Origin of the sequence: Thalassotalea sp. LPB0316, from assembly GCF_014898095.1 — a bacterium.
Taxonomy (GTDB): Bacteria; Pseudomonadota; Gammaproteobacteria; order Enterobacterales; family Alteromonadaceae; genus Thalassotalea_G.
Window position 1 is genome coordinate 2,883,569 of sequence record NZ_CP062946.1, and the last position, 57,671, is coordinate 2,941,239.

The window sequence follows — 57,671 nt, forward strand, 5'->3', positions numbered from 1 at the left end:
ACTTTTCGTATACCCAAGCCCAAAGTGAAACCATTCCACCCGCTTACGATATTATCAGTGATGGTTGTTAACCTAGCCCAGAGCTTAGAAACAAATACAGCCGCCACTGACATCAACGTTTAACACCAAGACTGCATCGGCGTGAACCCCCTAAGGTCTCACGCCACTTAACACCCTACCAAATATCTAGGGTACTAAACGATAGATCCCTTTACCATCAATACCCAAGTAAATTAAACCATCTGGGCCGACGCTCATGCTACGCACGCGAATAAGTTCGTCCTTCACCACTTCTTCTTTCACGACTGTGTTACCGTTTAGCGTTAACATCACTAGGTAGCCAAACTTCATCGAGCCAACCAGCAAGTTGCCTTGCCATTGTGGATATTTATCACTGGTGACAAACATCATGCCTGATGGCGCAATTGACGGTTCCCAATACCAAGCAGGTTGCTCCATGCCCTCTTTTTCGGTCAGTTCGGTAAAACTAGTACCTGAGTAATTAACGCCGTAGCTGATCACTGGCCAACCGTAATTTTTGCCTTTGCTGATAATGTTAACTTCATCACCACCTTTTGGCCCGTGCTCGTGAGTCCATATTTCACCGGTTTTAGGGTGTTTTGCCATACCTTGTGGATTGCGATGACCATATGAATAAATCGCTTTTTTAGCGCCTTGCACATCGATAAACGGATTATCCTCTGGGATTCTACCGTCATCAAAAATGCGGTAGATTTTACCCGCATCTCGAGTGATATCTTGTGGGTTAATATCTCGCTGACCGCGATCACCAATAGAGAAATACAAATAACCATTATCGTCAAATGCTAAACGGCTACCAAAATGCACACCTCGATCACCATAGGCCTGAGCAACGTAAATATCTTGTTGTTCAACTAAGCTTAAGCCATTGAGTTTTGCCCGCATAATGGCAGTACTAAAATTGCCATTGCCATCAGCTTTTGAATAAGAAAGGTATAACCAACCGTTGTCGGCGTAATTCGGGTGTAAAATAATATCGAGTAAACCACCTTGCTGTTTTACAGCAATTTCAGGTAATCCAGTAATCGGTTGTTCGACTAACTTGCCATCTTGAATGAGACGAAGTTCCCCACCGCGCATAGTGACCAGCAAATCACCATTAGGTAACCAAGCCATGCCCCAAGGAATACCATCATTTTCGACAAAAATTTCAGATTTAATCTCTTGGTTTTTAGGGCTAACGACAATATCTGCGCCATTTAGCGTGTCTGAGCACGAAGCAAGTGACATTAAACTCAATAAGCTTATCGCAAGCGCTTTATTTATATTTTTCATATTATTTCACAGTTAATTAACTCAATAATATCATAGCTAAGTCAGCGAATATTTGACAAAGCCTTTTAGCTCAAAAAATTGAGCCTTTAACGCAAGGTCAGTTTTCCGCTTCATTGATTAACACAACCGCTCATAGATAGTGCTATAAAGATTTTAGTATTTCATAGACTTAACTAGATTCTTTTGCTTTACTGAGACTATTACTCGTCATCAATTAGCGTGGATACGTCATGATTTTCGGTAAAAGCAACAACAAAGAACTCAACGCGCTTCAGCAAGAATTAGCAGCGTTAAAAGAAGAAAATAGCGCATTAAAAAACCAGCTTGATCTGGCTAATCAAACGACAAATGAGCTCTCGACAGATATAGCCAACTCATCAACTCGTTATCGCCATCAAGATGACTTAAACAAACTATGGCTACAATCATCAGAATTAATCAATCAAATCAGAGAAAGCTTGGCGGTTTCATCGTCAGAATTAATTACTCATCGCGATGGTTTTCAGTCATCAAATCAACTCTTTGATCAAATCATGGATATGCTCGCTTCTACGATAGCCTCAACTTCAGTGATTTCAAGTGACACCAAAATGGCCTCGGAATCTGTCGGTAAGCTCAGTGAAGTTACGCAAGGTATTAATAACTTTGTTAACATCATCAAAGGGATTTCTGACCAAACAAATTTATTAGCACTTAACGCGGCGATTGAAGCTGCCCGCGCTGGTGAGCAAGGTCGAGGGTTTGCTGTAGTTGCAGATGAAGTACGAACACTAGCCCAGCGCTCGGCGGAGGCGTCAAATGAAATTTCAGCGCTGATCGATCAAGTTAACAGCCAAATGAACGATGTTATTCAAAGTATTAGTGGCGTTGGTGATAAAAGTGAAGAGATCACCTCGAGTACGGCATCAATTGAAAATACCGCTGAACGCATTGTTGGTTTGTCGAAAAACATGTATTCGGTGATCACAAATTCAGCCGCAGATGCTTTTATTCAAACGGTAAAAATGGATCATGTAGCATGGAAATCAGACGTCTATCAAGTGATGTTGGGGATGTCTGATAAATCGGCCGATGATTTAGCCGATCACACCATGTGCCGATTAGGCAAGTGGTATTACGAAGGTGAAGGCAAAAGCCAATATGCGAATTTTGACGCTTATAAAAAGCTTGAAGCACCGCATGCACAAGTACACAAAAACGGGGTAGCGGCACTAAAAGCCTACGCTCAAGGTAACTACGATGACGCGCTAGATAAATTGAGAACAATGGAAACTGCTAGCTTTAAAGTCGTTGAGCTATTATCCCAATTATCAAATCAAATAGCAGCAACAGTGCCTAAAACGGTTGATCAAGATGAGATATTTTAACTAACAGCTTCTACATACCGCTATGCGATAGCCAGATAGGAAAAAAGAAACCCATCATAGTTGATGGGTTTCTCGTTTCTAGCCGTTAATGGCTAACTGTTTAATTGAGCTAGTATTAGCCTAAAAGGTAAATCGTCCACCTAGAGCATAACGACTACCGTATTGTCGAGCAAACAAAAACTGCTCTTGATAACGGCCATAACCTTGCTCAGTTTCATTATTGACATTAACCCCTTCTAAGAAAATCGTAATATTTTCGGTGATGTCATAGTTAACGCTAATATCCCACTGACCAAACGCTTTGGCGTATTGTGGCGGCGTATCTATGGTAGTGCCTTGTGCTTGGCCTAAACCAATAAGGTATGAATCTCGCCACGAATAGCTCGCCTTAACCGATAAGCCGTCTAAATCATAAAACAGTTGAAAGTTCGCGGAATCACTTAAGCCCGGTAATACCGGTTGTTCAGCGTAAATTGCGGGATCGTATTCAACATCGCCGTCAACAAAGGTGGCGTTAAGGGCAACACCAAAACCTGATTGACCGAATAAGTGCTGAATGGCAAATTCAGCACCTTCAACTGAGCGTTCATCGACATTTTCTGGTGAGTTTATACTCCATACCAATAATGGGTCGGTTGCCGGATCGGCCTCAATCGCGCCATCGGCATTACCATGGCCATTGACTAGCATTTGTTGAAAAATCGCCGAGTCCGTTGCCACTTCACCACGTTGCTCTATTTGGTTTACCGCTTGATTCCAACGATCACCTAAATAGATGTCATGCACACCATCTAACGTTTGATTAAACGGTGAGTTGGCAATCCAGTCGTCAACATCTTTCTTAAATAAGCCAAGCGCGACATAACTGCCCTGGTCGTAGTAATACTCCAATGACAAGTCTAGGTTTGTCGAAACAAAAGGTTTTAGCGCGGTATTACCACGAGCGCCAGTACGTGCACCAATTTTAGGGCTACCGGTATATGAAATACCGCCGAGCAGATTACCTAAGCCTGCGCGTGTCATTGATTTACCCCATGATAAACGCGCGACTATGTCTTCGGTTAAATCAAACTTGAAGTCAATCATCGGCAACCAAACGTCGTAATCAGAAGAGTTTGAGCTCGCTACAGGTTGGTCTTGATAAACAGTGATCCACTCACCTGCCGACACCCAGTTAACCATCATCGGGATATTGTCTTCAGACGGGCTAGTTACTTCGGTGGTTTCATAACGCACCCCAGCATTCACCGAAACATAAACATCACCAAGTTCAAACGCCCAATCGGTTTGTAAATACAAGCTATCGGTGTCTTCATCGACTCGGCTCATGGTATCTTGGGCAAAGTAAGGATCCGTGTTGTAGTAATTGTCACCGAGTATTTCTTCAGTTAACACCGCAAGTTGACGAGAAACCGCTTCATCATAGTCAAAGGTGTAAAAGTAGTTCGGTGATAACGCTGCGCCACCTCCTGAAAACTCATCAAGGAAGCTACCTGTATCGTGTAACATGAACATATCATCGGGGAAGATTGCAGTGAAACTAGGGTTAAAGCCTGGTCCACCGCGCAAGCCACTCCAGCCATTCCTACCCGTTAATGATTGCTGTGTGCGCGCTGCGCCAAATTTCACAGTCGTCAAATATTGATAGTCCGTTTGCCAAGTAAAGTGCAGTTGTAGTTGCTCAATCTCAGATTTACCTGGCGAATGAATAAACTGGCTGAAGTTCGAATCTATCTCACTTGCCATCAACTGATTGGTGCCGTTATCCCAGTTAATTTGATAACGCGGAATGTCACCACTGCTAAAGTCATAGACTTTTGATATCAATTTATCTGAGCCTAATATGACTTGCCCTTGACTACCACTGCCTTTGTCAGCGCCATTGTCTGTCTCGCTGCGCGAGTCGTGATAATCAACAACGAGATTAACACTATCGGTTATTTGCCAGTCGACATTGAAACCTATCGATGTTGACTCGACCTCAGTTGTCCCTTTACTCGCAGTAAAAGAGCCATCATCACCAGCGATTTCAGCATATACCGCAGTACCATTTTGATCGAGTTCATAACCGAGAATGTTTGAGCCAAAGTTGTTCCATATCCCCCAACCAAACGACTCAACACCGGTTGTTGCTTGACTCGCCGTATAATCTGCGGTGAAAACAAGCGTATCACTTGGCGCATATTGCAACGTTAACTGGCCATTATTGCGCTCGCGGCGAATATCTTCGTAGCCAAAGTTCATATCTTTAGGAAAGAAATGAGCGCCAATGCGTTCGCCATTTTCATCGAGTGATCGAGGGTCAATAGCTCGGCCATCAGCCAATGTTGGCAAGCGTCCGATACCTTGCTCTTGTGCGACAATATCGCCAGCATCATTTGGCCCATAGCGTACTTCACCGTATTGCCAACCTTGGATATTGGCTTGTTGTTTTTGAAAATCTCGGCGTTGATGAGAAAAGCTCAGCGCAACACCAAAAGTATCATCTAGCATCGTAGAGCTAAAAACACCGGCAATTTCAGGGGTGATATCATCGTATTTTTCGTTCGATTTATCATAAATCCCCTTGGCCATAAACGAGCCCTTATTGCCAGGGTTTGCCAGTGGTTTAGTCGACACAATATTGACCGTGGCACCTAAGCCGCCAGTGGGTGTTTCTGCTCGAGCTGACTTTTGGATCTCAAGCGCACTAACCCCTTCTGAAGACAGGTTTTCAAAAGCAAATGAGCGAGTAAAACCTGTGCCAGGCATTTGTCGACCATTTAGTGTCACCAAATTAAACTCAGGCCCAAAACCGCGCACGGTTATTTCGCTACCCTCTCCGTTTTGACGGCTAATCGAGACACCGGTAATACGACCTAGTGATTCCGCTAAATTAGTATCGGGAAACTTACCCATTTCCTCGGCCGAAATAGCATCCATAATGCCATCAGCATCGCGTTTTAAATCCATTGAGCGGATCATACTTCCACGAATACCGCGCACTTCGATAACTTCGACATCTTGCTCTGCAACAGCTTGCTGACTTTCTTGTGCAACGGCGTATGACGGTTGCAACGCGCTAGTGCTTAACGCCAAAAAGACCGACAGTGATATTTTATTTCTTTTCAAGTTCATCTTATTCACAATGACCTTCTTATTTTTTATCAAGCGCTGCGCTGATAAAACGCAGCGTTTTGTTATACCTAGTAAAATCTAACCTTTTGCTCGTAACCTAAGCGGTTATTCGAACCTGACATTGTCAATGCGATATACTGCGCCAGCTCCTTGCCCCCAAGCCGGAAATACCATGACAATATCGATATTCGTTTGGTCAAAATTCACGCCTGCTGCAACTAAATCAGCTACATTAAAGGTATAAGTCTGCCAAGTCCCTTCACTTGGTACGACGCCTTCTTGGCTGGTCGATAAATTCACTTCAACAAAGCTTCCTGCATTACCCGACTCCATTTTCAGCAGCCAAGGTGCGTCTGTTTGACTCGGTAGTTGAGTGACTTTCATTTCAAAACTAAAGGTTGTTGCCGCGCTAGCATCAAGCGCACCACCATTGTCTCTGCCATTAAGTCCTAATACCGTATCGCCATTAACCGTAAACTCAATGACCTCACCGTAGTTGGCACCGTCGTTAACCACACTCGGCGTTGAACCGGCGCAGCAATCCCAACTTGCCCAATTCGCAAGCACTGAATCAGCAAATAGCGTTGCAGGAGCAAGGGTAACTACTGGCCCAGACGGTTGTTCATCTCCACCTTCAGCTGCTACGGTTAAACTGACATTGTCTAACTGCACATGACCAGCTTGTGCGCCCATATCAAAGAACACGCGATTGTTTTCACCACCAAAACCTGTGGTAGTGAAATTCAAGGTATAAGTGACCCATTCTGTGCTCAATGCCACCGTTTCAGTAACATTGGTCCATGGGTCTTGATCTAAACCTAAGCCAACAATGATTGAACGGGCATCGTCTGAGCGAGCATCAAAGGTCAATACGTAGTCGGTATCGGCCACTAGCGTTAAGTTTTGCTTTAAGCTGACATCCCACGCATTACCCGCAACAGCAACATCTGCGGTAAATACACCATCGGCAATGCTTTCAACCATGCCATCAGTACCGCCCCAACCTGCTGCACTATCAAACGCCGAGTTAGCCAGTAATTCAGGACTTTGCTCTTCGCCTGCATCACCGCCAACATAATCAGACGCTAATACCAATGACACGTTATCTAATTGCACATGACCAGCTTGTGCGCCCATATCAAAGAACACGCGATTGTTTTCACCACCAAAACCTGTGGTGGTGAAATTCAAGGTATAAGTGACCCATTCTGTGCTCAATGCCACCGTTTCAGTAACATTGGTCCATGGATCTTGATCTAAACCTAAGCCAACAATGATTGAACGGGCATCGTCTGAGCGAGCATCAAAGGTCAATACGTAGTCGGTATCGGCCACTAGCGTTAAGTTTTGCTTTAAGCTGACGTCCCACGCATTACCCGCAACAGCAACATCTGCGGTAAACACACCATCGGCAATGCTTTCAACCATGCCATCGGTGCCACCCCAACCTGCTGCACTATCAAACGCCGAGTTAGCCAGTAATTCAGGACTTTGCTCTTCGCCTGCATCACCGCCAACATAATCAGACGCTAATACCAATGACACGTTATCTAATTGCACATGACCAGCTTGTGCGCCCATATCAAAGAACACGCGATTGTTTTCACCACCAAAACCTGTCGTGGTGAAATTCAAGGTATAAGTGACCCATTCTGTGCTCAATGCTACCGTTTCAGTAACATTGGTCCATGGATCTTGATCTAAACCTAAGCCAACAATGATTGAACGGGCATCGTCTGAGCGAGCATCAAAGGTCAATACGTAGTCGGTATCGGCCACTAGCGTTAAGTTTTGCTTTAAGCTGACGTCCCACGCATTACCCGCAACAGCAACATCTGCGGTAAATACACCATCGGCAATGCTTTCAACCATGCCATCAGTACCACCCCAACCTGCTGCACTATCAAACGCCGAGTTAGCCAGTAATTCAGGGCTTTGCTCTTCGCCTGCATCACCGCCAGCACTATCGCCAGCATCATCAGACGCTAATACCAAAGACACGTTATCTAACTGCACATGGCCAGCTTGTGCGCCCATATCAAAGAACACGCGATTGTTTTCACCACCAAAACCTGTGGTGGTGAAATTCAAGGTATAAGTGACCCATTCTGTGCTCAATGCCACCGTTTCAGTAACATTGGTCCATGGATCTTGATCTAAACCTAAGCCAACAATGATTGAACGGGCATCGTCTGAGCGAGCATCAAAGGTCAATACGTAGTCGGTATCGGCCACTAGCGTTAAGTTTTGCTTTAAGCTGACATCCCACGCATTACCCGCAACAGCAACATCTGCGGTAAACACACCATTGGCAATGCTTTCAACCATGCCATCGGTACCGCCCCAACCTGCTGCGCTGTCGAATGCCGAGTTAGCCAGTAATTCAGAGCTTTGCTCTTCGCCTGCATCACCGCCAGCATTATCGCCAACAGAGTCAGAAGCTAATACCAAAGACACGTTATCTAACTGCACATGGCCAGCTTGTGCGCCCATATCAAAGAACACGCGATTGTTTTCACCACCAAAACCTGTGGTAGTGAAATTCAACGTATAAGTGACCCATTCTGTGCTCAATGCTACCGTTTCGGTAACATTGGTCCATGGGTCTTGATCTAAACCTAAGCCAACAATGATTGAACGGGAATCGTCTGAGCGAGCATCAAAGGTCAATACGTAGTCGGTATCGGCCACTAGCGTTAAGTTTTGCTTTAAGCTGACGTCCCACGCATTACCCGCAACAGCAACATCTGCGGTAAATACACCATCGGCAATGCTTTCAACCATGCCATCAGTACCACCCCAACCTGCTGCACTATCAAACGCCGAGTTAGTAAGTAACTCACCATCTGAACCTGAGTCATCACCATTGCCATTACCAGCATCTCCGCCAGTTGATACGAGTACAACACTGACATTATCAAGTTGGACATGACCTGCCTCTGCGCCCATATCAAAGAATACTCGACTGTTAGCGCTGCCGAATCCTGTTGTCGTCAACGTAAAACTGTAGTTGGTCCACTGAGTAGTCAACGCAACCGTTTCTGAAACATTGGTCCAGGGCGCTTCGTCTAAACCCAAACCTGCAATAATTGAACGGGCATCGTCTGAACGCGCATCAAAACTTAAGGTATAAGTAGCATCTGCTTGCAATAGAAGGTTTTGCTTTAAGCTAACATCCCAAGGGTTACCAGCAATAGCAACATCAGCGGTGAACACGCCATTAGCGATACTTTCCACCATACCGTCAGTGCCGCCCCAACCTGCGTTATTAGCAAAATCAGCGTTTTGAATAAGCTCAACACCAACTTCTTGACTAGCGTCATCACCGCCAGAGCCATCATCGCCCGATCCGCCATCGCTGCCAGAGCCGTCATCGTCGCCTGCTCCGCCATCATCGCCACTGCCATCACCTGTATATGGGTTTTCATCGCCTTCAGGAATACCAATAAAGACGTTATCGACGCGATAAACCGCGCCAAGACCTTTACCCCATTCAGGGAAAATCATCAGAAGATCGACCTCTGTTAGGTTTAATCCTGCACCTGCTAGCTCAACTAAAGGAAAAGAATAGGTCTGCCACTCACCTAATGTTGGCGTGGTACCTTGCAAGCTATCCGTTAGGTTTAATTCTGCAAAACTATTACCCGTAGCATTTGAGCTCTCAACCTTAAGCAGCCAATTGGTGTTTTCATCCATTGGCATGGTTTCTACTTTTAGATCAAAGCGCAACACCCCATTATTGGTGATTGGTGCAAGATTGAGTACCTCACCAGAGCTTCTGCCCCAAAAGCCAACCACTGTACCACCGTCAAAGCCTTCACCAATGGTGAATTCAACCACCATATCGTGCTCTTGATCATCCATCACCTCAACTTGCGCTAGCCCAGCACAACAGTCCCACAACGTCCAACCACTGCGCACTGCGTCGTCGTATAGCGTAAAGAGTTCCTGGTAAACCGTGTTATCAGGACCTTTTTCAGCGCCACCGTCTTCCTCTTCAAAAGCGGTAGAGTGAATGATCATATTATCAACGCGAAATCGGGCACCATCACCTTGCCCCCATTGTGGAAAAATCAACGCAATATCAATCGCTGAAATATCTAAACCTTCTTGTAGTAGCGAGTTCATTGATACCGTGTAATGTGTCCACTCGTTTTGAACCGGCGCCTGCGGTAAACGATAATCAACCGCAGTACCACCTAAATTTGTGCCGCCGTTTGACTCGAGCTTTAAATACCAAGGTGCGTTAGGGTTTTCTGGAAAATCAATGAGTTTAAGATCGAATTCAATAGCACCGGTAAGTGCTAACGAGCTAGCATCAAACGGATAGCCTGAGCCGCCTTGATCTTGGCGGACGGTAAAACCGACCACAGAATTACCATTGATATAAAACTCGGCTGCATTGCCGAATTCAGGATCTTCGTCTGCCACAACAACGGGCACAATACTACTTACGCCTTTCGCGACTTGGTCATCCCACATTGGCCAGTTTGGATTTTCTTGATCTTCAAAAAGTAACAATTCAGCGCCTTCAAAAGCAGCGCCGATAGTCACATTATCTAGTTGATACACAGCGCCAGCGCCTTTACCAACGGTGGGAAAAATCTTAATCGAAAGAATATTTTCGCTATTTAATCCCAGCGCTCGTAAGCTGCCAAGTTCGAAAGAATAATGCTGCCACTGGCCAACGGTAGGTAAAACGCCTTCTAAGCTATCGACTAATGCTAGCTCTATCTGACCAACTTCCACGTCACTAGTATCACTGCTCTTTTGTTTACCCGACTTAGCACTACTACCAGCAGCTTCATCCTGTGGTATCATTTCGTATTCCACTTTAAACACCCAGTCGGCACTCGTATCAGCAGGCATAGCTAAGACATTGATATCAAATTCGATTAACGCTTCATCGGGTAGCAACGAGCCATCATAAGCGGGGCCAGAAAAACCCAACTCACCAGACTCATTGGTCACGGTAAATTGAACCACCTCACCATAAGTTTCATCACCAGAATCGACAGTTTGTGCTTCATCTTGGCCAACGATATCCCATGCAGATTGGTCTTTAGTAAAGATATCAACGCCAACGGGCACAGGAATAATCGGTGGGATAGGCACTGGTGCGGCACCTTTAATATAGGTGTCGTTGTAGTAATCTGAACTAATGGTTGCGCAGCCCTTACCCGTTATCGGATCCTTAGTGCATTGATAGACGCGAACATAATCTACTTGATAGGCGTTACCATCAACATAAGCGGAGTGGTCAACACCTTGTGCGATTGAGCCGTTGTCATCACCAATGAAATAATTAGCGGCCTGATGTGTTCTACCCGCCCAGTTACCGCCGACAGCGTTATTTAAGATAATAAAGAAGTCTTGATTGAACGGTGCTTTTTCATAAACAATTTCTGTTTCGTCATCGTCGTTGATAATTTGCGTATACCAACCCGTTTCCGATAAACCAGCCGCTGCGCCATCAGATGCACGGTAAGTTACTTGCGAGTCAGTTTGATAAGCATAGAGAACATCGTCGATGTACCAACGTATTTCACCCTCTTCCCACTCTATCGCATAAACGTGAAAATCATCGGCAGGTGATGCGTTAGGCAACGGATATTCACCACCGGTGTAGTCGTGGTTGCTACCCTGCATTGGTCCGTAGTGTAGTGTGCCATGGGCGTGTCTATCGATATCACCATCTTGACGAACCTCACCAATATTAACCCACTCAACTAAATCAATTTCGCCTGATAGTGGCCAAGTTCCGTATTCAGAATTCGTTGGCATTAACCAAGCTGCCGCCCATGAGCCCTGACCTCGAGGTGCTTTAGCTTTTACCTCAATTCGACCATAGGTAAAATCGACTTTGTTCTGAGTGGTGATGCGAGAAGACGTGTATGGCTTGGTTAGGTTAGCACCGTCAGGTGTTGGCCGAGCGACTATATTAAGAATGCCGTCTTGAATGAATAAATTATCGGGTGAGTCTGTATAGCACTGCTCTTCGGCGTTACCGCCACCGTCACAGTTAATTTCGAAATTCCAGTTATCTAGATTCAAGGTACCAGAATCAAACTCATCACTCCATACTAACTCCCAATCAGACGTTGGCGTTTTCGTATCTATTTCGACAATCGTTGTTGTTGTTGCGGCATCACCGCCACCCCCACACCCCGAGACGACTGCCGTAGCTAGCATTATCGCTGACAGCCGCCAAAGCGTGTTTGCTCGCTCTTTACTCATAGAACTCTCCCAATTTTTACCTTACTCAGCTAAACCACACTAGCACTGCATACGTATGCATTTAGTAGAAAAAAGGCGCTGTTTTTTTGTTATTACCGTAATATCTCTGGGTTAATTTGTATCATGTACAACAGGTTATCGACGAGCGAAAACGACAAGGCGGATTATAAAAAAGCTAAAACGGACTAAAATATCACCATCGATATCAGTGATACGCTTTGCACCAATATTTCGCTCAATCGCTGAACGTACTCATCAACACTTGCAATGCTAAGTTAATGATAAGAAACTAAAACTCGCCAAAACGGTAAAATAACAAGGTGAAGCGGACCACGCAGCGTAGGCACGCTAGGTTTTTTCGCTACAATCAATGACTGGGTAGGTAAGTACGTGAGAAATAGCAGAGCAATGCAAAAAGTCGAACACAATGTGGCAATGCTACTGCGAGAAACATTAGGGCAAGCGCCAGAGAAAATGTTCTGGTACTGTCAATTTGGTTTTTGGGTGTTTATTTGCCTTGTCTCCTTCGCATTAAATCTGTGGTTTCAACAGTATGATCCTTCTTATTATCTGCACAATATTTTGCAGTCGGTGATCGGCCTATTGCTATCAATCTTGCTACAAAAATCCTTTATTCACATCTGGTATCGCAGTAATCGATTTCGTATTAGCGTTGGTTTTGTCCTGATTATTATTATTTCACTCGTCTGGACGCTAGCCCGGATGATACTGTTTAATGTACTGACCCACGAAGAAGATATTTGGTGGAATTTTGGTGGCTGGTATTTTAGTGGCATATTTATTTACCTGTGCTGGACGGCGATGTTTCACGGTCTGATGTACTATCAACTATTACAACGAGAGCATCAAATTTTGATCGACTCGCAACATCAAATCCAAGAAGAATATGTTAAGCGCGTTGAGGCCCAAACGATTGCCAAAGAAGCACAATTAAAAATGTTGCGATACCAACTCAGCCCGCACTTTTTGTCGAACGCACTTAACTCCGTAAATGCTTTGATAGAAATGGAGCAAGGACAGCTAGCACAGCGCACCGTTGTCAATTTAAGTAAGTTTTTACGCTACTTGCTTGATTATGACCCCGATTCTCGCGTCACTGTAGAGCAAGAAATTAGCGCATTAATGCTGTATCTCGATATTGAAAAGGTGCGCTTTGGTGAGCGTTTATCTATTGAGTTAACCATAGATGATCAAGCAGAGCATGGCTTGATCCCAAGTTTGCTATTCCAACCACTGGTTGAAAACTCGATCAAGCATGCGATATCTAAAAGTGAAGATGGCGGCACGATTTTTATATCGGTTATCAAATCTGACAGCTCATTGGTTATTGAGCTATCCGATATGTGCACCGACATTGATCAACAACACAGTACTAGCCAAGAAAAGCAAAACCGCAGTATTGGTATGGATAACACGCGCTCGAGGTTAGAAACTATTTATCCAAATCGATACAGTCTGACCTTCGACGCCAGTGAAGGGAGTTTTAAAACCTGTATTGTGATTCCTTTTGAATTAGCGCCACCCACTAAAATGAGTAACACAGGATAAATCAAGGGGCATTAACATGGTGACTTTGCGGACAATTATTGTTGATGATGAGCCTTTGGCACTGGGTTTAATGAAATCAAAACTCAGTAAATTCGACAGTATAGAGGTCGTTGCTGAGTGCAAAAACGGTCGTGAAGCGATCTCGGCAATTTTAGAGCTCGAGCCCGATTTAGTATTTTTAGATATTGATATGCCAAAAATAAATGGCTTTGACGTTATTCACAAAACTCAGCCAGAACTAACACCTATGGTTGTTTTTGCCACGGCCTATGAGCAATATGCGCTCGATGCCTTCAAGGTCAATGCCGTTGATTACATTTTAAAGCCACTTGATGATGAACTGGTCACTCGAGCGGTAAAACGCGCTGAACAACGCTTTAACCAACATGACAAATCCACAGAAAAATCAAACCTTATCAGTGCGATAGAAGCTATACGACATCATCAACACACCGCCCAAGACGACAAGAAAATCGTCGTAAAAGACGGTGATCAAATTACTATTGTCAAACAAGAAGATCTCAAATGGGTTGATGCCGCCGGTGATTATTGCTGCCTGCATGCTAACGGCCAAACGCATATCAAACGGATATCGCTAACCGAGTTATTGTCCGAGCTAGACCCTAATCATTTTAAACGCGTGCATCGTTCAACTATTATAAATTTGAATTTCATTAACAAAGTTCAATCGTTACCCAAAGGCGAGTTTTTTGTTGAACTCGGTAGCCATGAGCGAGTAAAAGTGAGTCGTACCTATAAAGACGCAATCAGAGATTTCTTGCAGCTCAATCCACATACCAAAAGTGACGTTTAACTAACATCTGTCAACACCTCAACTATATTGGTTAAAAAGCTAAGACAGATATCGACAACTTATCTGCCTTAGCTCCCCCTTGTTTCTATGGATCTATTTCCCCTTTATTTCTAATTTGCGGATCACAAACCACTTGCTGTCCAGTGTGTTTATTAACTGCGATAATGATAAAGTTGTAGTCTTCAGGATCTTTCTCATTGTCTTTATCTATAATCGTCACTGATTTATGACTGATTTTGTCAACCTTAACGACATCTTGATCACCTGGGATTAGGCATTGTTTTATCTCAAACCCCTGCTCTGTATTTTTTGATAAATCAATTTTAAATTTGGTTGCTTGATTAATAATAAAACCAACGGCTTTAATCACAGCGCCATTATCTAATACCGCGTAGTATTGATAGCCGTAACTTAAATCGGGCTTCTTATAGATAGATAGTTGTAACTCTATTTGATTCATTTTTATACTTGCTCCTTCAAATTTATCCGCACCTTGTCAGTTTCTCGTTGTTGTCCTTACAAGGTAATCATTTACTCGGTAATCAGATGCTTCTAAACGATTTAACCAATTCAGATTAGCCTCTTGATTTCCTAGCTGTTTAATCATAGTTGAATATAAAAATATCGCGTTAAGATCGTATGGATTATCAGTGAGTTGGCTTGTCAAAATATCAAGAGAGCTCTTCATCTCACTAGACATATGCGCGGGATCACTGCCTGAGTTAGTGAGAATTTTCACTTTTGTAGCTACAAGATAGGCGAATAGCTCAATATCTCGTTGTTGATTTAAGTATTGCTGAAACAAACTGAATGCTTGTTCTATTGAGCGCTGAGCACTAAATTTTTGTGCCAGAATATCCATTATTTGAGCATGTAAAATCAAGCGATAAACACTACTTTTGTCCGTTTTGAAATTGGCCTTTTCTTGTTTTTTTAATTGGCCAATTAATGTTTCCGTTTGTTCCAATTGAACCAATGCTTGATCGAGTTTTTCTTGACTGATAAATATTTTTGCATGCAATAAATACGACCAAATTAAATCATTAATATAGATATTATTGTCAGCATCGTTAATTATGAGTTCAGTGAGGTATTGCTGAGTATTTAAAGTATAAGCTAAAGCCTCAGCACTATCCCCGAGATTAAACTCGTGCATAGCGATACGATGGGAAATATCAGACATATACTCAAGTGCCGCTTTATCATCTGTCTCTTGATATATTTGCTTAACCTGTTTAAGCGCTTGACCAAGCAAGTCAGAAGCACTTGCCAACTTACCTTGCTTTGCCATGATATTACTTTGCCACGAGCGGGTATCAGCAATATCCAACACTAAGGCGTAACTTTGTGGCATGGACTGCAATAGTTTTAGTTTTATCTCGTAAGAAGACTGATAATACGATTGCGCTAACATAAAATCATTCACCTGCTCGGCAACAGCACCTAAGTTGTTCAGTGCATATGATTTCTCTAATAACCAATCGCTACTTTCAGTCAAGTCGTAAAGCTTTTGGGTGTATTCGAGGTAAACCGTAAAGTAATTTCTCGCAAGCTCGTAATCAGGCTCGATGTATGCAATATAACCAAGCCAATAATTTGCCAACATATATTGTTCAAGTACTCTTGCATCATTAACTTGTAAGACCTCATTTTCTAAAATCGTCAGTGTTTTGCTAAAGTACTGTTTTGCTGCTTGGTAATTGTGCTTGCTAATATCAACCTGTCCCAAAATATGTAAAGCCGAAATCCAACGGTATAAATTATCTCCAGTCAGCTCATGCTGAGCGTGAAGTTTAAAATATTCAAGCGTATTTTGAGCAACCATATCAAGCAACTCGAGTTTTCCAATGGGCTCTAACTTTTCTTTTAAATCAACCAAAATGAAGGAAATTAAACTTTCTGCACTTTGCTGTGTCTCTTTTAGCTCGTTATTTCTTTGCAATAGCGTCGTCGTTAAGCCAATCAGCCCGAGAAAACACACGAAAAAACCTGCAATTACGGTGTGTTTTATCCTAGATTGGCTATTTAATTTTTTTGAGGAAGCATGAAGGAAAGACTGCTCCTCGTCACTTGGGCAAATATTTTTATTGGTTATGGTGTTGTTAAATTGTTTTAATTTATTCGTCGATAATAGTAAATACTGTTCATCTTGCCCGTGATTTAGCCATCTTTGAGTCAATAAATTTAGATCGTGTTTTATATATAAATTAGCAATGTGCTTTTTAAGCCACTTAACGATTACCTGCCAATCGGTTAGCAAACGTTCATCAGATAAATAGACGTAGCCCTTATCTTCTTCTTTACCGTATCGCAACAAACCAATGTCGATACACTTGTTAATTACAGCTATCGATGATGCATTATCACCATTTGCCAACGCCCAGCTATATATCACACTTACCACTGTCCCATCGTGGTTTAAGCTAACTAATTGATAGAGTAATTGATAAAAAGTTTCTTTATCGCTATCTGGAAAAAGACTGAATTTTTGATCTAGTTGCGAGATGAAGTAACCCGTTAAGCCAGCAAATGACAAATAGGATTGACAAGTTATTTGGTTATCTTGTTTTGCCAAATAAAGATGTGCAAGTAAGCCTTGTAAGTAATATATCGGTACTGGATTTAACTGGATTTGTTGAATGATCAAACTATCAACTTGTTCTCTGGAGTGATCATCAAGTAGATAGGTAATACCAGCTAAGCTCATTGGCTTTTGAATAATATTAATCAATTCAGTTGAGCTAAATTCAGGTAACTCTACTGCCATGCTCGGTTTCGTTGATGGTAAAAGATGTCTCAGCCTTGGCAAAGCGCGCTCATCATTTGCTGTGATCAAAATGCAAGTGGTAGAGCACAATAATTGTTCAAGCAGGTTGCTAAAGCTTAGAATGAGCGTTGGGTGAGTGTTAATATCACGATCAGCCCACAATGCCTCTATGTGGTCAATCACCACAACACATGGTTTATCAGTGCTATAACGGTTTGTATTAAAACGAATTTGTTTACCTTTGTCTAACTTATCAAGTAGTTGGATGTCACTATAAATCTCATCAAAAAGTCCTACCTCATTCAATTGGCAGAGCAATGGTAAAAGTGGTGATGGCTCAGTCAACGCCTGTTTGATATCGCATACCACCAATGGCTTCAAATCCTCGCTTAACCATCCAATATTCACCAATAAAGGTAAAACACCAGCATGAATAAACGATGTTTTACCACAATTAGCTAATGCAGAAATTGACAACCAAAGTGATTGATTAGCTGTAAACTGCTCCAAGTGGTTGTGAACTTGTTTTATGATTTGTTCACGACCAAAAAAAACGTCTTTAAATTTATAGCTGTACGGACTATCTCCAGGGTAAGGGTTACCTTGTAGCCAAGGCGTTAGCTGCTTATCCGTCACCTCTAAGCCGCGAACACTGCCAATAAAGCAATATCCTTTTTTAGGGATCGTTTTGATAAACTTAGGTGATTTAGCGTCATCATTGAGGAGTTTTCTTATTTGAGCAACACATTTGTGAATCGGACTATCACCAATAAATTGATTTTCCCAACAGTTTTCAGCAAGCTGTTGGTTAGTTACAACGTTTCCACTATTCGTGCACAGGTAAATCAATACCTCTATCACTTTAGGCTGAACAGCAACTATGCGTCCATCGATTGATATTTGATTAGTCGTTGGCTCGACATAATAATCTTCAATAAAAAATGGCTTTATAATCATATTTTTTGCAGGGGTACTGTTCAAAGGTTTATTCCAACTTGTCTGATTTTTTAAGTGCGTTAGTTGATAGCACATATGCCAACAAACAAAGCGTTTTGACTATACACCAGCAAAAAATCCAAGCATAAAAGCAAATTATTCAACTGATTAGTAACCTTAGTCCATAAAAAAATACTTCGCTTACCTATTGAAATCAAACGTTTTTTGCTTTTGGTAAGATTTTGGTAAGAAGATGTTATATCCAAGTTAGGCAATAACTAACATCTCCACATAGAGTTTGACCACTGTTAACTCAGTTCATCGTGTGCAACAAAATTAATGAATAACGGGGTGTAAAAATGGATAACTTACACACAAAAGTGGTTTTATTATCGGCAGGAGTTTCTTCTGCGCCACCATTAGCTTGTATTGAATTATTGCAAGCAAATGGCTTTGAAGTAGAAGTATGGCAAACACTTAATAGTCCAGCCAAGCTCAAATATAAACACTCAGCTAATGCGCCTTCTGCATTATCAAAAGAGCTGCGACTTGTTGAAAAAACCTGTGATTACCTCAATGATAAATTGTGTGACAAACACGGTCTCGATCAACTCGCATACAACGTTGGCTCGAATAGAAGCCAATTAGCATCGTCTTTTAAACGAATCCTTGGCTTAGGTGTATTTGAATGGTTACGGGCTAAGCGAATGGAAAAAGCGAAACACCTATTAATTCACTCAGACTTTACAATTCAAGAAATCGGTTTTGAAGTTGGCTACGAAAACAGTGCAAACTTTTCGAGCGCCTTTAAAAAGCACTTTGGCATTTCACCGAAACAACAAAGGATCAATATAGGTGTTGAAATACTTACGCCTTCAAAAGAATTACTTACGTAATCAAAAGTGTAGTTAATTTTACTCGATATAATTTATCCAATACCCATTTGCAGTTCATAGATGGCAACAATGCTCAGGATGTCGCTCTTTAGTTCTCTGGACTAAAATGGCGGAGCTTACCCGAAAAGGAATCAAGTTATGACTGTACCTTCAGCGCAACAGTGGTATGCAATTTATACACAAAGTAACAGTGAAAACACATTAAACCGTCAAATTATTCACTACAGTGAACAACACCAGCTTGGTTATCAAACATTTTTCCCTGTTTATCAAGAAATTAAACATTGGGCAGACCGCACCAAGAAAATTGAACGACCACTCTTTAGAAATTACCTGTTTGTAAAACACGACTTAAACGGTTTTCGTCATATAAAACGTTTTAAAGGCTTTTTGTGCTACGTTTGCTTGGGCTCTGCACCAACCGTTATTTCTGATGATCAAATGAGCCTGATAAAAATTTTATCTGAGCGTCAAGCAAAAGCTCTCGGACAGACAAAAAAGCTTAAACACGGCCAGCGTATAGAAGTCGTTAAAGGTGTATTCAAAGGCTATAAAGGTGTACTTCTAGAAAGTGTCAAAGAACGCTTTTTAGCCATTGAGATAACAAGCCTCGCCATGCACATGACCGTCAAGCTCCCGGTAAATGACGTCATCGTTCAATACTAACTGATTGAGGAAATTTGATTATGAGCTTTTTGTCAGCAATTTGGTCAAGATTCACCTTTCAAAGCAAAAGCGCTAAAAGCCGAGTGCCCGATATTAAGTTTTCATCACTTATCGAGTCAATTCAACAAGATTTATTGAGCGCAAATGAATCACTCGAAGGTGTTGGCTTTAAATATATTGAAAAGTTTTTCGACAAACCCCTAGCACCAAGTCTAGCACTTGATATTACTGAACAGCTTGACGATATCAACGACCTAATCTCAATGGATGATAAACCTGCCTGCATTGAAAAGATAACAGCATTAAAACAGCGAGTTCATATGAATGAGCAGTCAAATGAGCAACCCTACAGGCCCAAAATGACATCATTTGAGATCCCGACACTAATCGACGGCAAATGGGTAAGTACCAAAGTATCAGTACCACTAATTGCCTTAGCGCCATTACCTATGCCCAAAATTACAGGTTGCACCTTATCTTCACCTATCACAAATATAACGAAAAAAGGTGACGACATTTACTTGAATATATCGCCAACAACTACCGGTAAAACAGCAGAAAACGAGCAAAGCCAATTAACTATTTCGATCACCCCAGAATATCAAACAACGCAATTAAACGAATTGATAACCCAGTATAAAAATCAATTTTATGCTCGGATAAAAAACAATTCGGCTGAATAAAAGGAAGCCATATCATGATAAAGTTTCAAGCCCTTATGCACGCTGTACATCAGAGTATTCACAGCGCAGCACAAGCAGTCGAACAAGCGGGTATCAAACACCTTGATAAATTTTTTGATAAAATTGTCGATGAAGACAGCCAAGCTAAAGAAGAACTATCACAACAGCTAAGTGAGGCAATAAACCAAGGTGATAAAGCAAAAGCCAATGAATTATTGCACCAAATAGGAGAGTTACCAGAAGATCCTGATTTAGCAAATGAGGGCGGTGCAACTTATCGTCCGAAAATGGTCGCTATGGCATTTCCTAGCCAAGGTAAAGACGGCGTCGACTCAACGATTGTCAACGTCCCCTTGATCACGCTCTGTCCAATTAGTAGTCCGAGAATTCAAGACGTTAAATTTACAGCCGATCTTGAAGTTACAACTGACAACAATGACGAGCTCATTGTTGCGTTTAAAGCGCCTCAAGTGAGCGGTGAACATATTGTCACCAAGGACACCACTAACACCCATATCGAAATATCTCTCGTTGGTCATGAACCACCTGAAGGGTTGCAAAAAATCGTTGAAGGCTATGAAAAAGCCTTAAGAGCTCAAATTCCAGGATAAACATAACCGGGTACTCTACTCAGGAGAAAAAAAATGGCGACTCCAAATAAACTGGTATCTATGGCCAAACAATTTAGTGGCCTACCGATGAAAGAGCTCATAGGTGCTCCGTTGGTCGCAGCGTCTGAAGCAAATAACATGATGGCTATGTCACAAACCAAATTTCTACTAGAAACTTGCTTTGAATTAATCCAACTAGAAGATCGAGAGATTCACAAACCCATCATGATAAACATGACCGTTGCTCGTCCTGTAATAAATGCCGATGGCAGCCATGCTGACGTCATAGAAACAGACTTTAATTTACCATTACTCACGATTATCCCAATTAATTCACTAGCAGTGGATGAGTTGAAATTCTCCTTTGAAATGGAAGTAAAAAGCTCATACAGCGCACAGGATACTGCCAATAAAAGTCATGATAAAAACCAAGAAAACGGTATTAGTAAAACGCTCAACAAAGGTGCGATATCAGCAGAGCTAACCGGTGCTGTTGCCTCGACCGATAAATCTGCAAGCAATGAACAATCAAACTACAAAAAGTCCAACGCGGCGAAATACGAAATAAATGCCCACGCTGGACCGTTGCCATTGCCAGTTGGGATCACAACGATTATAGAAACCTATTCGCAGGCAATTGCACCTATTCAAGTCAAAGGCGATAGGCAATAAGAAATGTAGATTAATCTATATTAGCCATTCCAATTTTGTTATCGAGCACCGGTATTAATCAAGCTCGGTAACAAACTAAACCGACATAGCCTCGCATAAATACTTGGCTACTTGTCACCACGTTGGCGACACGACCTAGTTGTGCGCCGCCCCCTGTAAATTCCATAGAAATAAAAGACGGATTCTTTTGAATTATCTAGGGACAAACCTGATAAGAAGGAAGCTTAGGTAGTACTTTCTGATTATTGAACATCAAACCTTCAATGAGGAAAAGACAATGCCAGATCAAGATCGCGCTTTAGTCTCTATGGCACAGCAATTTAGCGGACTGCCAATCAAATCGCTTATTAGCGCTCCATTAATTGCCGGTGCTGAAGCAAACGCCAAAATGGCCATTACCCAAACGCAGTTTTTACTGAGTACCTGCTTTGATATTACTGAAGGAGAAGGCGGCTCTGATTATAAACCCATCATGATCAACATGACCTTAACTCGCTCAGTTGTTAAAGCCGATGGTACTGCTGGAACCCCAGTAGAAACCAAGTTTGATTTGCCGTTATTAACGATTATGCCCTTGAACTCGTTAGCGGTAGACAATATCGATGTTAATTTTGAAATGGAAGTAAAAAGCTCATTTTCAAATGACAAGGAAACCTCGTCGGAAGTCGAGAAAGCTGCAGAAGGTAGCTTTAGCGCCAAAGCTGGCTGGGGTTGCTTCTCGGTAGAAGTAAGTGGTTCGGTATCAGCATCGAGTAGAGACACATCATCGGAGAAATCCCATTATGAAAAATCCAACTCAGCAAAATACACCATCAATGCTCATGCTGGTCAGTTGCCATTGCCAGAAGGGGTTACCACGATTATCCAAGCGTTCTCACAAAATATTGCCCCCATCCAATTAAAAGCTGAGAGCAATGGTTAACTTTTTAATTTAAGCATTAAAGCTCGGCTTTAATGTCGAGCTTTTTAAGGAGATATCATGAAAGATTACAGTGAAATTCAATGCCCTTGTTGCGGCTCCAAAATTTACCTTCAACCCAAGTTACTTCTACAAGGCGGAAGCTTTAATTGCTCAAACAAACGGTGTGACGCTGCAGTTTCACTGAGTCGCTCAAGCTATCAAGTAACTTACCACGCAATGAATGAATTCGAGAAACTACAACCACAACGTATGTAAATAATTTTTCGTTAGAGCGAATTACTTCGCTTGTGCATTCAACTTATTAAGGAGTTCTATTATGGCACTTTTTAAAACTGCTCAAATCACCAGCAATGGTGTAAAAATTGGCAATAACAATATTGATAAAGCCGAAGCTGGCCGTCGCATCAAACAAGGAAAAGATGTTTGGGGGTCAAAGTCAAATGCCCACACACTTGCTGAATCGCTTTGTGACGGCCAAGGTTCAATGAGGCACGCTCCTCATGTTTTAGGTGGCTATCGTCATTACCACGATGAGAACCACACTTACAACGGCCATATCTTTTATGGCTCTCCACAGTAGTTATTGTGGGTAAGGCTGCAGCTTCGCTAGCCAAGAAAGCTTGCTAGCGAAGCTCTGTCACCACAAGCTTGCTTCTAAGGAACTCGCATGATGCCGCACAAAACAACAACTGTGATCTATTTTATCTTCTTAGTAGTGCTTACAGGCCTCACTTTCAAAAGTATTATAAATTACCAAGAACAACGTGCTGCAATCTACACTAAATATGAGCAAAGCCTACATAGTAAATCGATGAAAGCAGCCACATTGCTCGATAAACTCATCAACCAATTAAAAGTCGCGACAGATCAAAAAGCCGAAGCTATATCTCTGGCTTTAACTCAAACACCACAGGACTTACTTGCCCAACAAGTACTCAAGTGGACCAAACAACATTCGACCGTCTCAGCTCACTGCAATAATCAACAAGCGCTAATGTCTTGCCAACTTGAAAAACAAACTAAGATAGATGAAGTCAAACTCTCTTTTTATGACAGTGATAGCCATTATTCAATCTTACCCTATGGCAGTGCATTGGCATTTAAAGATATAACGCTAAATGGTTTAGCATTGAAAGACATCACAATCTATTGCAAACAAGGAAATTGTGAAAAATTTGACCACAAAGATTATATAAAACGCGAGCTCGCCACAACATCACCAAGCTCTCCAAATATTAACAGCTCAAAAACTTGCGCTCACCGTATTCCAGAACAAACCATTCCTAACCTTCACAAATATATCGGTAAAACGGAGTGGTTCCACGTCCCAATAAATAACCAACTCAATGATACGGGTTACTGGTCCCCCCTTATTACGACCCTCAGGGCATGACCTATATGATTACCTACTCCGCCCCGATAACCCTTTGTTCAACAAGTAAATGCGAGGTTATCGGTGTATTAACCATAGATATTTCAATAAACCAATTAGAGCGCTATGCAGAAGGTTTAATTAGTAACTCGGATGGGTTTCCCGCTATTACCTACGCTAATGGTTTATATATTTACCACCCTGACAAAAGTTATGTGAAGAACAAACTCACTCTACTAGATGTCGCCAGAAACAAGTGTGACTTTGATCGTGTTATTGCCAGTCAAGACGCAAAATTAGGCCAGTCGCGCACACTTAACCACATCAGTAAAACGACTGGAGAAAATTCTTGGTATATGATTCACGCGTTTAGCCAGTTAGGCTGGTCGATGCAAAATACTTTTTACCAAAGTACGGCGCTAGAAGAATCTGAAGTAAGCTTTTTAAGACAACAAATTATCATTATTTTAAGTTTGATAATTACTAGCATTGCTTTTCTTTTGTTGTTTATTTTACAGCTCACTAAGTGGCAAGCAACAACACTTTGGCTGGCCACGGCTTTGTTTTCAAGCATAATAATACTGTTTATTGGTGTTATTTGGGGCTTAGCGCTAAATAACACCAAACCCAAAAACAGTGAAGATACACCAATCACATCAAGTCAGACAATTGAGCAGTCAGTTACCAAATACAAGCAAGTCAACCTAAAGGCGAACGATATTGAAGTGATACCAACCGGTATTCAGATTGATACCATGGAGTTAAAAGATTCTCATAAAGTTGATATTGGCGGCATGATTTGGCAACGCTTTCCGATTCGGCATTGCGACTCTGACTTATTACACAAAACGTATATCACGGAAAATAAATATGGTGTGATGTTCAAAAATTCGCAAGACGTTAAAATGCTTTTGCACGATGCTCAGATCAATTGCAACGACAAGTATTACCTCGTCACTTGGCAATTCGACGCGAGTGTATTTTACGAATTCAACTACAGTCGTTTTCCTCTAGAGATAGAGTATATTGATATTCACTTAACGGCCAAAAAAGACGACTTATCTTATATCTTGGTACCAGACATTGCATCGTATAAGTTTGGCTCTAATAGAAAAATAGGCTTAGACAAAAATTTGTTCATCGCCGGTTGGAAAATTTTTAGGGCCTACTTTGCTCTCTCTCCAGCGAGCGATCATGGAACTACCTTTGGCAAAAAGCAAAATTTTGACAACCATAAATTTGACGAATTGCATCTAAAAGTTGGTGTAAAACGGGTTTTTCTCGATGCCTTTATTTCAAATTTAACCCCACTTATTGTTGTCGCGATTATTCTATTTTCAATCACTTTACTACCCAAAGATATTGATATCAGTCGAATTCTTGGATTGTGTGTATCGATGTTTCTAGTTGTCGTTTTCTCCCACTTAGCAATTAGGCGCAATATCGCTGCAGGTGAGTTGTTTTACTTGGAGTACTTTTATTTTGCTATATACGGCTTACTGATCCTCGTGCCAGTTGATGCCTTTAGAGTCGCACTTAATATCCCGAGTAAAACATTGTCCTATCAAAACGGCATTCTATACAAAGCACTTTATTGGCCAACTTTACTGCTGGCTATTTATCTCATCACCGTTAAAGAGTTTTACTAGGAGGGTAAAATGAACACCTTAACACTTGGACAAAAAAGCAAAATAATAGCGACGTACACCCTACCAGTTATTCTTGCTTGGCTGTTTTTGGTTACCAACCTAAATGAACGATTTACTATCATTGCTCAAGAGCTAAAGCCTTCTTGTGCAGCACTGTATCGACATGGCCAATACAAGATCGGTCAATGTGATAACTACATAAACGAAAAACAACCGACGATAAAACAACAAGGTAATCTGGAAGATCTTCAACAATACGATGAAAAAATTCTCCAGTATTGGCAGCGCTTAATCGACAGTGAACACATTGATACCGCTGCGCTAAAGCGAGTCAAGACTAGTTCTCAAAGCCTTTTTCATTGGGAGATTAAACGAGAAACAAAAGCAATTATTGATGTTTGTAATCAATATCAAGACCCTAAGGTATGTGAAATTGCTAGTATCTACATTGATGTCGACCAAAAACTGTTTAACATTTTTATCTTTAATATTACGACGGTTTTTATCATGGTTTTACTGCCATTTCTTATGATGGCAGAGTTTCTAGCGAAGTCACAACGTATTCATTTATCGTATGAGAGAAGAAAATATGCCAGTACCAATAACTGGTGGTTAAAACTTATTCTCGGCGGCATCATGGTAATTGGTTGGGTATATATCATAAACCCTTTAGGTAGAGGGGCTAGCACTTATTACCAGTTTTTTATTTCTGCTGGCATGATCACTGAAAATACCTTACCTATTTTCATCAAAGTAGAGAGAATTTCACCGGTTGTTGCGGGTTTCTTTGGTTGGTATTTACACCTGATCGGTTACATTTTTACTAAAGTGATTCATCACGATGTTATCAGCGGTCGAGTTTACAACCTGCTGTTTAAAAAATTCATTGTTGTCTATGGGTTGTCATTGATTCTGCCAACGACTGGTATAATTGAGAATGGAGCTGCTTATACGTTGTTTACCTTTCTTATCGGGCTATTCCCTTTGACCACAATGAGTATGTTATTTGAGGCAGCGTCTAAACTAGGTATGCAAAGCAACAAAGCCACTGGCAACTTATCCATATTACCCGGAATCTCTCGTTGGCAAATATTAAGATTAGAAGAAGAAGGTGTCGACAGTATGGCTTCTTTAGCGAATATTCGTCGCCAAACCATTGACGAAAATTTACAATTTATTAGGCGCTTAACCTACTTTTGGGTCGATATTGCCCAACTCTATACAATTGTTGGCGATGAGGGTTACAAGGTGTTAAAAGAGCATTGCCAAACGGCCAGTGAATTTATCAAGCAAAGTGAGAACACCGAATTTTGTCACCGCGTGGATCAGCTAGAAGGTGTCAGTAATGCAGATGAAATTGCGCGGTTGCTAAAATCTACTTTCCCACCGTCGTCAGCCAATGGCTAGCGCAGTTTTTTTTCACTATTTAACAGAAGGATTAAAAACTTGATCACTAATAACAATGGCTTTAACGTTAGCTTAAACTCTGTCTTCATTAACAGTGTTAATTGCTATTTTTTTTCGAGCAAATAACAAAAACGCTAAACTTACTATCCAAATTAACAGTGTCTGCGGTTCACTCACCTCAACCTGCGTTGACGGTTCAATATATTCCACATTAGTAAATAAATCGTAATTAATTTGAGTCGGTGAAAGTGCTGACCAAGAGTTAGCAATAATTTGTCCTTTTACTTCACCCGCACTGGCAAAAATATCAGCACCGGGAGCAAAAATTGATGCGTGGACACTACTGTTCAGGTTGATAGTCGTTGCGTCAACAAAATGAAGTAGTACGTCGCTATCGACAATATTCCAATTAACAATATTGCCAACGTTGTAATCAAGGTCGCCAAAAATATTGATCACCACTTGTTGACCATTGGTGTTATTGCTAAAAGCTATCTCGTTAATTCCCTGTAGTTCACTAGCTTGAATATTGAAAACCTGTAAAGCTTGGCCAGCATTCGTATCGGCTTGAAACTCAACTCTCGAAGCCCATGGATTGGAGAAACTTCCTGTTGGTTCAATCAGTCCTAAGGCTTGTGATAAAGCGTTATATTCGGCGAACATTTGCTCAAAGTCGATACTCGGTGAATCAACTTCGACAAACTGACCGTTTAAGCTACCGTTGGTATCATTGTCGTCATTCAATAACTGACCTGAATATTCAACCACACCTTGAACGTGTAGGTTTTTATTTGGCTGAGTTTTAATAATGTTACCAGCCACAACCTGAAGGTTATCGACTTGATCATTAATCAAAGTCCCCAAGTTATATTGACCATTAACAATTAAATCACCACCGATAGCCGATCGTCCTTGGGTGTCACTCGATGTCACTTCAAAGTTCTCTCGAACAACAAGGTTGTATTCACCCAAGTCGATTATGCCAGCCTGACTTACTGAACTCATTCCAAGAAAAACCACTAATACAACACGCCACCAAGCCATGCTAACTCCTACAACAACATCTAAAAGCAGCCGATGAATCAATAAAATATCAACCCAATTTTTAACTACATTTAACAACTGGTCGGACTTTAACCAAAAGTGACAACGCTGTCAATCATTATCTTGATCAAAAATCAACCAACACTAAAGCCCGTTGATCAAATAAAACTAGTTAAATCCCTGATAAAAATCGTGTAATGTAAGCAAATAATCAGGTATGACATATAGTTAACCTGAGCTCAGGTTAATTAAACGTCCAGCATTGCAGAAAAAGGTCAATTTCACGCCGTGTCCGAAAAACAGTCAATCAAACAAAAAGCTTACGAATTATTAGAAACCGGCTTTGAGGGATCATTAGCCAACAAATTGCTTAGTGGTTTTATTGTGTTGCTGATCCTAAGTAATGTTATTGCTGTTGTTATTGAGTCTTATGGGCCAATTGGGCAAAAATACCAAAAAGAGTTCTATTACTTTAATGTGGTGTCGGTCGCTATTTTCACCCTTGAATACTTTGCTCGTATCTGGGTTTGCACTCAATCGCCAGCGCTTGATGAATCAAAACCTATTAGATCAAGATTAAAATACCTCGTTAGCCCAGTCGCTATTATCGACTTATTGGCCATCGCCCCTTTTTATCTATCGTTTATTTTCCCAATAGATTTACGCTATCTACGCATGCTTCGGATGTTGCGTTTACTCAAGCTTACCCACTACTTTCGAGGGTTAAATTTATTTATTGATGTCTTGAAAAAAGAGTTACCAACGATTGGTGCGGCAGTCTTTATCATGGCGGTACTGGTTATTTTGTCCGGCAGTATCATGTATGGAGTCGAACACTCAGCTCAACCCAAGGTATTTGACAGTATTCCAAGTGCGATTTGGTGGTCAGTTGTTACCATGACAACCGTAGGTTATGGCGATGTTACCCCGATTACCTTTTTAGGTAAATTTATCGCAATGTTTATCATGCTGCTAGGCGTGGGTGTTGTTGCCTTGCCTGCTGCTATGTTGGCAGCTAAGTTTGGTGAAGAGCTCAGTTTACGAAAACGACAACTTGAGCGTAAAGTTGAATCTGCAGTAAAAGATGGCGGTGTCTCTAAATCAGATAGGGTCTACTTAAATAATTTAGCCGCTGAGCTCAATATATCCCAAGATGTGGTCAATAAACTGATCAAATCCTTCGACGTTGAGCAGGCTGTAACAAGCCATTGCCCGCATTGTAAAAAACCGATAAACAGCGATTCTCCTACCAACGAATAAAATATTTTTAAAGCGATTAGTCATTATCGATTAACCATCGATAGACTCAACTCCACAAATGGCTGAAATTTGCTAAGCATTAAAATAGTTAAGTGGCTAGCGACCACAATCAAACATGCATAAAGCCACACAATATGTGCTTTGCCATAAAATTTAATATCGTGAAATGCCACAACACCTATTACCAACAATTGACAAGCTCTTTGTGCCCAAGGAAAGTAATCCATCAATAGCGGATATGGTAAAAACCTTCCCAATGCTGGTTCTAATAAAATAATAGTGGAAAATAACATCAGACGTCGATGCAAATGTGTATTCTTTCTCGCAATAATCGCCCACAGTACAACTAAAAAAAATGAGGAGATATTTATAACGCCGAGAGCTAAAAAGTAGCTTGGTTCAAAAATTGGTGGAACACGATTTAACAACAGCGAATTAATCGTTGCGTTCACGCCTAGAACAAACATGAGAATAACAAGGACACCACCGAAGCGCCCTAATTTCCGATGTAAGTCAATGCTATTGCTTAGTGCGAGATGGTTTTGTACGACAAACAATATTAACCAACTCACCGACACTATGCCGTGAAGGTGCAACCATAGGGGGGCATTTGTGTAATCAGCAATTCCTCTTAATGCATGTAAAGCAAAGCAAGCTATGATAAACACAGATAAAACAATCGAGAATCGATAGAAAAACAGCTGATCCTTTAAGTAGTGAGTGCTAAACATGTGTTTAGTCCCGCAGTATTTCCTGAGCACAAGTATAGACCATTTAGCCGTATTTACTTTCATCAATAAGTTTTGCCGAAAGGACACTCAAACCAGATAAAACACTACCAATTAACTGTCAGATAAGTTATTTTCATGCTTGAAAACACTTACCTGAGCCCAACCAGCTTAGCTTATTAATATTTAAGATGACTTTGACCAGATATTTTGCCGCATTCGTCGCAATTTGCGTGATTTCTGTATGTTGCCCAACGGCTTACGGGCAAAATTTACGTGTTGTGCTAATTGGCACAGACAAACAACAATCGGCAAATATTCTTGCTCATCTGGGCAAACTGCCTGAAACACCAGCGCATCGAAACAACTTTATCTTTAATACCGAAAAAGCAGCCACCAAAGCAATGGCCGCGATAGGCTATTATCAACCAACAATTAATACGGCAGTGGATCGCAAACAAGAGCCATGGGTGATGACGCTAACAATTGAGCCTGGCCCAGCAACGCTTTGGCATAACATAGCTATAGACGTAATCGGCGAAGCATCACAACTGAGTGAGTTTAATAATCTTGGTGCAGAAATGGGGATTGTACCTGGTAAGCGAATGCAACATGACCAATACGAAAAAGTCAAAACCACTTTAATCAATCGGGCCATCCAACGAGGTTTTTTTGATGGTCAGTTGAGCTTAGCCCGCCTTGAAGTCGATCGCACCAACAACCTCGCCAATGTCCTCATTAGTTACCACAGCGGTCGCCGCTATGTTTTGGGGGATGTCAGCTTTACCGGCACAACACTGCAGCCAGAACTACTCGAACAATTGATCCCATTTGAGCCTAACACACCCTATGATCAAGAACATATCAGCCGCCTCAATAGTGAATTGATTCAAACTGAATATTTCTCATCAATCAAGGTTTATCCAGCAATTGAACAGCGCAATGAGTATGAAGTTCCGGTAAATATCGAGCTATCTCCCACTCACAGCCATAATGTGACTTTAGGTCTTGGTTATACGACCAACACGAAAGAACGAGCAAGTGTGACATGGCATACACCACAAATTAATAAGTACGGCCACTCACAAAAAACCAAAATTGAGTATTCTAAAGTTAACCCGTACGCTCGTTTTCTTTACGAAATACCATTAAGCCACCCAACTAAAGACTTTCTCCAGTTGCAATTGGGACTCGAGAGTAATGATTACGCCGATATATCAAGTAATATGCAACACGCGCAGATTGGCCACGTTCACAATATTCAAGGTTGGGTCGCACAGTACTATTTTCGCTACCTAGCGGAAAGTTGGGATATATTATCAGATCCTCGCAATAGTAAATTTTTACTGCCTGGGCTTAGCCTAGCTAAGACAAAACGACGCGGCAAAGTTACCGATCCCGAAAGCGGTCTGCGCCAGCTTTATCAAATTGAAGCCGGTTTTGACGATTTTATGTCGGATTCAAACATTGTTCGCGCTCGTGCCCGCTTTACTTGGGTGGAGCGTTTTTGGCAGGATCATCGCTTAGTCATTCGAGGCGACTTGGGCGCGAGTTATTTCGATGATAAATTATTAGATGATGTGCCGCCGTCTCTAAGGTTTTATGCTGGTGGTGATGGCAGTATCAGAGGTTTTAGCTACCAATCACTTGGCCCGTCGATTTCTTATACCGACGACAACGGCATTGAGCAAGAGATCACTGTCGGCGGGCGCTACCTATCTGTTGGTAGTATCGAGCATCAATATTACTTAAATGATGAATGGCGCGTAAACCTATTTACTGATTTTGGTAGTGCGTACGATCATATCGATGATTTAAAACTTTCTTATTCGGTAGGAACAGGTATTCACTGGCTCTCTTTAATTGGCCCGATAAAATTAGAACTCGCACGCTCAATAAGTGAGCAGCAACCTGGCTGGCGGATACACATAAACATTGGAGCCGAATTATAATGTTAGTTCGCCTTACTGGTTGGTCGCTAGGTATAGTCGTTATTATTACAATCTTATTGGTTGTATTAACGACAACATCTGTAGGAGCAAGACTGGCCCTCAAGCTTGTCGATAGTTTTGTGCCACAAGTTGAACTTGAGTACCAATCAGGCCAACTCAACGACAAAATAGCGCTCAACTACTTAAGGATAAACCATGAATCTGCAGATCTAGTGCTGAAAAACATCATGATTGATTGGGAGCCTATTTTTGGCGGTATAGGCCAACTAAGAATCAAGTCACTGCAAATCAGCCACCTAGCCTTAATTCGCCATAGTACTGAAACAGCAAACGATCAAAGTTCGTCAAGCTTTACGTTACCCGTTGAGCCAATCAACCCTATTTCATTGCCTTTTAACTTAAAGGTAGACAGTGTAAAAGTCGCTAATGCAAGTATAAAAGACAATGCGTTTAGTCAGCAGTTTGTTAATATTGAACTCTCTGCACAGTGGCTTTTTAGTCAACTAAACATAGAAAAGTTAAAGCTAGAACACCCTCAATATGGTGAAGTAGCGCTACACGGCTCAGCCAAATTAGCACAGTTTGTTCCGCTGTCTATCAGCGCCCAAATAAAGCCCAAACACCTGCCGGGTTATCGTCAATTAAAAGGCACAAATTGGCTTATCAATGTCAATGGCGATTTAACAGCCCTAACCCTCGCAGCCAAAGAAAGCACTAACATCGGCTGGCAACTAGATGGCAATATCAAGCTAAATTCGGCGAGTTTGCCTTTTGAGCTAACGTTAGATGCGCCACACATGTTGCTACCAGACAACACGCAACTGCCGTTTGATTATCGCTTATTAACGGCTAACGTTGTTGGTGATGTCAACAAACAAGTATTTGACGTTTCAGCATATTTAGATGCCAAGATTGACGAAATACCTTATACCACTCATGTTGAAGTAAGTGGCTCACATGTTGATCAAATACTCGAGCTGACCAGCTTTTATGCCAGACAAAGTCAGCAAAATGGTACATTAGCTGGCAATGGTCGAATAAGTTTTGCAGGCTCCATCGATTGGCAAATAACGGCCGAGCTCGATAACTTGCACTTACCGGCTTATAAACAAATGAGCAATGCCATAGCAAATGGCCAGATACAAAGCCAAGGCTATTATCACAGTGACAGTTTGGCGATCAACTTTCCGCTAGTGAACTTATCGGGCAGTTATCAAGGCGAGCCAGTCAAATTAGCCGGTGACCTATCAATTGCGCATCAACTAGCACAAAATCAATGGTCAGGTGTATCAGAACAACTGAACATAGCACTGTCGGGGTTAAACGCTCAATTGCATGGAAAAATTGATCAACAGTGGCAAGTGCAGGGCCAAATAAGTATCGATAAATTGAGTAAATGGCTACCAGAGATAGCTGGCTCTCTCGACGCCCAACTTACTTTAGAAGGAGCTTATGACTCGCCGACATTGACTGCCGAAACCATCTTTCAAAATGTTAGCTTGAGCGATATAAAGATCCCGTCAGGGCAATTAAAAGCTCAATATCAACCTGCGTTAGCTCACAACCATAATGTTGAGTTACTGGTGCCTTCATTATTATTTAACGAATATAACATCAACAATTTAAGCATCTTGCAAACAGGCGATCTTAGTGAACATACACTGACACTCGAAAGTAGCGGCGATGTTATGGCAAGTTTAACCCTTAATGGTGCACTTGACGACGCGCTAAACCAATGGCGTGGCACACTAAAACAGACCTCATTACAAAGCGTCATTGGCAACTGGCAATTAACGGCGCCAATGACGCTAGCAGCCAATATTTCTGAGCAAAAACTAACCCTGGGCAGCCACTGCTGGCAAGCTAAAGCAAGTAAAATTTGTTTACCTAAGCCTGCCACACTAGCAAAAGCAGGTCAGCTTAATATGACGGTTTTACTATCAACAGATGAGCTAGCAGCACCATTTTTACGCAAAGATTACACCTTGGTCGGCGACATGCAAGGCGAGTTAGATCTCGCCTGGTCAGCGCAGGAAAAACCAGCGGCTAATTTATCGTTATCATCAGCAGATATGGTATTTACATTTCCCAATTTGCTCGAGGAAACCAGTGATAGCTTCCAAATTACGACATTCACGCTCAATGCAAGTAGCGACACTAACAAAGGTCAGTTTGCGCTTAATTTAGCAACTAAAAGAAACACGCAATTAAATGCCGACGTTCAACTAGAGCATAGCTCGGGCAAATTATCCGGCCACCTTGATATCGGCAACGCTCAATTGGCTCATTTTGTTTCGATGTTCACTGAAGTTCAACAACTCGAAGGACAAATCAATGGTCATTTAACCCTTAGTGGCGAGTTAAAAAAACCAGAAGTTCACGGCAAATTAAGCTTAGAACAAGGGAAAATGTTGTTGTTTGCCAACCCTACGCCGATTGAAAACCTTAACCTTCAAGCCTTGTTTAGTGGACAACAGGCAGAAATGCGTAGCGCCTTTGATGTCGGTAAAGGTACTGCTGCTGCCAATGCCGATATCAACTGGTCGATGGAGCCCGAAATCACTGGTCAATTGATGGGCGAAAACCTTTTGTTCTTATTGCCCCCTGAATCTGATTTAGAGTTATCACCTAATTTACAATTTACATTAAAAAACAATCAGCCGACCCTTCAAGGGGTAATCGACGTACCACGAGCTAATTTGGTGATCAGAGCCCTGCCACCAAATACCATTGAACTCAGTGACGATCAGGTGTTTATCGATTCAAAAACTCCCACACCACTCAAAAATGGCAGTAAACTAGCACCGCTAAAAACCAACATCCAAGTAAACCTTGGTAACAGCATTAATTTCAATGCGCTTGGTATGACAGGCACATTGGCAGGTAATATTGAATTATTAAAATCAGACAATCGTCCAACCGAATTATATGGCCCGTTAAACCTAGTATCCGGCGAATACAAAGCCTACGGTCAAAGACTTAAGATTCAACCTAACAGTGTGATTAACTTCAGTGGCCCTGTAGATAATGCCAATTTAAATATCCGCGCGGCAAGGGAAATAAAGTTAGATGATGTTATCGCCGGCCTAAATGTAACAGGCACGATAGCCCAACCACTGATAAAAATTTACTCCGACCCGGTGATGGAGGAGCAAGAAGCACTGTCTTATATTATTCGCGGTAAAGGGTTACATGCCGATCAAAGTAATCAATCGGTTACCACCGCAACCTCTATTGGCTCTGCTACCCTGTCAGTATTAGGCGTAACGGATATGGTCGAAGAGCTAACAGGGATCCGTCAGCTTGAAATTGATACCTACGGTGAAGGGGACGATACTCAGGTTACCGTCAGCGGTATGGTCACTGACCACATCTATTTAAAGTACGGCATCGGTGTTTACCAACCGCTCAATGAAATTACCATGCGTTTATACTTAATTCAGCAATCATGGTTAGAAACCGTGTCTGGCTTGAATAACTCAATAGATATTTACTACTCCTTTTACATCGATTAAGTCGAGTGCTTGATTGGAGAGCATAGTACGTCTTGATGTAAAAAAATGTACTCTTCCTTAACATTATGTACGTGCGCTTTTAATTGCTTATTTTTCGAGCTATAAGTAACCCTAATGAGTGCATCTTGTAAACGAAAGCGCTTTTTAGTTAAGTAGGTGTTTATATTTATGTCACCATGGGTTTCAGAGATTAGCGGTCGCTAGATAAATCGCAGTATTAGTATCTCCATTATTGTGTATGCATTCGAGGACGAAAGCTTTATGAAAATCAAGTATAAACTGTTCTATATACCTGGTCTTTTGATTATTCTATTTTTACTAATAATACACTGGGTTGTATTCAATCAAGTAAGAGATAACATTGAAACTTCTTTACTAAGTTCTCAGCGTATTTTGCTAGACAGTACCACGAGTAGTATTTATGAGTTTATCGACCAGTATGTTGACCTTGTTACTTACCTTCAAACATTTGATACGGTAAAAGACACCAGTGAGTATAAAAACATTAGTGCCCACTACAAAGGGCTTTCTGACCAACAAGGGATTAATGTTCGCAGCTTATTCAAGCAAACACTCAAAACCTACCCAGAGTTTGCCTATTTTGCCACCTACACAAAAGAAAACGCAATTAATGTTATCTACGAGCCATACAATGAACAGTTAAAATTGACAGAAGACAGTTATCATAAAGGCTTCTCATATCGAGACTGGTATAGCGGAGCAATGAATCAACGCGCTACATATGTCAGTGAAGCCTATATGAGTGCTTCAATATTACAGCCCGTTGTCGCCATTTCAACGCCCATTTTTGTTAAAGAAGACATCGTCGGAATAATGATTGGCTCACTGAAATTGACAACGCTGAGTAATTTCTTAGCTGAGCTCAATTTTGGTCAAACTGGACACGCTTACATTATTGATAAAAATAACCAGATAGTCGCGCATCCAGATCCTAAGTACTTCAAAGACAATCAATTATTCAGTTTAAATGATAGTGATATTCTTAATACTATTAGGCAAAGCGCAGGTTTTGAACTTCAACCGGGCCTTTTAAAAGCCTACGATCCCTTAACCAACAGCGAAGTTTATTTTGCGTTCAATAAGCTCGATGATACGGGCTGGACAGTAATTACACAAATGTCGGTGGAAGAAGTTGATAAGCCCATTAAGAAAATGTACCAGACAATTTTCTTACCTTCTATGATAATCGCGCCACTTCTATTGTTCGCCTTATTTCTCATCGTTAGACGCGTTGTCCAACGCATTGAGTTACTCTCGAAAATTTCAGAGAATATTGACGACGATAGCCTTGAAATTGATGATAACGAGATGCGAAGTCTACAAAACTTACAGGGGGGCAATGATGAGACTTTGAAGCTTTTAGACAGTTTTGAATCTATGCTCGAACGATTAAGGCATAGTTTTAACAACGTAGACTTTTTAGCAAATCACGATCAATTAACAGCGCTACCTAACAGGCGGAGCTTTCACTTTGAAGTGAAGAAGTTCATTGATTCAGGTAACAGCGGCGCTATCGTTATCCTAGATATCGACAACTTTAAAATAATCAACGATACCAAGGGCCATGCATTTGGCGATAAGGTATTAGTAGAAATAGCATCGCTGTTGCGAACTAAAAATAATGATCGTTTTTACTTTTCTCGCTTTGGTGGTGATGAGTTTTTAGCTTGCATTAAAGTTCAAGGTGAAAACGCTATTGAAGCTGCAATTGCAGAATTGCACGAGGCGATTACCACAGTGATTGACATAGATGGCATTGAAATTGATATCAACTGTAGTATGGGGGTTTCTCTATTCCCTGAACATCAAACCAACATTGATGAATTAATTAAAACAGCTGACTTAGCACTTTTTGAGGCCAAGGAAAGTGGTAAAAAGCGTTATGCCTATTATAACTCAACGCTCAAAAGCAGAATTATTGAAGAAGTTGATATAGAAAACAGCATCAAAGATGCACTTAATAACGACGGTTTTAAACTGGTTTATCAGCCACAGGTGAATATTAAAACCGGTGAATTAATCGCATTTGAAGCGCTAATTAGAATGAAAAATGGTGTGTATCACCCTGGCCAGTTTATTCCTGTTGCAGAAAAATATGGACACATTTCGGATATTGGCCGATGGACATTATTAGAGAGCATTAAGCAACTTTCACAATGGCAAAATGACGGGTTACCAGTCCACCCTATCTCAGTCAATTATTCTGCAGGTCAATTCGTCGATAAGGACTTTATTAGCTTTGTTAAACAAACGCTTTCACATTATCGCGTATCTGAAAAGTATCTAGAGCTTGAAATCACAGAAGGTCTATTTATAAAACCGATGGCAGACGTCAATCAATTATTAAATGATCTGAGTGCCATGGGAATCAAGTTATCAATCGATGATTTTGGCACTGGCTACTCATCAATAAGTTATCTAATGTCCCTACCAGTAAATAAGGTAAAATTAGATAGAAGTCTGTGTGTTAATTACTTAAACGATAAAGATTCTCCGGTAGTTGAGTCAATGATCCAGTTGATCAAAAGCTTTGATATGGTGGTGTTGGCAGAAGGCGTAGAAGAAAAATCAGACGTTGACATGCTGGTAAAATTAGACTGCGATATTATTCAAGGGTATTACTTTGATAAACCACTTGATGCAGATGACGCAAGGGTTCGATTAACCAGTGACTACCGAAAAATGATACCGTAGCCAACCGTGTTAGCACCATTACTCTGTGAGTAGTTAGCTAATCCAAGTTAAGGCGGTGACATATTGCCGTCTTTACCTACTTTTATCTTTGCTTCGCGGCAAACTGCCTATAGCGTTACGCAGCTGTAACAAGATGTACCCTCGCTTTCAATCGCCCTAATTCAAGGTTAACATCTGAGCCCTTCGACGCTCATTAGCGTGTTAAATAATTTAAATTTTACCTGAATTAAGCATATATCGGGCTTTAAATACCGATATTGGAGTACTTATGATGAAACCAGCTAAAGGCTTTACCCTCATTGAATTAGTCGTCGTGATAGTTATTCTCGGTATACTCTCTGCGGTCGCCGCCCCTAAATTTATTGACCTTCAACGCGATGCTAATATCTCTGCGTTGCAGAGCGTCAAGGGCTCAATAAACTCCGCTAACCAACTGGTTTACTCTAAATCTGTGGTGATGGGGATTGAAAATAAAGACTGCGCGCAAGAAGGTTGTAGTATAGAAATCAATGGTCAAACATTGACGCCACTCAATGGTTTTATTCGCCCAGAAGAGTATAAAGATGCGAACGAGCTGCTTATCGCGATGAATTTACCGGAAGAAGACTGGCACGTATGCGGGGTTTTAGATACCAATATCACATCTCGCAGTATCTACAATGAGTCAGCTGGAGATTGTAACCACGCTCGAAAGTGTTACATTCGTTACCGTATGAATATAGACAACACACCTAATGTTGAAATAATTGATGACGACTGTTAACGGTAATCAATCGAATACGACACATTAAACATTCACTTATATCTTCGATGGCGCTTTAATTTAACTAAGTTTCTGTTAATCCAATTTAAAGCGCTCAACAGAATGTGATAATTGCCTCGCTAATGCCATTGTCTGACACGCTTGTTCACTGTTGCGTTTTGCGACGTCAAAATTGTTATTCGTATGATCAGATAAAATCGTTAAATTCTGACTGATATCATGTGCTACTTGAGCTTGCTCTTCTGTCGCTGTCGCTGTTTGAGCCGCCATGTTACTCACTTTATTACAAGCTGTAGCGATATCATCAAGCGAAACTAGTGCTTGTTTGGCCTTATCTGCTGTCGATATTGCGCCTTGGCTACCATCATTAATCGACTGAACCGCTTTTTTAACGCCCGTCTGTAAATTTTCAATCATTTCCTGAATGCTTTGTGTCGACTCTTGAGTGCGACTTGCTAAAGATCGCACTTCGTCTGCGACAACAGCAAACCCGCGCCCTTGTTCACCCGCACGTGCAGCTTCAATAGCTGCATTTAGCGCCAAAAGATTAGTTTGCTCAGCAATACTTTTAATCACATCGAGCACAGACGCTATATCGTTTGAATATTCAGATAATTGACCTATGACCTCAGCAGCAGTATCTATGGTCTGTGATAACCCCTCCATTTCAGCAACCGTTATCTTTGTCACCGAGCTACCTTCTTGTGTTAACCGGTTTACCTCATCAATTTGATCTGAGGTAGACACTGCTGTTTGTGCTACCTCCTTAACAGCAAAAGACAGTTCATTGACGGCGGTTACAATCGAGTCAACTTTATCGGTTTGTTGCTGACTAGTAACCTGAACACTTTTTACGCCGCTATCTAAATTTTCAACACCGCCAATTACCGACCGAGATTGTTCCAATATCGAACGAATGAGATCTGCCAAACCACCTATTAATTCATCAAAGTCATTCGCTAGTTGACCAATTTCATCAGTCCTTTGGGAGTTTATCCGACGTGTTAAGTCACCATCGCCACTGTTGAGGCCCTTAATTTCGTCAGATAATGTCAGAATTAAATTTGATAGAGATTTAGGCCCTAATGTGCCTACAGCGAAGGTTAACGTGACCACGATTAAGCTGAAAATGGATAAAGCAATCGTCCCCTTACTTACACTGCCAATAGTTTCACGACTCAAATCAGCACTCGCTTTATCAGCATCCTCACCCGCAGTATTATAGTATTCTCGCAGTGTTTCAAATTTTGTTAATACGTCTGAATCACTCAACGTTTTAGCCGATGCTAACTGACCTTGCTCTACTAATTCAAATACTCGTCGGGCACTAGATAACCAATTATCATATGCTCCTTTGAACGCGTTTAACTTGACTAAAATATCGGGATAATCTTTCATCAATCGTCGATAATCTTCCATTCTATCTAGCGCTTGTTTGGCATTTTCTTCGAACATTACTTTGTGATTTTTAAATTGCTCATCGACCGTTGTGTTCTGCAAAATACTTAATTCAGCTACTCTGGCTTGATACAAATCTCGATCAGCATTCAATACAGAAGAAATTGCAAGATTAAACGTTTGACCGATTTGAGTCATCCCTTCTTCCGTTTTAGCTATTAACTTGGTGTATAAAAACGCAGATAAAATGAAAATAACACCAATACCACAAAAGAAAGCCGTATAGCGAAACCGTATGCTATTAAAATTCATTACATTATCCTTATCGAACAACAAATTAATTCTCTTGGTATTACTAGATTGTAGAACATATATTGAAAGACAAAGCGTTAATTGCATTTCGACTTCAAGTGTCCGCACTTGAAAGACGCGCTTTCAACACATTAGATAACAGCGCTCTAAGCATTAGGAAGGTATAAAAATAAAAAAGCCAATGCGGGTGCATTGGCTTTGGTCTATGAATATCCATCAATCGTTATTTATAACTTGTTTCTTGGGCTTTATCTTCCGACTTTAACAATGCTGATATTCACTAAAAGCTAAAGTCATGCTGAAGCCTGAATCGGGTTTCTGAGCCTGTTGAATCAAAGCCTAACTCATCAATTTCATGTCGTGAAATATCAAACGTTAACTTGTTGCGATGGCCGGTAAAAAACCAGTTAGCACCTAAGGTTAACTCTTTTAAATTGTTGTCAGAAATATCAGTATTTGGATCGACATTGGCAAAACGCGCTGCTAACTCAAGTTCTTTTGGCATGCTTTTAAAGTAGCGGTTAGGAAAGAAACCTACTTGAACATAGTAGCCTTCAAGATTAGTAATTTCATTGTTTACGCGATCATCCACTTGCTTTTGATGATATTCAGTTTGAAATGACACACCGTTGTACCGGTAACTAAAATCGACCATCCATTGTTTTAGTTTAAATTGATCATCCACCCCCTCAACGGCTTTATCTTTAAAGTCACGCAATTGACCAGGAGCGCTAGTTGAAAACTTAGTATAAGCGCTGGTATTAGTCGTTGCGGAAACAGCAAAATGTGCCGCTGGTTTGCTACGGAATTTTAAATCGCCCATGGCAGTTTCCATTTGCTCGCCTAAAAAATTCCACTGATAACGACCGACATACATAAAGTGATCATTTTCATTTTTGCCATCACGGCCGGTACCGTTGAATATATCGAACCAGTAATTTGAATCTGCCCATGTCCCCTTATTTAAATGGCCTAAAAAGCTGATACCTTGCTGGCGATCAATATTGAACCAATCGTTAACTATAGAGCGATCAACGAGTTGTTGATCTTTTGAAGAGGTTACCCGCTCTGGCGAGTAATGCGCTTTCATACGACCGAAGCGAAATTGGAACTCATCGACAAATTTGTAGGTTAAGCGACTATCGAGAAGTTGGCTACCAACAAGGTCGTATTCAAATTTAACTTTAAGGTTCTCGTTAATATTACCACCAACTTTTAAACGCGCTCGTTTGATCTCTTGACTAGTGGTGTCACCATTTAATTTCGCAATTGAATCAGGATTACCGTCATAAGGCGTTGATACGCGTGATTGAATGCGAAGTTCGGGTTTTAAGTGCATAGCGCCATCTTGAGAGACTACATGGGTAATATTATCTTTATAGTAAATATCAAGATCAGTTTTATCTGCCGCTGTAACGGTAAAACTTTGACCTAGCAAACTCGTTGTAATAGTAATGATTGCACAAGGCAAACGGCGTAAAGGTTTATTTGATTGTTTAGGTCTCATCATTTTTATCAGCTTAGTTTAAAAGTTATGCGCATCCTAAATTCGATTTGTGACAGTTATATGACAAAACACCAAAATAAAACACAAAAACCCATAATTAACAACAAGTTAACCTGGAATACATAACCAACTAATAACCGTTAACAATTATTATAATTAATCGTTTAAACCATTAGTTGAAACAAACGATAAGTTAAACATTGGTTGCTTTTTGTGGTAGCCAACGCAAGGATGATGTCATAGCGAGCGTTAAAATAAGAAATGAATAAATCGACTTTAGCTTCAGGCGAGGCACTCTGGTTAAAGTATTTTGCTAGCTCAGCGTTTTGCTGGGAAATAATATCATTTCGTTCGCTCAGTAATATCGCTTTTTCTTCGTCTAATTTTGCCAGCCTATTATCAATGTCGAGTAACTTCTTTGATAATACGCTAGTCATGTTTAAAGTCCTTTAAACATGCGAGGAGAGTATACAGGCTGTATAGTTTCGATAAGTTTCAGCTTTGTAATATCAGGATGCAGAGGGTTAACAACTGCCATAGAATAGTCTTCAATTCCCACCGCAACACTTGGTAAAAATAAAACTAAAGCACGATTAGACTTTAAAAATTCATCTCCCATGAGTTGAGTGCATAGTGGGTAAGGCATCTCTTGCCAATTATTAGCCAAGTTTTTAAGCTCTAAATGCTCCACTTCAACATCATCAGGTAACTGATAAATAGCCTTACAATGTGATGCAGGAATTAGTCTAGGTGAAGGGTGATAGTTGGCAGCTTCCACTAATGCTGTTGCCATATCTAAGCCAAAATAAATAACAGGGTGACCAGGAGAATTCCAGCGCGCCCCGTCTTCAAAGCTAGCCCCTCGCCCAGCAAAATTATCAGCGTAAGCTTTATTGGTGACTCGATAAAGCTTCATTAACTATACTCGCCGAACTCTATCTTTCTTAAGGTTTGTCGAACAAGTTCACGCCCAGCATGAGAATCGAGTAATGATACAGGCTGTTCCCCACCAAGCGCTGGAATTGGTGAGTGCAGCCATTCGCTAGCAAGTTCAAGAGAGCCATATATTCGGGTGGCAAGCATATATACCCGCAAAGTATCGACAACACTGTCGCCAACTATCTTCGGCAGTTTTACAAGGCGATAGCTTTTGCTTAAGTTTGTTTTATCTTTACCTACCACTTTAGCGAAAACATCACGATCCTTGATGGTTAAAACAATATTTTTAAGTGTTTCACCAGATACACCTTGATTAACCGCGTGGTAATACCCTGCACCACTCATGATGTCGCTATCAGGAATAATAGTAGCTAATTCTTGATAGTCAGTATGTTGTGCTAATGCCATAAGCCCACCTCATATAATTCAACAATAGTGAGTATACACCAATTAGTAAATATCACTAACAAAAGAAGTCAAAACAACTAAAACATACATTCATAGTTCTAAAATTCGGGTTGAGTTAGCAAACAGTTAGCAACCAATTAGCAACCAAAATCCACTAAACATCAGGCACAAAAAAGGGCTGTATCGCTACAGCCCTTTAATTATGTATTGGTGCGGATGGCGGGACTTGAACCCGCACGCTGTTAAGCACCACCCCCTCAAGATGGCGTGTCTACCAATTCCACCACATCCGCGAAATTTGTTTTAGCTTAGTCTGGAATGTCGCTTTCAGACTTGTCGCTTGCTGCTGGTACGTCTTTATTTGGCACTGGCTCAGCCGACGTATCTGCTGGAATAGAAGACTCTACAGGTGCTTCTAAATTGTTCCATTCGTCTGTCGCGTTTACGCGCTCAACAGTTAACTTACCTAAGACTAAACTGATTGCGAAAAATGCAATCGCTAGGTAAGTTGTCGCTCGAGTCATGAAGTTACCAGAACCACTTGAACCGAAGATTGTTGCTGATGAGCCGGCACCAAATGATGCGCCCATATCGGCACCTTTACCTTGTTGGATAAGAATAAATCCAATCAAGCAAAGTGCAACAATCAAATAAACTATGATTAAAATTTCATACAACATTATCTGTTTTATCCTTTTGCCTTCGAGCAAATGATTTTAAATTCATCAACTTTTAAACTTGCCCCGCCGATTAGACCGCCGTCGATATCCGCTTGAGCAAATAATTCTTCACTATTGGTAGCATTAACACTACCGCCGTATAATAACGCAACTTGTTGTGCTACGTCAGCATTTAGTTCACTTAAAAATGAACGAATAAATGCGTGTGTTTCTTGCGCCATTTCTGGAGACGCTGTTTTACCTGTGCCTATCGCCCAAACTGGCTCATAAGCAACAACAATATTAGAAAAGGCTTCTATCCCTACTTCATCAATTACCGGCTGTAACTGACTGGCTAATACTGTCTCGGTTTGGTTAGACGCTCTTTCGTCTTCACTTTCACCAATACATAAAATAGGCGTTATGCCTGCTTTTAATGCGGTTGCAACTTTCTTTGCAACAAGATGACTTGTCTCGTGATAAATACTTCTGCGTTCAGAGTGCCCGAGAATGACATATTCTACACCAAACTCTTTTAGCATCTCTACTGAAGTTTCACCGGTGAAAGCACCTTTAACTTGCTCGCTTGCATTTTGTGCACCAACAGCAAAATTGTCATTTTGCACGGTTGTTAATACACCAATATGCATCATTGAAGGACAAATAATAACTTTTACATTATCCGCCAACTCGATTTCAGATAACGCTTTACTCATATTTGAGACTAAAGCTAAATCACCATTTAATTTCCAGTTAGCTGCAACAATTGTTGGTCTAGTCATTTTTCTTTCCTACTTTGGAGCGGCGAGATATTAACTAACATGAGCACAAGTTACAAGTTTTTGTGCTCATGTTCTGTTTGTTTGGTTATATTTCAAACACATTGTTAATTATTATGCGCACGCCACCTTTACGGCTTCTGCAATTTCATTGGCATACTGCATTACTTCATCTTCTTCAGGCCCTTCCACCATGACGCGAATAAGTGGCTCTGTACCAGATTTTCGCAATAAAACACGGCCACGGCCTGTAAGCTTTTCATTGACTTGATGAACGGCTGTCGCAACGTTATCGGCGGTCAGTGGGTCATTATCACCACTAAAGCGAACATTGACCAATACTTGTGGGAGCATCGTCATACCTTGGCGCAATTCGTACAAGCTTTTACCTGTATCAACAATCGCGGTTAAAACATTCAAGGCCGCAATAATACCATCACCCGTAGAAGTGTGATTTAAATTGATGATATGGCCAGAATTTTCTGCACCAAGCTGCCAGTCGTTTTTCTGCAGTAACTCCATGACGTAACGATCGCCTACCTTTGAGCGGGCAAACGGAATACCTAAATCGGCAAGTGCTAACTCCAAGCCCATATTACTCATCAGTGTACCAACAACACCGCCGCGCAATTGACCTTTTGCTAAGTCGTGCGTGGCAATCACAAATACCGCTTCGTCACCATCAACAACGTAGCCGGTGTGATCAACCATCATCAGACGGTCACCGTCACCATCTAATGCGATCCCCAAATCGGCTTGGTGTTCAACCACCGCTTGAGAAATCATTGCCATCGATGTTGCACCACAGCCGTCGTTAATATTGGTACCATTAGGTTTTGAGGCTAATTCAATCACTTCTGCGCCTAGTTCACGAAATACATTAGGTGCAATGTGATAAGTTGCGCCATTAGCGCAATCGACAACAATCTTTAAGCCTTTTAATGATAAAGCACTTGGGAAATTTGACTTACAAAACTCAATGTAACGACCAGCGGCGTCTTCAATACGGTATGCTTTACCAAGCTGAGCTGATTCAACGCAGCTCATGTCTTTGTCTAATTCAGCTTCAATCGCTAACTCAACGTCATCGGGTAATTTTTCACCGCTTGCTGAAAAGAATTTAATACCGTTGTCGTAGAATGGGTTATGAGATGCACTGATCACAATCCCCGCTTCAGCGCGAAATGTTTTTGTTAAATAAGCGATACCCGGTGTTGGCATTGGCCCTAGTAAGCCGATATCAATACCTGCTGCTGAAAAGCCCGCTTCTAACGCCGACTCCAACATGTAACCTGAAATACGCGTATCTTTACCTATTAATACTTTTTTCGTGCCGCTAGCTGCTAACACTTTACCTGCCGCATAACCAAGTTTCATCACAAAATCAGGGGTGATTGGGTATTGACCAACTAATCCACGGACACCATCGGTACCAAAGTATCTTCTGTTTGACATTTAAATATCCTTGTAAATTACTGCTGCACTGCAGCTAAAACTTTCAGTACGTCCACTGTTTGAGGAACATCGTGAACGCGAATAATTTTCGCACCTTGCTGCACACTAAGCATAGCGGCAGCTAAACTACCAGCAAGGCGCTGATTAACTTCTCTATTTAATAAGTTACCTATCATCGACTTTCGTGAAATGCCAATGAGTAAAGGTAAACCTAGCGCTTCAAATTCACTTAACCGCGCCAGTAACTCGTAATTTTGCGCTAAAGTTTTGCCAAAGCCAAAACCTGGGTCGAGCATAATTCTGCTTGAACTAATACCCGCCGAGTTTAACACCTCAATCCGCTGTTGAAAAAACGCCATAATATCAGTTACAACATCTTGATATTGCGGGTTGTCTTGCATCGTTCGCGGTAGCCCCTGCATGTGCATTAAACACACAGGTACTTTAGGGTATTTTGCTAACACCTCAACACAGCCTTCATTTTGCAGTGCACGCACGTCATTAATAATATCAGCGCCAGCAAGAATGCTTTGCTCCATCACCTGAGCTTTTGACGTGTCAACGCTAACCAATACATCAAAATGTTGCTTGATTGCTTTGATTACCGGAACAACCCGATTAAGTTCATCTTCAAGACTAACATCTTGGGCACCAGGACGCGTTGACTCACCACCGACATCAATGATCGTAGCGCCATCTGCAACCATTTGTTCAACTTGCTTGAGTGCATCTGTAGGGTTGAAAAACTTACCGCCATCGGAGAAGGAATCAGGCGTGACATTGAGGATCCCCATCACATGGGGTGTAGATAAATCTAAACGAGTTTTCGGGCACTGAAGAAAGGTTGCTGTCATAGGGTGTTATTATTATTCTAAAATGCTAAATTAAAAAAAGCCCCTAAAAACGGGGCTTCTTATTATACCAAGTAAATTAGTCTTGGATATCTTTAGGAGACGATAAATTTGGCTCTACCTTGTTATCGTCATTGCCTTTTGACTTATCTGCTTCGTCAGCCTTCTCACCTTGTTTTGATACAGGAGGCTCTGACGATTGAGAGTCGTCGAAACCACCGCCATCTGCTGGTGGGCGAACTTCTTTGCGCGCCATTAGGTCGTCAATTTGGCCAGCATCAATAGTCTCATATTGCATTAAGGCATCTTTCATCGCATGCAAAATATCCATATTATCTTTTAAAATTTGCTCTGCTCGCTGGTAATTTCGATTACAGAAAGCTTTGATTTCCATATCTATTTCTTGAGCTGTTTCATCAGACATATGCAACGACTTAGATGATGTACGACCTAAAAACACTTCGCCTTCTTCTTCGGCGTATAGCATTGGGCCCATTTTCTCCGACAAGCCCCACTGAGTAACCATTTTACGCGCTAGGTTTGTCGCACGCTCGATATCATTTGATGCACCTGTTGAAACTTTATCAGGGCCATAAATGATCTCTTCAGCAATACGGCCACCGTATAATGAAGAAATATTACTTTCTAAATGTTGCTTAGAATGACTGAAGCGATCTTTTTCTGGTAAGTACATGGTGACACCTAAGGCACGACCACGCGGAATAATACTCACTTTATAAACTGGATCATGCTCTGGTACTAAGCGACCAACAATTGCGTGACCCGCTTCGTGGTATGCAGTCATTTCTTTTTCTTCATCGCTCATTACCATTGAACGACGCTCTGCACCCATTAAGATTTTATCTTTGGCTTTCTCAAACTCTTCCATTGAAACAACACGGCGAGAAGCACGCGCCGCAAATAATGCAGCTTCATTCACTAAGTTTGCTAAATCTGCACCAGAGAAACCCGGCGTACCACGTGCGATAACCGATGCTTTTACATCATCGCCAATTGGCACTTTACGCATGTGAACTTTTAAGATTTGCTCGCGACCGCGAATATCTGGTAAACCTACGGTTACTTGACGGTCAAAACGACCAGGGCGAAGTAAGGCTGGGTCTAACACATCTGGACGGTTAGTAGCAGCGATAACAATAACCCCTTCGTTACCTTCAAAGCCATCCATTTCAACAAGCATTTGGTTTAAGGTTTGCTCACGCTCATCGTGACCACCACCTAAACCGGCACCACGTTGGCGACCTACCGCATCAATCTCATCGATAAAAATAATACAAGGTGCAGATTTCTTCGCTTGGTCGAACATATCGCGAACACGCGAGGCACCCACACCAACAAACATTTCAACGAAATCAGAACCTGAGATAGAAAAGAATGGTACTTTGGCTTCACCAGCGATTGCTTTTGCAAGTAATGTTTTACCCGTACCTGGTTGACCAACCATTAAAATACCTGACGGAATACGGCCACCAAGTTTTTGGAATTTCGTTGGATCACGCAAATAATCAACTAACTCAGCAACTTCTTCTTTTGCTTCATCACAACCGGCAACATCGGCAAAGGTTGTTTTAATTTGATCTTCGCTTAATAAACGCGCTTTAGATTTACCAAATGACATCGCGCCTTTACCGCCACCACCTTGCATTTGACGCATGAAGAAAATCCACACACCAATAAGTAGTAACATTGGGAACCACGAAATAAAAATAGACGTTAAGATGCTTGGCTCTTCAGGTAATTCACCTGTAGCACGAACACCTTGCTTAACCAAGTCGTTAATTAAATCGCGATCGTAACCACCCGGAATAACCGTGACGAATTGTTCACCATTGCGCTTAGTACCTTTAATAACGCCGTTGCGATCAACGGTTGCTTCACGCACTTGGCTTTGTCGTACATCTTGTACAAACCGAGTGTAATCTAATTGCTGTTCATTGCTGTTACCGGGAGTAAAACTCTGGAACACAGACATCAAGACAACTGCAATAACCAACCATAAAATAAGATTTTTTGCCATATCGCTCAACTTAACAACCTCTTGCTGTGTCTAAAAAAATGCGACTCTTTAGAATAAATAAATTCATTACTTCTAATTTACTACAATTTAAAACCAGTAGCTACCAGATAAACCTCTCTTGATCGTGCTCGAGACGATTCAGGCTTTCTCGTTTTAACTACTTTAAAGACGTTTTTCACTTCTTTCATAAATTGATCGAAGCCTTCGCCTTGGAATACTTTAACAACAAATGCACCGTTTTTCTTCAAAACTTGGTGACACATATCTAACGCTAATTCAACAAGATACATACTGCGAGCGGAATCAGCTGAGTCGTTCCCCGTAAAATTTGCCGCCATATCCGACATCACAACATCGATGTTCTTACCATCTATACGTTGTAAAAGCGCATCTAGGACTGCTTCTTCGCGAAAATCACCTTGTAAAAAATCAACACCAGGGATTGGGTCCATGGGTAAAATATCACAAGCAACCACTTGGCCATCGTCGCCAACTGCTTTCACTGCGTACTCAGACCAGCCGCCAGGGGCCGCGCCTAAATCAACGACCTTCATCCCCGGTTTAATTAATTTATCTTTGTTGTTTATCTCTTCTATCTTGAAAACAGCGCGAGAGCGCAAGCCGAGTTTTTGCGCTTTTTTTACGTACTCATCCTCAAAATGTTCATTTAGCCAGCGGGTTGAACTGGCACTGTGTTTTTTCTTACTCAACGAACTAACCTTTTGATCACACTTTTGATAACGCGATTACATTATTGTTTCGCGGATAACATAGTATTACTCACTAGATAAGGTTAAAATAGTCTTAATTCAAGCAAACTTGTAACGAAAATTGTTAATGAACTTAAATAAGAAGCAAATTCAGTACTTAAAAGGGCAAGCCCACTCACTTAAACCTGTTGTTTTACTCGGTAGTAACGGCCTTACTGAGGGTGTTGTTGCCGAAATTGATGCCGCGTTAACGCATCATGAACTCATTAAAGTGAAAATTCCAACAGATGATCGTGAAATTAAAGGATTAATCGTTGAGGCGATTTGTCGTGAAACCAATGCGATTAAAATTCAAGTGATCGGTAAAACTTTGGTTATTTTCCGTCAATCAGACGAAAAGAAAATTCACATTCCAAAGCTATAAGCAGCTAAAGCTATACCAATTGAAATAATGGTTGAACAAACTGTTGTTTCAATTGGATCCTACTATCGTTCGTCAACCACTAATCTTTTTGTTTTTTGCGCCTGTCCAATACAGCTATTATTAAACGCAAGCTTATCAAGCGCCTGTTTGGTTTGTTCGCTCAGTAAAGGGTTATCTAAGACAATCACCTCCCGGTTGGCCAAGTTAGCCTTTTCTATGATTCTGGCGGTGATCTCACTCGAATCAAAATAGGCATCGAAACTACCGTCTTGTATTGCCACTTCCAACCCGTACTGAATTCGCTCAGCCAACCTTGGATTAGCCTTGTTAACGAAATAGAAAAACGGCGAGTGATAATAAATAGCAAAGCGTTGCTCAATCGCTAATTCTGGATATTGATCAACTTCGTTGAACGCCTCATATAACGCTCGTGGGAAATAATCGAATCGCCCTTTGGCCAACATTCGATAAAGCGCACTGTGCTCTTGTGCGGTAGAAACTTGAAAATCGTTATTATTTAAAATGACAGTATCAGGCCAAAGCGTACCTTGGCCGGCGTTTAGTTTCGCCAACTCAGCAGCACTAGTGAGCTCATCAAACCTAGCTTGCTCACCAACCCTGATCAATGAGATTCTACAACCACCTAAACCTTTAAACAGAGGGATTCTAACAGGAATGAGCTTCTCTTCTCGCTCTATTGAAGTCATCGTCCAAATGATGTTGACATATTTATTCGTGCGAGCAAGCTCAATCATGTGTGTTTGACTCAAGCCCGCATCAATACGATTAAGCTCATATGCACCGTATTTATCAGATGACTTTTCTAAGGCCAACTTGAGCAAGTCGGTATAATACTTTTCATACTTGATATTTTGCCGGTGTGTTTCATACCACGAGTAATTAACAACATCCGTTGCCTGTGCCACACCCGACAAACAAAACAAGGCGATGATAAATTTAGGCCACATGAATAACATCCTGTCTTTTTTCTTACCTACTAAGCATAGCCTGAAATAAAAAAAGGGAAAGCGCTTTTAACACTTTCCCTATTATTTCACGATATTACAAAGATTCTACGGCGGCTTTACTGGCTGACAATTCTGTCCCAGTAAAACAGCAGTTATCTACTTATGATCAACTGCGATGACTTCGTATTCGACTAAACCACCAGGTGTTTTAATTTCTACTTCAGAGTCAACCATTTTACCAATCAAACCACGGGCAATCGGCGAGTTAATGCTAATGCGGTGTTGTTTGATATCTGCTTCGTCATCACCGACAATTTGGTAAGTCACTTCTTCATCTGTGTCGATATTTAACAAGGTGACGGTTGCGCCAAAAATAACCTTACCGGTATTTGGAATTTTAGTGACGTCGATGATTTGAGCGTTTGACAATTTCCCTTCAATTTCTTGAATTCGACCTTCACAGAATCCTTGTTGCTCACGTGCAGCATGGTATTCAGCATTTTCTTTTAAATCACCGTGTTCACGTGCTTCTGCAATGGCTTCAACAATTTCTGGACGCTTTACTGTTTTTAAATGGTGTAACTCATCACGTAACGCATCTGCGCCGTGTGCCGTCATCGGAATTTGATTCATAATTTTTCTACTTTTTACTACATCAAAATTGGAGCCTTCACGTCAGGCTCTTAATGATATTTAAAATTGACTAAACGATAAGTTTATAGATTATTAGGCATAAATACAAAAGGGAATACACATTTATACAATAAACATGGATTCCCTTTTTACGATAAGTTGATGAAATACTATCTTTTAGTAATATTCCATCAGTTATGCGTTAATTAACAACGGTCGTGTAATTCTTGGATAGACGTTACCGTGTTGCGATCGTCTGCTGCGTGCGCTTGGCAAGCTGCAAACGCGGCGTTTAACGTTGTTGTGTAAGCAATCTTGTAACGAAGTGCACCACCGCGCAATACTTTTGAGTCTTCAATCGCTTTGCGACCTTCAGTCGTATTGATGATGTAGTTGTACTCACCATTTTTGATTCTATCAAGAATATGTGGGCGACCTTCGTGTACTTTGTTGACTAAACGCACAGGCACATTCGCTTCACCTAAGACAATCGCTGTACCGTGTGTTGCATCAAGCTCGTAGCCTAATTCAATCATTTGTTTGGCTAATTCTACTACGCGCTCTTTATCAGAGTTACGTACCGAAATTAACGCACGCCCCGCTTTAGGAATAGTTACACCAGCGCCTAAGTTAGCTTTTGCATAGGCTTCTTCGAAAGTATTACCTACCCCCATAACTTCACCGGTTGAACGCATTTCTGGGCCAACTAATGGGTCAGAGCCGTGGAACTTGTTAAATGGAATTACCACTTCTTTTACCGAGAAGTAAGGTGGAATAACTTCTTTAGTGATGCCCTGCTCTGCCAATGTTTTACCAGCCATTACACGAGCGCCAACTTTGGCTAACGGTACACCCGTTGCTTTCGACACGAACGGCACTGTACGCGCTGCACGCGGGTTAACTTCGATTAAGTAAACTTTGCCGTCTTTAACTGCCATTTGCGTGTTCATTAAGCCTTTAACGCCTAATTCAAATGCGAGTTTAGACACTTGCTCGCGCATTACGTCTTGTACTTCTTGTGATAACGAGTACGCTGGTAATGAACATGCTGAGTCACCTGAGTGAACACCGGCTTGCTCAATGTGTTGCATAATACCGCCAACAACTACTTCGGTACCGTCACAAAGTACATCGATATCTACTTCGATTGCATCATCTAGGAAGTGATCAAGTAATACTGGTGAGTCGTTTGATACGCTTACCGCTTCGTTCATGTAACGACGTAAATCTTCTTCGTCGTAAACGATTTCCATGGCTCGGCCACCTAGCACGTATGACGGACGCACAACTAATGGAAAGCCGATTTCTTTAGACTTAGCTACCGCTTCATCTAATGAAGTAACCGTTGCGTTTTCAGGTTGTAATAAACCTAAACGCTCAACAGCTTGTTGGAAACGCTCACGGTCTTCTGCGCGGTCAATTGCATCTGGTGAAGTACCGATAATTGGTACGCCAGCCGCTTCTAATGCACGTGCTAATTTAAGCGGTGTTTGACCACCGTATTGCACGATAACGCCTTTTGGTTGTTCAACACGCACGATTTCTAATACATCTTCAAAAGTAATTGGTTCGAAGAATAAACGATCCGATGTATCGTAGTCAGTTGAAACCGTTTCAGGGTTACAGTTAACCATGATGGTTTCGTAACCGTCTTCACGTAATGCTAATGCCGCGTGTACACAACAGTAATCAAATTCAATACCTTGACCGATACGGTTAGGGCCGCCACCTAAAATCATGATTTTGTCTTTATCAGACGGGTTCGCTTCACACTCTTCATCGTAGCTTGAGTACATGTAAGCAGTATCTGAACCAAATTCCGCCGCACACGTATCTACACGCTTGTATACTGGGTGAATGTTAGCTGCGTGACGAATACGGCGAATTTCTGATTCATTGGTACCAATAACGTCTGCTAAACGGGCATCTGAGAAACCTTTGCGTTTCAAGCGAGCAATAACGTCTTCCGTTAGGCCAGCCATACCCGCTTCAGCTAAGGCTTTTTCTTCAAGTACGATATCTTCAATTTGCACTAAGAACCAACGGTCAATTTTAGTTAAACGGAATACGTCGTCTACGGTTAAACCTAAGCGGAATGCATCGGCAACATACCAAATACGATCTGCACCAGCTTCTTGCAGCTCGTGCATAATTTTAGTTTTTGCACCTGGCTTAGTCACGTCAACTTTTGGGTCGAAACCGTTCGCGCCAACTTCTAAACCGCGTAAGGCTTTTTGCATTGATTCTTGTTGGTTACGACCAATCGCCATTACCTCACCTACCGACTTCATTTGCGTCGTTAAGCGATCTTCAGAACCGGCAAATTTTTCAAAGTTAAAGCGTGGGATCTTAGTCACTACGTAATCGATTGTCGGCTCGAATGACGCAGGTGTTGCGCCACCTGTGATATCGTTTGATAACTCGTCTAGGGTGTAACCTACAGCAAGTTTTGCCGCGATCTTAGCAATTGGGAAGCCCGTTGCTTTTGAGGCAAGCGCCGATGAACGAGATACACGAGGGTTCATCTCAATGATAACCATACGGCCATCTACAGGGTTAACACCAAACTGCACGTTTGAACCACCGGTTTCAACACCAATTTCACGTAATACCGCAAGCGATGCGTTACGCATGATTTGGTATTCTTTATCGGTTAACGTTTGCGCTGGTGCAACAGTAATTGAGTCACCGGTGTGAATACCCATTGGATCGAAGTTTTCGATTGAACAAACAATGATACAGTTATCATTTTTGTCGCGAACCACTTCCATTTCGTACTCTTTCCAACCAATTAATGATTCATCGATCAATAACTCATTGGTTGGCGAAAGATCTAAACCGCGAGTACAAATCTCAACGAATTCTTCACGGTTGTAGGCGATACCGCCACCCGTTCCACCCATAGTGAAAGACGGGCGAATAATACAAGGGAAGCCGATGCGAGATGAAGTGTCTAATGCTTCATCCATCGAGTGAACAATTTCAGCGCGTGGCGTTTCTAAACCAATGGCTTTCATCGCTTTATCGAAACGGTCACGGTCTTCAGCTTTATCTATAGCATCAGCTGTTGCACCAATCATTTCAACACCGAATTCTTCTAAAACCCCGTGTTTTTCAAGATCTAATGCACAGTTAAGCGCAGTTTGCCCCCCCATGGTCGGCAATACCGCATCTGGGCGCTCTTTTTCAATAATTTTGCGAACCACTTCCCAGTGAATTGGCTCGATGTAAGTTGCATCAGCCATTTCTGGATCCGTCATAATAGTTGCTGGGTTAGAGTTAACAAGAATAACTCGGTAACCTTCTTCACGTAACGCTTTACACGCTTGTGCGCCAGAGTAGTCAAACTCACACGCTTGACCAATTACAATTGGGCCAGCCCCTAAAATTAAGATACTTTTTATGTCAGTACGTTTTGGCATAGTTTTACGTCTCTCTTTTTAAGCTTGAGCTTTGCGTGCTTTGATTAATTCAATAAAGTGGTCAAATAAAGGTGCAGCATCATGTGGACCAGGGCTTGCTTCAGGGTGACCTTGGAAGCTAAACGCTGGTTTATCGGTGCGGTGAATACCTTGAATTGAGCCATCAAATAACGATTTGTGCGTTACTTTTAAGTTTTCTGGCATGTTGTCTTCATCGACTGCGAAACCGTGGTTTTGCGAAGTGATCATAACCACATTGCGATCATAATCTTTTACTGGGTGGTTAGCACCGTGATGACCGAACTTCATTTTGATAGTTTTCGCGCCACTGGCTAGGCCTAGTAACTGATGACCTAAACAAATACCAAAAACTGGAATATCGGTTTCTAAAAAGGTTTTAATCGCATCAATGGCGTAATCACACGGCTCAGGATCACCTGGGCCGTTTGATAAGAAAATGCCATCAGGGTTAAATGCTAATACGTCTTCTGCCGAAGTTTGTGCAGGAACCACTGTTAAACGACAACCACGGTCGACTAACATGCGTAAAATGTTGCGTTTTGCGCCAAAGTCATAGGCTACCACGTGAAAATCCATTTTTTCTGGAGTAACAAAACCTTTACCTAACTGCCAGCTGCCCTCTGTCCATAGGTAAGTTTCTTTGGTTGAAACAACTTTTGCTAAATCCATGCCTTTTAAGCCAGGGAAGCCTTTAGCCTCCGCTAATGCTGCGGCTTCATCTAGGTTGTCACCAGCCATAATGCAGCCGTTTTGCGCGCCTTTCTCACGTAAAATACGCGTTAATTTACGGGTATCGATATCAGCAATACCTAATATATTGTGACGCACTAAGTATTCGCTTAATGTTTCTTGGTTACGAAAGTTACTTGCTAATAATGGCAAATCGCGAATGATTAAACCTTTAGCAAAAACGCCAGTTGACTCTTCATCTTCTGAGTTGGTACCCGTGTTACCAATATGAGGATAAGTCAGCGTTACAATTTGCTCTGCATATGATGGGTCAGTAAGAATTTCTTGATAACCAGTCATTGAAGTATTGAATACTACTTCACCAACTGAACAGCCCGTTGCACCGATAGCGGTGCCTTTAAATACCGTGCCGTCTTCAAGCACTAAAATGGCAGATTTAGTCAATTTAACCTCCGAAAGAAGAACTATAACCTAATAGTCGTTACCGGTTTCATAGCGTACTATTAAGTGCGAATACTAGTATGATCTAGCGCATCAAACATCGAAATTTTCACGCAAAATATCGAATTTTTGACAAATTGCGCGCATTCTACGCACTTAGCCCGTCAACGTCCACAAAAACTTTCAAAAATATCGTGTTTTTACAGTTTTTTGTCTTAAAACCCCAAAAACATGAGTTTACTCTCTATTCAATTAAAAATTCATGACCGTTTAGTCTAGTTTTTTTAATTCTTAAGCCCAAGCACATCTTGCATGTCATAGAACCCGTTTTCAGCTGCACTCAACCATAGTGCGGCTCGCATTGCACCATGAGCAAACGTCATTCTCGACGTCGCTTTGTGGGTCAATTCAATACGTTCCCCCAAGTCAGCAAAAAGCGCAGTGTGCTCACCGATGATGTCGCCAGCTCTGACCGTGGCAAAGCCAATAGTTTTTGGGTCACGCTCATCCGTGATCCCCTCACGACCATATACAGCACACTGGTTTAAGTCTCGCCCTAACGTATCTGCTATCACTTGGCCGATTTTTACCGCGGTGCCCGATGGCGCATCTTTTTTAAATCGGTGGTGCGCTTCCATGATCTCAATGTCAGTATCATCGCCAATCGCACGAGCAGCCATTTCAACTAGCTTAAACAATAAATTAACACCAACACTGGTATTTGGCGCTAAAATCACGGGAATTTCGCTAGTAAACTCTTTAATTTTAGCCACTTCATCGTCATTAAAGCCTGTAGTGCCAATAACTAGTGCTTTCTTATGTGTTTTACACCACTGTAAATGCTCAAAGGTCGAGGCGATTGACGTAAAATCAATCAGTACGTCAGCATCAACTAAAGAATTTAGGTCACAACTGGCATTTTTGCCAATCGTGCCAATACCGGCGAGTTCGCCTAAATCGATACCGTCAAAGCTTGAACCTTGACGAACACTACCACCAACTAACGTGATTTTGTTATGCTGCACAGCTGCATCAAC

At 41.5% G+C, this 57,671-nt stretch carries 43 protein-coding genes, 1 tRNA gene and 1 pseudogene (2 of these 45 running past the window's edge); 21 read left to right on the top strand and 24 right to left on the bottom strand.

Annotated elements, in window-relative coordinates; all coding sequences use genetic code 11:
• On the top strand, window positions 1-71 hold the 3' end of the coding sequence (locus tag LP316_RS13015) for a type II secretion system protein (RefSeq protein WP_193021579.1). The gene continues 415 nt to the left of window position 1, outside the view; the window shows 71 of its 486 coding nt (coding positions 416-486); its start codon lies off the left edge, out of view; it ends in the stop codon at window positions 69-71.
• A gap of 115 nt (window positions 72-186) precedes the next feature.
• On the opposite strand, the gene LP316_RS13020 is transcribed toward LP316_RS13015, so the two are convergent.
• Complete coding sequence (locus tag LP316_RS13020) at window positions 187-1,317, bottom strand: PQQ-dependent sugar dehydrogenase (RefSeq protein WP_226960746.1); 1,131 nt, start codon at window positions 1,315-1,317, stop codon at window positions 187-189.
• A gap of 590 nt (window positions 1,318-1,907) precedes the next feature.
• Between LP316_RS13020 and LP316_RS16200 the strand changes: the two are divergent.
• Window positions 1,908-2,261, top strand: a pseudogene (locus LP316_RS16200) (methyl-accepting chemotaxis protein); the annotation flags it as partial.
• A gap of 60 nt (window positions 2,262-2,321) precedes the next feature.
• A complete protein-coding gene (locus LP316_RS16205; protein ID WP_226960850.1) occupies window positions 2,322-2,684 on the top strand; it encodes a CZB domain-containing protein in 363 nt (120 codons plus the stop codon).
• 120 nt (window positions 2,685-2,804) lie between these two features.
• Here LP316_RS16205 and LP316_RS13030 read toward each other — a convergent pair whose 3' ends face one another.
• Window positions 2,805-5,810 (bottom strand): TonB-dependent receptor, encoded by a 3,006-nt coding sequence (locus LP316_RS13030; RefSeq protein WP_193021581.1) that lies wholly within the window; start codon window positions 5,808-5,810, stop codon window positions 2,805-2,807.
• Window positions 5,811-5,906: 96 nt separating this feature from the next.
• Window positions 5,907-12,038, bottom strand: coding sequence for a carbohydrate binding domain-containing protein (locus LP316_RS13035; RefSeq protein WP_193021582.1), 6,132 nt, complete (start codon window positions 12,036-12,038; stop codon window positions 5,907-5,909).
• A gap of 390 nt (window positions 12,039-12,428) precedes the next feature.
• Between LP316_RS13035 and LP316_RS13040 the strand changes: the two genes are divergently transcribed.
• Window positions 12,429-13,607 carry a sensor histidine kinase gene (locus LP316_RS13040; protein ID WP_226960747.1) on the top strand — a complete coding sequence of 393 codons (1,179 nt, stop codon included), beginning with the start codon at window positions 12,429-12,431 and terminating at the stop codon, window positions 13,605-13,607.
• Window positions 13,608-13,623: 16 nt separating this feature from the next.
• Window positions 13,624-14,421 carry a LytR/AlgR family response regulator transcription factor gene (locus tag LP316_RS13045; RefSeq protein WP_193021583.1) on the top strand — a complete coding sequence of 266 codons (798 nt, stop codon included), beginning with the start codon at window positions 13,624-13,626 and terminating at the stop codon, window positions 14,419-14,421.
• A gap of 85 nt (window positions 14,422-14,506) precedes the next feature.
• Here the strand turns inward: LP316_RS13045 and LP316_RS13050 are convergent, their stop codons facing one another.
• Together LP316_RS13050 and LP316_RS13055 are read right to left on the bottom strand one after the other, a co-directional pair.
• The gene (locus tag LP316_RS13050) at window positions 14,507-14,881 is read right to left on the bottom strand and encodes a hypothetical protein (RefSeq protein WP_193021584.1); all 375 of its coding nucleotides are present in this window, start codon (window positions 14,879-14,881) and stop codon (window positions 14,507-14,509) included.
• Between the two features lie 36 nt (window positions 14,882-14,917).
• Entirely contained in the window at window positions 14,918-18,145 is a 3,228-nt protein-coding gene (locus LP316_RS13055) for a winged helix-turn-helix domain-containing protein (RefSeq protein ID WP_193021585.1), read from the bottom strand.
• Window positions 18,146-18,483: 338 nt separating this feature from the next.
• Here LP316_RS13055 and LP316_RS13060 point away from each other — a divergent pair, with 338 nt between their 5' ends.
• The 10 genes from LP316_RS13060 to LP316_RS13105 all read left to right on the top strand — a co-directional run bounded on the left by LP316_RS13060 (window position 18,484) and on the right by LP316_RS13105 (window position 27,002).
• On the top strand, window positions 18,484-19,020 hold the full coding sequence (locus tag LP316_RS13060) for a helix-turn-helix transcriptional regulator (RefSeq protein ID WP_193021586.1): 537 nt from the start codon (window positions 18,484-18,486) through the stop codon (window positions 19,018-19,020).
• A 138-nt stretch (window positions 19,021-19,158) separates the two neighbouring features.
• A complete protein-coding gene (locus tag LP316_RS13065; RefSeq protein WP_193021587.1) occupies window positions 19,159-19,686 on the top strand; it encodes a UpxY family transcription antiterminator in 528 nt (175 codons plus the stop codon).
• Window positions 19,687-19,706: 20 nt separating this feature from the next.
• On the top strand, window positions 19,707-20,369 hold the full coding sequence (locus tag LP316_RS13070; RefSeq protein WP_193021588.1) for a hypothetical protein: 663 nt from the start codon (window positions 19,707-19,709) through the stop codon (window positions 20,367-20,369).
• A 14-nt stretch (window positions 20,370-20,383) separates the two neighbouring features.
• Entirely contained in the window at window positions 20,384-20,980 is a 597-nt protein-coding gene (locus LP316_RS13075; RefSeq protein WP_193021589.1) for a DUF2589 domain-containing protein, read from the top strand.
• 33 nt (window positions 20,981-21,013) lie between these two features.
• The gene (locus tag LP316_RS13080) at window positions 21,014-21,652 is read left to right on the top strand and encodes a DUF2589 domain-containing protein (RefSeq protein WP_193021590.1); all 639 of its coding nucleotides are present in this window, start codon (window positions 21,014-21,016) and stop codon (window positions 21,650-21,652) included.
• A 277-nt stretch (window positions 21,653-21,929) separates the two neighbouring features.
• Window positions 21,930-22,574 carry a DUF2589 domain-containing protein gene (locus tag LP316_RS13085; protein ID WP_193021591.1) on the top strand — a complete coding sequence of 215 codons (645 nt, stop codon included), beginning with the start codon at window positions 21,930-21,932 and terminating at the stop codon, window positions 22,572-22,574.
• Window positions 22,575-22,890: 316 nt separating this feature from the next.
• Window positions 22,891-23,154 (top strand): hypothetical protein, encoded by a 264-nt coding sequence (locus tag LP316_RS13090; protein WP_193021592.1) that lies wholly within the window; start codon window positions 22,891-22,893, stop codon window positions 23,152-23,154.
• Window positions 23,155-23,241: 87 nt separating this feature from the next.
• Window positions 23,242-23,967 (top strand): hypothetical protein, encoded by a 726-nt coding sequence (locus LP316_RS13095; RefSeq protein WP_193021593.1) that lies wholly within the window; start codon window positions 23,242-23,244, stop codon window positions 23,965-23,967.
• Window positions 23,968-23,972: 5 nt separating this feature from the next.
• The gene (locus tag LP316_RS13100) at window positions 23,973-25,595 is read left to right on the top strand and encodes a cache domain-containing protein (RefSeq protein ID WP_193021594.1); all 1,623 of its coding nucleotides are present in this window, start codon (window positions 23,973-23,975) and stop codon (window positions 25,593-25,595) included.
• A 9-nt stretch (window positions 25,596-25,604) separates the two neighbouring features.
• Window positions 25,605-27,002: a hypothetical protein gene (locus tag LP316_RS13105; protein ID WP_193021595.1), complete on the top strand. Its 1,398-nt coding sequence runs from the start codon at window positions 25,605-25,607 to the stop codon at window positions 27,000-27,002.
• A 72-nt stretch (window positions 27,003-27,074) separates the two neighbouring features.
• Here the strand turns inward: LP316_RS13105 and LP316_RS13110 are convergent, their stop codons facing one another.
• The gene (locus tag LP316_RS13110; RefSeq protein ID WP_193021596.1) at window positions 27,075-28,046 is read right to left on the bottom strand and encodes a choice-of-anchor A family protein; all 972 of its coding nucleotides are present in this window, start codon (window positions 28,044-28,046) and stop codon (window positions 27,075-27,077) included.
• Between the two features lie 288 nt (window positions 28,047-28,334).
• Here LP316_RS13110 and LP316_RS13115 point away from each other — a divergent pair, with 288 nt between their 5' ends.
• Window positions 28,335-29,306 carry an ion transporter gene (locus tag LP316_RS13115; RefSeq protein ID WP_193021597.1) on the top strand — a complete coding sequence of 324 codons (972 nt, stop codon included), beginning with the start codon at window positions 28,335-28,337 and terminating at the stop codon, window positions 29,304-29,306.
• A gap of 23 nt (window positions 29,307-29,329) precedes the next feature.
• Here LP316_RS13115 and LP316_RS13120 read toward each other — a convergent pair whose 3' ends face one another.
• On the bottom strand, window positions 29,330-30,037 hold the full coding sequence (locus LP316_RS13120) for an adenylate cyclase (RefSeq protein WP_193021598.1): 708 nt from the start codon (window positions 30,035-30,037) through the stop codon (window positions 29,330-29,332).
• 188 nt (window positions 30,038-30,225) lie between these two features.
• Between LP316_RS13120 and LP316_RS13125 the strand changes: the two genes are divergently transcribed.
• The 4 genes from LP316_RS13125 (at window position 30,226) to LP316_RS16095 (ending at window position 38,979) form a co-directional block, all read left to right on the top strand.
• Window positions 30,226-31,986, top strand: coding sequence for an autotransporter assembly complex protein TamA (locus tag LP316_RS13125; protein WP_193021599.1), 1,761 nt, complete (start codon window positions 30,226-30,228; stop codon window positions 31,984-31,986).
• The gene (locus LP316_RS13130; protein WP_193021600.1) at window positions 31,986-35,501 is read left to right on the top strand and encodes a translocation/assembly module TamB domain-containing protein; all 3,516 of its coding nucleotides are present in this window, start codon (window positions 31,986-31,988) and stop codon (window positions 35,499-35,501) included. The genes LP316_RS13125 and LP316_RS13130 overlap by 1 nt, the downstream gene beginning before the upstream one ends.
• 261 nt (window positions 35,502-35,762) lie before the next feature.
• Window positions 35,763-38,216: an EAL domain-containing protein gene (locus LP316_RS13135; RefSeq protein WP_193021601.1), complete on the top strand. Its 2,454-nt coding sequence runs from the start codon at window positions 35,763-35,765 to the stop codon at window positions 38,214-38,216.
• Between the two features lie 268 nt (window positions 38,217-38,484).
• Window positions 38,485-38,979 (top strand): Tfp pilus assembly protein FimT/FimU, encoded by a 495-nt coding sequence (locus LP316_RS16095; protein WP_193021602.1) that lies wholly within the window; start codon window positions 38,485-38,487, stop codon window positions 38,977-38,979.
• Between the two features lie 75 nt (window positions 38,980-39,054).
• Here the strand turns inward: LP316_RS16095 and LP316_RS13145 are convergent, their stop codons facing one another.
• The 12 genes from LP316_RS13145 to rlmE all read right to left on the bottom strand — a co-directional run bounded on the left by LP316_RS13145 (window position 39,055) and on the right by rlmE (window position 50,035).
• Window positions 39,055-40,689: a methyl-accepting chemotaxis protein gene (locus tag LP316_RS13145; RefSeq protein WP_193021603.1), complete on the bottom strand. Its 1,635-nt coding sequence runs from the start codon at window positions 40,687-40,689 to the stop codon at window positions 39,055-39,057.
• A gap of 280 nt (window positions 40,690-40,969) precedes the next feature.
• Window positions 40,970-42,199 (bottom strand): OprO/OprP family phosphate-selective porin, encoded by a 1,230-nt coding sequence (locus LP316_RS13150; RefSeq protein WP_193021604.1) that lies wholly within the window; start codon window positions 42,197-42,199, stop codon window positions 40,970-40,972.
• 161 nt (window positions 42,200-42,360) lie between these two features.
• The gene (locus LP316_RS13155) at window positions 42,361-42,633 is read right to left on the bottom strand and encodes a hypothetical protein (RefSeq protein ID WP_193021605.1); all 273 of its coding nucleotides are present in this window, start codon (window positions 42,631-42,633) and stop codon (window positions 42,361-42,363) included.
• 2 nt (window positions 42,634-42,635) lie between these two features.
• Window positions 42,636-43,112 carry an RES family NAD+ phosphorylase gene (locus LP316_RS13160; protein ID WP_193021606.1) on the bottom strand — a complete coding sequence of 159 codons (477 nt, stop codon included), beginning with the start codon at window positions 43,110-43,112 and terminating at the stop codon, window positions 42,636-42,638.
• Window positions 43,112-43,543 carry an antitoxin Xre/MbcA/ParS toxin-binding domain-containing protein gene (locus tag LP316_RS13165; protein ID WP_193021607.1) on the bottom strand — a complete coding sequence of 144 codons (432 nt, stop codon included), beginning with the start codon at window positions 43,541-43,543 and terminating at the stop codon, window positions 43,112-43,114. The genes LP316_RS13160 and LP316_RS13165 overlap by 1 nt, the downstream gene beginning before the upstream one ends.
• A gap of 208 nt (window positions 43,544-43,751) precedes the next feature.
• Window positions 43,752-43,836: transfer RNA gene (locus tag LP316_RS13170), tRNA-Leu, on the bottom strand.
• Window positions 43,837-43,851: 15 nt separating this feature from the next.
• A complete protein-coding gene (gene secG, locus LP316_RS13175) occupies window positions 43,852-44,223 on the bottom strand; it encodes a preprotein translocase subunit SecG (RefSeq protein ID WP_193021608.1) in 372 nt (123 codons plus the stop codon).
• An 8-nt stretch (window positions 44,224-44,231) separates the two neighbouring features.
• Window positions 44,232-44,984 (bottom strand): triose-phosphate isomerase, encoded by a 753-nt coding sequence (gene tpiA, locus LP316_RS13180; RefSeq protein ID WP_193021609.1) that lies wholly within the window; start codon window positions 44,982-44,984, stop codon window positions 44,232-44,234.
• A 111-nt stretch (window positions 44,985-45,095) separates the two neighbouring features.
• A complete protein-coding gene (gene glmM, locus LP316_RS13185) occupies window positions 45,096-46,436 on the bottom strand; it encodes a phosphoglucosamine mutase (protein WP_193021610.1) in 1,341 nt (446 codons plus the stop codon).
• Window positions 46,437-46,453: 17 nt separating this feature from the next.
• Window positions 46,454-47,290, bottom strand: coding sequence for a dihydropteroate synthase (gene folP / locus LP316_RS13190; protein ID WP_193021611.1), 837 nt, complete (start codon window positions 47,288-47,290; stop codon window positions 46,454-46,456).
• Window positions 47,291-47,366: 76 nt separating this feature from the next.
• Window positions 47,367-49,334, bottom strand: a complete 1,968-nt coding sequence (gene ftsH, locus LP316_RS13195; RefSeq protein WP_193021612.1) for an ATP-dependent zinc metalloprotease FtsH — start codon at window positions 49,332-49,334, stop codon at window positions 47,367-47,369.
• 71 nt (window positions 49,335-49,405) lie between these two features.
• Entirely contained in the window at window positions 49,406-50,035 is a 630-nt protein-coding gene (rlmE, locus tag LP316_RS13200) for a 23S rRNA (uridine(2552)-2'-O)-methyltransferase RlmE (RefSeq protein ID WP_193021613.1), read from the bottom strand.
• 127 nt (window positions 50,036-50,162) lie between these two features.
• On the opposite strand from rlmE, the gene yhbY reads away from it, so the two are divergent.
• On the top strand, window positions 50,163-50,459 hold the full coding sequence (gene yhbY, locus LP316_RS13205) for a ribosome assembly RNA-binding protein YhbY (protein ID WP_193021614.1): 297 nt from the start codon (window positions 50,163-50,165) through the stop codon (window positions 50,457-50,459).
• A gap of 62 nt (window positions 50,460-50,521) precedes the next feature.
• On the opposite strand, the gene LP316_RS13210 is transcribed toward yhbY, so the two are convergent.
• The 5 genes from LP316_RS13210 to dapB form a co-directional block, all read right to left on the bottom strand.
• Window positions 50,522-51,427 (bottom strand): transporter substrate-binding domain-containing protein, encoded by a 906-nt coding sequence (locus LP316_RS13210; protein ID WP_193021615.1) that lies wholly within the window; start codon window positions 51,425-51,427, stop codon window positions 50,522-50,524.
• A 156-nt stretch (window positions 51,428-51,583) separates the two neighbouring features.
• Window positions 51,584-52,060, bottom strand: a complete 477-nt coding sequence (greA, locus tag LP316_RS13215; protein ID WP_193021616.1) for a transcription elongation factor GreA — start codon at window positions 52,058-52,060, stop codon at window positions 51,584-51,586.
• 206 nt (window positions 52,061-52,266) lie between these two features.
• Window positions 52,267-55,482: a carbamoyl-phosphate synthase large subunit gene (gene carB, locus LP316_RS13220; protein WP_193021617.1), complete on the bottom strand. Its 3,216-nt coding sequence runs from the start codon at window positions 55,480-55,482 to the stop codon at window positions 52,267-52,269.
• A gap of 18 nt (window positions 55,483-55,500) precedes the next feature.
• Window positions 55,501-56,637, bottom strand: coding sequence for a glutamine-hydrolyzing carbamoyl-phosphate synthase small subunit (carA, locus tag LP316_RS13225; RefSeq protein ID WP_193021618.1), 1,137 nt, complete (start codon window positions 56,635-56,637; stop codon window positions 55,501-55,503).
• A gap of 281 nt (window positions 56,638-56,918) precedes the next feature.
• Window positions 56,919-57,671: the 3' portion of a 4-hydroxy-tetrahydrodipicolinate reductase gene (gene dapB / locus LP316_RS13230; RefSeq protein ID WP_193021619.1), read on the bottom strand. It continues 54 nt past the right edge of the window; 753 of the gene's 807 nt are visible here — the last part of the coding sequence; its start codon lies beyond the right edge, outside the window; the stop codon is at window positions 56,919-56,921.

What these genes read in the sequence shown, in the direction of transcription:
- LP316_RS13035 (WP_193021582.1), bottom strand. Translation starts at nt 12,038, where the DNA reads ATGAGTAAAGAGCGAGCAAACACGCTTTGGCGGCTGTCAGCGATAATG.
- LP316_RS13150 (WP_193021604.1), bottom strand. Translation starts at nt 42,199, where the DNA reads ATGATGAGACCTAAACAATCAAATAAACCTTTACGCCGTTTGCCTTGT.
- LP316_RS13085 (WP_193021591.1), top strand. Translation starts at nt 21,930, where the DNA reads ATGCCAGATCAAGATCGCGCTTTAGTCTCTATGGCACAGCAATTTAGC.
- carB (WP_193021617.1), bottom strand. Translation starts at nt 55,482, where the DNA reads ATGCCAAAACGTACTGACATAAAAAGTATCTTAATTTTAGGGGCTGGC.
- LP316_RS13020 (WP_226960746.1), bottom strand. Translation starts at nt 1,317, where the DNA reads ATGAAAAATATAAATAAAGCGCTTGCGATAAGCTTATTGAGTTTAATG.
- secG (WP_193021608.1), bottom strand. Translation starts at nt 44,223, where the DNA reads ATGTTGTATGAAATTTTAATCATAGTTTATTTGATTGTTGCACTTTGC.
- LP316_RS16205 (WP_226960850.1), top strand. Translation starts at nt 2,322, where the DNA reads ATGGATCATGTAGCATGGAAATCAGACGTCTATCAAGTGATGTTGGGG.
- LP316_RS13110 (WP_193021596.1), bottom strand. Translation starts at nt 28,046, where the DNA reads ATGGCTTGGTGGCGTGTTGTATTAGTGGTTTTTCTTGGAATGAGTTCA.
- LP316_RS13070 (WP_193021588.1), top strand. Translation starts at nt 19,707, where the DNA reads ATGAGCTTTTTGTCAGCAATTTGGTCAAGATTCACCTTTCAAAGCAAA.
- LP316_RS13120 (WP_193021598.1), bottom strand. Translation starts at nt 30,037, where the DNA reads ATGTTTAGCACTCACTACTTAAAGGATCAGCTGTTTTTCTATCGATTC.
- LP316_RS13130 (WP_193021600.1), top strand. Translation starts at nt 31,986, where the DNA reads ATGTTAGTTCGCCTTACTGGTTGGTCGCTAGGTATAGTCGTTATTATT.
- LP316_RS13095 (WP_193021593.1), top strand. Translation starts at nt 23,242, where the DNA reads ATGATGCCGCACAAAACAACAACTGTGATCTATTTTATCTTCTTAGTA.
- LP316_RS13055 (WP_193021585.1), bottom strand. Translation starts at nt 18,145, where the DNA reads ATGATTATAAAGCCATTTTTTATTGAAGATTATTATGTCGAGCCAACG.
- LP316_RS13155 (WP_193021605.1), bottom strand. Translation starts at nt 42,633, where the DNA reads ATGACTAGCGTATTATCAAAGAAGTTACTCGACATTGATAATAGGCTG.
- LP316_RS16095 (WP_193021602.1), top strand. Translation starts at nt 38,485, where the DNA reads ATGATGAAACCAGCTAAAGGCTTTACCCTCATTGAATTAGTCGTCGTG.
- LP316_RS13125 (WP_193021599.1), top strand. Translation starts at nt 30,226, where the DNA reads ATGACTTTGACCAGATATTTTGCCGCATTCGTCGCAATTTGCGTGATT.
- LP316_RS13065 (WP_193021587.1), top strand. Translation starts at nt 19,159, where the DNA reads ATGACTGTACCTTCAGCGCAACAGTGGTATGCAATTTATACACAAAGT.
- LP316_RS13050 (WP_193021584.1), bottom strand. Translation starts at nt 14,881, where the DNA reads ATGAATCAAATAGAGTTACAACTATCTATCTATAAGAAGCCCGATTTA.
- LP316_RS13080 (WP_193021590.1), top strand. Translation starts at nt 21,014, where the DNA reads ATGGCGACTCCAAATAAACTGGTATCTATGGCCAAACAATTTAGTGGC.
- LP316_RS13045 (WP_193021583.1), top strand. Translation starts at nt 13,624, where the DNA reads ATGGTGACTTTGCGGACAATTATTGTTGATGATGAGCCTTTGGCACTG.
- LP316_RS13135 (WP_193021601.1), top strand. Translation starts at nt 35,763, where the DNA reads ATGAAAATCAAGTATAAACTGTTCTATATACCTGGTCTTTTGATTATT.
- LP316_RS13165 (WP_193021607.1), bottom strand. Translation starts at nt 43,543, where the DNA reads ATGGCATTAGCACAACATACTGACTATCAAGAATTAGCTACTATTATT.
- LP316_RS13100 (WP_193021594.1), top strand. Translation starts at nt 23,973, where the DNA reads ATGATTACCTACTCCGCCCCGATAACCCTTTGTTCAACAAGTAAATGC.
- LP316_RS13060 (WP_193021586.1), top strand. Translation starts at nt 18,484, where the DNA reads ATGGATAACTTACACACAAAAGTGGTTTTATTATCGGCAGGAGTTTCT.
- LP316_RS13160 (WP_193021606.1), bottom strand. Translation starts at nt 43,112, where the DNA reads ATGAAGCTTTATCGAGTCACCAATAAAGCTTACGCTGATAATTTTGCT.
- LP316_RS13075 (WP_193021589.1), top strand. Translation starts at nt 20,384, where the DNA reads ATGATAAAGTTTCAAGCCCTTATGCACGCTGTACATCAGAGTATTCAC.
- LP316_RS13105 (WP_193021595.1), top strand. Translation starts at nt 25,605, where the DNA reads ATGAACACCTTAACACTTGGACAAAAAAGCAAAATAATAGCGACGTAC.
- LP316_RS13090 (WP_193021592.1), top strand. Translation starts at nt 22,891, where the DNA reads ATGGCACTTTTTAAAACTGCTCAAATCACCAGCAATGGTGTAAAAATT.
- glmM (WP_193021610.1), bottom strand. Translation starts at nt 46,436, where the DNA reads ATGTCAAACAGAAGATACTTTGGTACCGATGGTGTCCGTGGATTAGTT.
- folP (WP_193021611.1), bottom strand. Translation starts at nt 47,290, where the DNA reads ATGACAGCAACCTTTCTTCAGTGCCCGAAAACTCGTTTAGATTTATCT.
- LP316_RS13145 (WP_193021603.1), bottom strand. Translation starts at nt 40,689, where the DNA reads ATGAATTTTAATAGCATACGGTTTCGCTATACGGCTTTCTTTTGTGGT.
- tpiA (WP_193021609.1), bottom strand. Translation starts at nt 44,984, where the DNA reads ATGACTAGACCAACAATTGTTGCAGCTAACTGGAAATTAAATGGTGAT.
- greA (WP_193021616.1), bottom strand. Translation starts at nt 52,060, where the DNA reads ATGAATCAAATTCCGATGACGGCACACGGCGCAGATGCGTTACGTGAT.
- LP316_RS13210 (WP_193021615.1), bottom strand. Translation starts at nt 51,427, where the DNA reads ATGTGGCCTAAATTTATCATCGCCTTGTTTTGTTTGTCGGGTGTGGCA.
- yhbY (WP_193021614.1), top strand. Translation starts at nt 50,163, where the DNA reads ATGAACTTAAATAAGAAGCAAATTCAGTACTTAAAAGGGCAAGCCCAC.